The sequence below is a fragment of the Streptomyces sp. NPDC001828 genome (assembly GCF_042892175.1).
Classification (GTDB): domain Bacteria; phylum Actinomycetota; class Actinomycetes; order Streptomycetales; family Streptomycetaceae; genus Streptomyces.
In genome coordinates this window covers 1-54,279 of the sequence record NZ_JBIATV010000023.1, presented here as the reverse complement: position 1 = coordinate 54,279, position 54,279 = coordinate 1, and the positions used below count along the sequence as shown (strand labels likewise).

Genomic DNA, 54,279 nt, shown 5'->3' with positions numbered 1-54,279 from the left:
CAGGTGGGCGACCTCGGACTCCGCAGCCGTCTCGTAAGCGGTGTCGTTGTGGTTCAGCAAGTCTTCTCCAATTCGGGAGCTCGGCCCCCTGGTACGAGATTTCGAGTGGTTGAGCCGGTCGGAGTGCCATCCCCTTCCAGCAAGGAAAACAATACCACCTTTGGGGCTCCTTGTTCGTGGTTCCGGGTGGATCTGCGGGGAGTTGAGGCGCGGCGCAGTCGGCGGCCAGTGGGAACGCAATGGCGGACGGGCCCGATGTGGGCCCGCCCGCCATGTGGGGTGTTGGAGTGTGCTGCTCGTGCGGTTCAGGCTCCTTCGAAGGTCTCGCCGTCCAGCTCCGAGCCGTCCGGCTCGTGCTGGAGCGTGCTCGTGCCGTCTGCGGAAATGTCGATGTAGTCAGGGCGTTCGCGGCGGCGGGGGAGGAACTTGTCCAGCCAGCCCCGCGGCTCGACATCGGCCGGATACATGTCCACGGCCGCCAGGACGTCGAGCTGCTCCTTGGACAGCAGTTCCGCCCAGTCCGACGGGTAGATGGCACTGCACCACAGCTGAAGCTCGCCCTGCTCGATCACGACGCTGAAGGGGCTGTTGCGTACGCCGGGCCGGTAGCGGATGCGGTCCTGCAACCCCGTGGCGGTGTCCCGGTTGAGGTAGACCCGGGCGACGCGAGGGCCCGCCGCCCAGGGGTACGTCTCCGGCTTCGTCAGGATCTCGTCGACCCACGTGCGGAGCCCGAGAGGGTCGCCGGCGGGGGTGGTCCGGCCGACGGGGGTCCAGGGGCGGCCGCGACGCAGGCGCGCGACGAGGTGCCCACCGGTGTACTCCAGGTTTCCCCCGCAGTGGTGCAGGCTCTCCTCGCTCGTCCGGACGACACCCTGCTCGATGTCGAACTCGATGAACCGGTAGTTCAGGACCTCGCGGGCGACCTCCTCACGCCAGCCGAGTTCTTGCAGCAGCCGGAAGCTGTTGCTGGGCCCCGTGCCGCCGTACCCGGCCAGGCATTCCTCTACCCCCAGCAGCTCGCCCTCCGCGTTGCGCAGCAGCATGTTCGGCGCCGAGATCCGCGTACCGTCGGCGAACGCCTTCGGGTGCCGTCCGGACTCCAGCAGGATGTCGGTCTCGGTGAAGGCCGCGGTCGCGCCGGTGACGTGACCGAAGGCGCCGCTCTTGACGTACCGCGCCGCCTCGGAGGCGGAGAGGACCGGGACTAGGCGCGTCGGGTCCACCGGGTAGGCGTCCCTCCCCGCCCGCTCGATCATGCTCTTGATCACCGGGTGGGTGACCCCCAACTCCCGGGCCAGCGTGCGCCGGCTGGCCTCGGCCCTCGCCTCCTTGTGGGACTGGGCGAACTCATCAAGATCGGCGACATCGCGGTCCCGCTGTCGCTCCGCAGCGTGCAGCTCCCGCTTGAGGGTCTGCACCTGGCGGTGGCTGGTTCGGACATTGGTCAACCTACGGCTCAGCTCTCCCTTATCCATGATCGGAAAGGTAAGCTCTCGATGAGTGGAAAGCAAGGTATCCATACATGGAAAGCCTTCGGAGATTGGGAGTGAGGCGTGTGCGCGGTTCTCGCGGTTCGGCGGCCCACGAGGAGCTGCGAAGCGTAGGTTGCGGAGGGCAGGATGACGCGCGTCCAGGACGGTGCACACAGGTGAGTGAGATGGACTTCCAGCCGGTCGAGCGCTCTTCGGAAGAGTTTCAGCAGCCCCTGACAGCACGGGAGATCGAAGCGGTCTGTCGCCGGGCTTTCGGTCCCTCGGCCGTGGTGACCTCTGCGGTCGAGCTGGGCGTGGGCATGTACAACAACGTCTATCGCCTGACCCTGGCCGGGCAGCCCCAGCCTGTGATCCTGCGCGCCGCGCCACCGGAGAGCCGCCAGTTCCGCAGCGAGCACCAGCTGATGCGCAACGAGTACGCGAGCCAGCCGTGGCTGGCTGTGATCGCGCCGCTGATGCCGCAGGTGCTCGCCGCGGACTGGTCGCACGAGGTGATCGCCCGGGACTGGATGATCCAGACCCACCTGGAAGGTGTCCCGGCACCGGAGCACCTGGGAACGTACCCGCGTACCGCGTGGCCGACGTTCTTCCGGCAGATGGGAGCCGTCACCCGCTCCGTGCACGACGTGCGGGGCCCACACTTCGGTCCCGTCGGCGGACCGGGGCACGGGACGTGGAGCGAGGCCGTGATCACCTCGTTGGAGGAGATCGCCGCCGACCTGGACGGCGCCGGCCTGGACGCGGCCGACGTACGGAAGGTCGCCGCAGTGGCCGCGCACGACCGTGCCCTGCTCGACGAGGTCACCGAACCGAGGCTGCTGACCGGGGACCTCTGGACCGTCAACGCTCTGATGGACCCGGCAGCCCCGGAGCCGATGATCACTGGGGTGCTGGACTTCGACCGGACATGGTTCGGTGACCCGGCCGCTGACTGGACCATCCGCATGGCCACGGCCAAGGAAGACGAGCGGACCGCGTTCTGGGATTCCTACGGTGCGCCGGACCGCTCGCCCGCAGCGATGTGGCGGGCACGGGTCTACGAGGCCCGGCACCTGGGCGCGATCCGCCTTGAGCGCCACCGGCTGGCCAAGGCGGACGCGGTCCGGGACAGCTACGGCGCGATGGCCGAGGTGCTTGCCGGCCTGACCTGACCGGCGTTCTCCGGAGCTGGTTCCACGTGGATGCGGACCCGCCGCAGGAGAGCGTCGGCCCGCTCCTCGACTTCATCGGCATCAAGACCGGTGACCACGAACGACCCCAGCCGGTGACCGTTGGCGCCCGGCTCGCGGACGAGGCCGCCGATTGCCGCACGCCAGCGGACGAACGGAACGCCCGGCCCCGTCCGCGGGAAGCCGTAGAGCGACGTCAGCCGCCCGGCGTGCGGACTGGTCACGAACCGCACGGTTGCATATCCGAGGGCGGAAGGGGCGAGCGCGGCCGGACGGCCGAGGGCGACATCGAGCAGGGCGGCCCACACGTCGATGCCCAGGGCGTGCTGGATCAGGAGCCCGATCTGCCCGGCGGCGAGGCGGGCGCCGATCTCGATGATCATGCACCGCCCATCCCCACTGACGATGACCTCTGTGTGCGAGGCCCCGTGCCTGATCCCAGCCGCGCGGATGGCCGCTTCCACCTCCCGGTACACGGCTGCCTGGACGGCCGGGGGCAGGGAGACGGGCAGGCTGTGCCCCGTCTCCACCCTCTTCGCGCCGCCGGTCACCTGCTTCCGGGTCACGGCGAGGTGCGTCGTGACACCGTCCTGCGTGAAGGATTCGACGCTGTACTCCGCCCCAGCGGCGTACGCCTGGACCAGAAGGCCCGAGTCGCCACCGCTCCCGTACATGCCCACTGCCTCACGGGCGACATCGGCGGCCGCGCTCACGTCGACCGGGTCGGTCACCACAGTGACGCCGACGGAGCCCGCCCCGGACCGCGGCTTGACCACGCACGGGAAGCCGACCCGGGGGTCTGCCAGCGCGGCCCGCAGTTCAGCATCGCTTCGAACGAGGACCGTGTGCGGGGCGCGGACCCCGGCCGCCGCGAACGCCCCGGCCATGGCGGCCTTGTCCCGGGCCGCTCTTGCCCGGACGGGATCGTTGCCGGGCACCCCCAATTCGGCGCAGAGCCGCGCGGCGAGTTCGGTCAGGTACTCGTTCACGGTCAGCACCGCGCCGACACCGCGCCGGCGCGCGAACGCTGCGATTTCGTCGAGAGCCCGGCTGGGCCGGGCGAAGTCGGTGACGACTCGCCCGGCCAGCAGACCCTTCAACTCGGGCCTGTAGTCCGCGTACGCCGCGGCGGTGGTCGCGGCGTGGACCTGGTGCCCGCGGGCGGCGGCCGCCGTGGCGAGGAGACCCGCCTCGGGGCCGGCCGCGTCCAGCAACAGCACGCCCGGGAGGCTCACGACAGGTAGTCCTCGAAGCCGCCGGTGCGGCGGGTGTCCAGCGTGAAGCAGTGGAAGCCGCCCCCGAACAGGCGCCGGTGCCGGTGCCGTACGGGCACCACGTCGAAGCCCTCGGCCTCCAGCAGCTTGACCAGGCCGGTGCACTCCTCGTTGACCAACACCGTGTGCTCGTCGACGGAGAGCACGTTGAGGTCGATGTACGGACTGGTGAGGACCAAGTCCTCGTAGTCGTCGTACACCGGGAACGCGCCCGCGTCCGGCTCCGGCGGCACGAGGTAGCGCCACGAGCGCAGCGGCTCGGGCATCAGGTCCCGGATGCCGTCGTGGCGGGCCAGGAAGACCCCGGGCTTCAGGGCGAGCACCATGCTGTCGATGTGGTTGTCCGCCATCCGCCATACCCGGTGGACGCGGTACTCGTGGCCGAGGTGCCTCTCCAGCCACTCGGCACCCCGAGTGTGGTTCTCCTGCGCGACGTTGACGACCAGGTCGCGGCCCAGCCGCAGCACCTGCGCGCCGTCCAGCATCATCTCCACACCGACGTCGTACGGGCTCGGCCGCGGGTCCTCGATGGCTTCCGTCGGCCCGCCCAGGGTGGTCGCGGTGTCCCGGGCATACGACAGGTCGAACGAGTTGTCGGTGAGGGTCGGGCGGGGCATCGTCGTCCACCGCGCGCCCTCCTCCCAGTAGGCATTGAAGACGGGGGAGAGGAGCCGGGTCTCCAGGTAGCGGGATCGGATCGCGGGCGGAGTCTCGATGATCTGGTTGCCGAGGATCAGCGTGTTGTCCCGGACGTTCAACGCCGGGGTGGGGGCGGCCTCCCACCCCAGGCCCGCGATGTTCTTCGCGTCCGGGGGAAGGGGCAGCGGCCGGTGCACGGCGACCCCGAGACCGGCGAGGACGCCCGCCAGGGCCTCCACGTCCTCGTGCAGCTCCTCGGCGTACCGCGCCTTGATGGCCCAGCTCTCCCGGTGGCCGGCCGCCGCCTTCGTCAGGCGCGGATAGGCCCAGTCCGACCGGAAGCCCTTCAGGTTCTCGTGGTGGAACAGCTCGAAACTGACGTCGCGGTCGTGCCCTACGTAGTTGGCGGCGGACCCGACGATGACCTCCTTGAGCGGGGTGAAGTCGTCGTGACTGTTCAGGCGGGGCATGGGCGTTCCTCTCGGGTGCGGTGCGGGTCAGGGGGTGCGGGGCGCTGCGGTCACATGCCGGTCGGCAAGGGCGCGGCCGCGGCGGACCCGCAGGGTCAGGCCGGTGCCGTCCTTGTCCGGCTGGAGGGTGCGCTGCTCGCTCCAGCCGGAGAACCGGAACTCGGTGCCATCGGCCGGGACGAGGGCGAAGGTGCGCCCGGCGATTGTTAGGGCGAGGACGCCGTCGGCGCGGTCGATGCGGGCGGGAATGAGGGAGCCGTCCAGCGGGGCGGGTGCGTCGAAGTCCGCGAATCCGGACGGCAGCAGCGCCTCGTACGGCAGTTCACCGGGCCATGCGGGGGCCTCAGCCGGGCTCGTGTGGTTGAGCAGGATCTCGCCGCGGGTCAGCAGGTCCTGCCAGGAGTCGGGGAACCAGGCTGCAAGGTCGGCGGTGAGCAGGGCGTCGATGACGACGTGGACCCGGGTCACCGTCTGGCTGGTGTTGCGCACCAGGTGCTCGCGGGAGAAGTCGCCGTACCAGCAGGTGCCCGGCTGCCAGCAGTGTTCGACGCCGTCCAGGACTAGGACGGCGCCCGGGTCGGTGACCACGGGGATGTGCAGGCGCACGATGCCCCGGTCCAGGCGGTACTTGGGGTCGCAGTGCGGGTTCGAGACGGCTCCCGGCCCCAGCGCCATCAGGCGCACTGCGTTCAGCGGGGCGGGGACCGAGTCCAGGACCTCCGCGAGGTAGGGCAGGTGGTCAAGCCAGCGCGTCGCCTTGAACGGCTCCGGTCCGGGGCCGCCCGGGTCGGTGCGCTCCGGGTCGCCGCCGAGGCTGCGCAGGGGCAGGACCCGCCAGTCGATCGCGGCGGGTTGTCCGACCTGGCCGCCGTAGGTGTGGGTGCGCTGCACGTTCCAGGTGTGGGCGGTGACGGCCGCGAGCTCGGCGGCCAGTCGGTCGGAGTCGAAGACGGGGCGGAGCTGGGCGGCTTCGGCGGCCGACGTGAGCGATGTGGTGGTCATGGGTGGGCTCCCGTTCAGGAGGAGAAGGACACGGTGCCGGTGCCGATGTGCTGGCTGGCGTCGTAGGTGCCGGCGGGCACGCTCGCGAACCGTGCGTCGAGCCGGTCGAAGGCGACCGCGTGGCCTTCGGCGGGGTCGTAGGCGAGGCAGAACACGAACTGCGCCGGGGCGCCCGCTTCCAGGGGGATGGCGGGCATCGACACGATCACCCCGGTCCGGGTGGCCGGGTCGTACGCCAGGCCCAGCTCGTCGAGCGCGGCCAGGAAGGCGTCGAAGGAGGGCACCGCCCAGGTGGGCGGGACGTGGTACTCGACCACCTGCCGTGCCGGTTCGGCCGTGACGTCGACGATGCCGTGGGCGATCGACTGGTAGATGTGCAAGGACCCGGAGACCTGGGCGTTGACCTCCGTGAACACCACGTTCCCGCCGGGCAGGACCAGGGCGTCCGCGCTCAGGTGCCCGCGGTAGCCGAACGCCCGGTACGCGTCGGCCAGCCGGGCCCCGCCGTCCAGCAACGCCGCTCGCGTCGGCTCCGTGACGCCGTCGAGCGGTACGACCTGGTGGCTCAGTCGCCGCCCGACGTACAGCAGGCGCCCCGTCTCGGTGGCCCGGGTGCCGTCGTTGGAGGCGTAGTGCTCGGAGTACACCGCGTCGGCGCCGGGCGCGAACTCCTCGATGACGACCGGCCAGCGGCCTTCTCCGCTCGCCCACGGCCACCGCTCGGCCCAGTACGCGGCGATGCCGTCCGCGCCCGGGGCCAGGTGGTGCAGGTGCCGGGCACCGACGTGGTCCACGGCCATACCGGGGTCGCGTACGAGGAGCTGGTTGCCGACGCCGGCCCCGTTGTGGGCCTGCTTGACCACGACTGCCCCGGACGTGGAGTCCTTCAGCAACGCGTCGGTCGCTTCGGTCGCTTCGGCGCGGCTGCGGCAGATGCGGCCCGGCAGGATCGGCACCCCGGCTGCCGCCGCCACGGCCCGGAAATTCGCCTTGTTGTTCCCGATCTCCCCACCGCCCTGCCCGAAGAACGCCGCGCCCGGGAAGCGGTCCGACAGGCCCAGGGCGTCGGCGAGCCGCGCCACGGCGGCCGACGGCCACAGCGCGAACACCTCGCTTACCGCCCCCGGCCCGCCTGGACCGAGCGCGGCCCGCACCTGCTCCACGAACGCGGGCACGGTCAGGGAGGAGGGATCGAGCAGCCGGTCCCCCCAGGCCCCAGGCGGCGCGGTCAGCACGGTCAGCTCCTCGCGCTTCACGCCGGTGTGGGCCAGGGCGTAGTCGACGAATGCCGCATCCGGCTCGCAGCACAGGACGAGCAGGTCACCGGGGCGGGCGAACCAGAGCAGGCGCTGGGTCCAGGCCCGCATGTCGTGGCGCTCGCGGATGGACGGATCGATGTGGTTGCCGATGAGGATGCGCACAGCGGACTCCTGGAGGTGGGCGGAGGTCAGGGGAGGAGGAGAGCGGGCAGCGTCTCGAAGGCCCGCATGGTCGCCGTGCGGCGCCGCACCCCGTCGCCGGCAGCAGCCAGACGGGCGGGCTGGTCGTTCAGCGCCGCGACCAGGGCGCGCAGCCCGGCCTGGGCAACGGTCGTTCCGATGCAGGCGTGCGGCCCCCATCCGTAGCCGAGGTGGCGGTTCGGGGAGCGGTCCAGTACCAGCGCGTTGGCCCGCGCGAAGGCGTCCGGGTCGCGGTTGGCCGCCGCGAACAGGGGGACGATCTTCTGCCCCGCCTCGATGTCGACGCCGCCGATTCGGCAGGGGTGCACGGCCGTGCGGGTGGTGCCCTGTACCGGCCCGTCGAAGCGCACCAGCTCGTCCACGCCCGTGGCCAACAGCGCCGGGTCCCGCATCTGTTCAAGGGCGCCGGGGTGGGCGAGGAGGGTCTGCACGGCGTTGCCGACGGCGGCCGCCATCGTGCTGTAGCCGCCCTGGAACATCACCCGTGCCGTGTTCTTCACGTACAGCTGGGTTAGCGCCCCTGAGTCGGGAGGCGCAGCCTTCCGCACCTGGGCCAGCAGGCCGGGCCGGGTCGAGGTCGTGAACCAGGAGTCGACCAGGTCGCTCAGCTGCTGGCGGGCGATGCGTCCCGGCTCGACGAGCGCCGGGTTGAGGCCGCCGTCCATGCTCCGCATGATCGCGTCCGACACCGCGGCGAACTTCCCGTACGGCGGGGGCTCGACGCCGAGCAGGTCGGCCACGGCTGCCACGGACAGCGGCACCGCGATCTCGGCCATCACGTCGAACGTGCCGCCCCCGGCCAGCTGGCCGAGCCGTTCGCTTACCAGTCGGCGGGCGCGGCTCTCGATGCCGGTCAGGTCCTGGGCGCGCAGCGCCGTCATGAACAGTGAGCGGACGTGGCTCTGCTGCGGGGGATCGAGCGTCTGCACGCTCAAGGACGGCTCCGGCACTGTGCCCCCGGTGCGCCTCGGGTCGCGGGCAAAAGACGCGTGGTCGCGCAGAACGCGCACGCTGTCCGCGTACCGGGTCAGTGCCCACGAGTCCATGCCTGCGTGCCAGAACACCGGCTGACACATCCGCAGTTCGGCCAATACCGGGTACGGGTCGCGCAGGATCTCCGCGGCCAAGGGGTCATAGCGGTCAGTCACGGACGGCATCGCGGGTCCTCTCCAGAGCGGGAGAGGCGGGCCCGCCGCAGCAGGCCCGCCCCGGGGGTTTCTCGGAATCAGTGGTCGTACGACATGGCGACCCCTCCCTGTGCGTTGGTGACGGTGGCGTCCGGGCGGTGATGAAGCCGGTCGGGCCCTCGCTCGCGGGGCGGGGGAGATGCAGCCCGGCGAGCGGGACAAGGCCCGTTGGGAACGGTTTCGTCGCCGCGCTCCGCCCCTCACGCGGGGTGCCGGGCGGAACACGACGAGTACAGCGGGCGCCGGCCCCGGGGCACAGAGGAAATCCCTATCCCCGCCCTATCCCCGGTCTTCTGGAACAGCTCTCCCGGGCGCGGAGAGGGTGGTGCAATGGGCGGGTGGACGACGAAATCCGCCACCCCCTCGCGCACGCCAGGAACGAGCGCGGATGGTCGCAGGAGGAGCTGGCCCGCCGTATCCGGCTGGCCGCCGCGCGTCGTGGCCTGCGCTCGGGAACCAGAGGGTCACGGGTCTCCAAATGGGAGACCGGCCGCGCCGAGCCCGACGAGGACGAGTCCCAGCCGCTCATCGCCGAGGTGTTCGGTATCGACTACGCGGCCGTCGCCCATCTCGGCTGGCCCAACTGGCTCCCGGGCCAGGACAAGCCGCTGCCCTTGGGGCCGCACAATGCCGTTCCCTCACTCCGAGAGGCCCTGATGACCTCCCTGGACCGCCGGTCGTTCATCGCCTACACCAGTGGATCGCTGGCCGCTCTCGCCCACCAGTGGGCCGTCACTGAGCCCGGCCGGTTCGCACGCTTCGCCGCGCCCGGTGAAGTCGATGCCGAGATGCTCGACTGGCTGGAGGAGACCGGGGCGGAGCTGATCCGCCTCGCCACCGAACGCAGGCGCCGCACCCGCCATCTGCTCGACGCGCACCTGAGTACCGTCACCGAGTTCATCAGCGAGTCCCGCTACACCTCGGCCGCCGGGCAGCGGCTGCACACCCTGGCCGCTTCTCTCTCGCAGGCCATCGCCTGGCAGCACTTCGACGAACGCCGCCACGCTTCCGCCGGCCGCTTCTGGCACGCCGCTCTCCACAACGCCCACACCGCCCATCAGCGCGACCTCGGCGCGGGCATCCTCTCCGACCTTGCGTACCAACTCCTGTGGCTCAAGGACGCCCGTACCGCAGCGGACATCCTCGAACACGCCATTCCCCGTACTCAGCACCCCGCAGCGCGGTCCCTGCTTCACCTGCGGCAGGCCCGCGCGCTCGCGGTCCTCGACGAGGACGGGCTGTGCCGCCGGGCCCTCACCGCTGCGGAAAAGGCCCTCGACACTCCGTCGTACGACCCGGCCCCCGCCTGGTGCTCGTGGATGTCCCACGCCGATCTGGCCGCAGACAGCGGCCGGTGCCTCGCGGACCTCGGTCATCACCGCCAAGCCCACCACCTCATGGACGAGGGCATTGCCCTGCTGCCCGTCACCCGCTCCAAGACCAGGTCCGTGTTCCTGACCTACCAGGCCGAGACCTACCTCCGCGACGGCGAACCCGACATCGCCGCGGTGACAGCCACACGCTCACTCGACCTGGCCAGCCGGATCGACGCTCCCCGCTGCGTGACGATGATCCGCGATCTGGAGCCTGAGCTGTCGCGGTACGCCCAGACCCCTCCTGTCGCCGAGCTGCTCGAACGACTCCGAGCCACCGGCTGACCGGACGGTTCGAGCCCGGCAGGGGCGCCCGCTGCTGTCCGTCCTCGCAGGTAGCTTTGGGGGCCGAGAGCAAGGAGGGGCACATGACCGACGGGGAAACCGCCCTGAAGTTCCAGCTGATCGTCCAGGACGAGGCCGCCCTGGACCGAGACCGCGCTCTGGTTGCCTTCCTCAAGGCCCGGATTGCCGAGCGGGCGAAGGCGGCGGAGGAGGAAGAGGAGCGTCTGCTGGCCGGGGTGAACCGGAGCCTGCTGGAGTTCGAGGAGAAGTTCGAGCACCCGCACCGCGACGACGACCGGCACAGCTTCTTCGCCGGGCAGATGCAGGCTCTCGGCTGGTCGCTGCGCTGTATCGCCTTCGCCGCGTTCTCCGAGCACCCGGACTTCCGACAGGACTTCCGGCCGTGATGCCCCGCCCGGAGGTCGCCCAGCGTCCCGCCGGCGACGTCATGCGGGCACCGACCCGGGCGGAGGACGCCTTTGCCAAGATCCGCGAGGATCTCGGGCAGGTGGCCCCGCGCGACCCGAAAGACCGCAAACTGGGGCCGCGCCGCTACCGCATGGACATCCTGCGCGACATCTGCACGGCCGAGGCGTTCACCACCGTCATGAGCTGGCTCGCGTCCTCCACGATCCCCAGCATCAACACCAAGCGGAACTATGCCGACGACCTGCGGTTCTGGCATGGATTCGCCCAGGAGCTCGGGCACGAGCGGTTCTACATCGGGTGCATCACCCGCGGGGACGTGACGACCTGGCGGCTCAGCGAGGAGAAGCGAGAGCGAGCGAACCGCAGCATCGCCCGCCGCCTGTCCGCACTGTCCTCGCTGACGGCGTTCGCCGCCGAGGAGTCGCAGACCTACATCCCCAACCCGGTCACCCGCCACAACCGGCCGAAGATCGACCGGCACGACGAGACCACCGCCACCCCGATGCTGGAGATCGAGGAGTACGCCAGCCTCTTCGACTGGGCGGAGTGCCTGCGCGACGTGGTCGTGACCTCCCTCGTCTACGTCTTCGCCGGCCGCGTCAGCGAGTGGTGCGAGGCCGACGTCACCGACTTCCGCGACGGCCGCAAGCCCGTGATCGACCTGACCCGCAAGGGCAACAAGGGCAGGCAGTGGGACATCCCGCACATGCTCGCCGAGCTCCTGGTCCTCCTCGTCGACGGCCGGACCAAGGGGCCGCTGCTCCTGGACTCCGAAGGCCGCCGCCTGGACCGCCACGACGTCGACCGCATCCTGACCCGGCTCGGGAAACGCGCGGGAGTCCTCACCGGCCGCGACCTGACCCCCCACGTACTGCGCGTCAGCCGCCTGACCCACATGCACGACGACGCCACCCCACTGGAGGAGATCCAGGAGTTCGCCGGACACGACGATCCAGCGACGACGCTCTCGTACATCCGCCGCCGCGGCGACCAGGAACGCCGGGCCCGGCACGCGGCCGCCGGTGTCGACAAGATCAGCAAGCAGCTAGGGCGCTGGCTCACCCTCGCGGCCTGATGCTCCCGGGAATCGCCTCATGCGTCACATCAGCCTCAGTTTCGGTAAGTAGCGCCATCTAGCGCCGTCTTCTTTCGCCGCTGGCCTTACGGGGGAGCGGGCCGCCCGGTCCGCTCCCGCGAGGCAAGGGAGAAGACGATGGTGGAGAAGACCGAGAACGCCGTGGACACCGGGGCGGTCGTGGTGGGGCGGGCCCAGCGGCCTGGGACGGAACCGCCGTGCGCGGACGGGGCGGACGTCCAGCAGCGCGGCGCGATGGTGTGCGCCGCGGTGGTCGACGGAGCGGGCCACCACCCGGACGTGGTCAGGTACGCAGCGCTCGCCCCGGCGGTGATCACCCACATCGGGCTGGCGGCGGGCGGCCTGGCCGGGCTGATGACCGCCGGACAGATGGCCACGGCCTACGACCGGCCGCCGCACGTGTCCGCGGTCTACGCCTGCATGGAGCCGGGCGAGGCGGCCAGCGTCCACTGGATCGGGGACTGCCGGGCGTACGGCTGGGACGGGGCCGCGCTCACCCAGTGGTCGACCGACCAGACGATGGGCCAGTGGCTGCGGATCAACGGCGGTTCGGCGGTGGAGCTGGACGCCGAGCTGCATGACAACTGGGCCCGGCTCGGGTTGGCGCAGGCGTCCGCGGCGACGTGCCGACAGGTGCAGATCCCCGAGGAGGTCCGCCTGGTCCTGCTGGTGTCGGACGGGGTCTCGGACCAGGTGGACGCGGAGACCTGGACGGCCCTGTGCCGCGCCCACCAGGACGCCCCGCAGGACCTCGCGGACGCGCTGGTCGCCGCTGCGGAAGAGGACTGCGAGGGGTACCGCGACGACTGCACGGTGATCGCCCTGCTCCGCACGGCCGCCTGATCGAGCCGCGCCGGCCGCGCCGGACCTGGACGACCGGCGACCCCGGCGGCTGATGCCTCCGTACGGGGGCCGCCCGTCTGCTCCCGAGGGTGCCCGTCCGCCGGGCGCCCTCGGGCATGGTGTCGCCATGAGTGAGACTTCTTTCTCCCGGGAGACGGCGGAAGCCGTCGCTGAGGCCGTACGCCCGTGGCTGGACAAGGACGCCGGGGAGCCCCCGCCGGCCGCCGCTCTCGTCGCCGCGCTGCGGGCGGCCGAGGCCGAACACGGCGGCCGCCAGCGGGATCTGTGGGGTCACGCGGCCGGGAACGCGGCCTGCGCGATGAGCTCCGGGGACGACCGCAGCGCCCGGTGGCTGTGGGCCACTGTCCTCGACTACGTCCGGCTGGCCGCAGCGCCGCAGGGGGCGGCTGTCCCTCGTTCGAGTGGAACCCTGCACGCCGCTCAGGTCACCCTCGCGTGAGGGTGCCGAGGAGGACGTGGACGGCGGGCCGGGTCAGCGGCAGCCGTAGGAGCGGAGCAGGTCCCGCGACGCGTCGTCGGCCGGGGCCAGGGGGCGCGTGCCTCCGTTGACGGCGTGCTTCAGCTTGAGCACCGGGTACTTGTACCCCTTCGGGGTGTCCTTCGGGGCCGGCCCGCCCGGCCAGACCTCCATGCGGTCGTCGCCCTTGGCCGCCCAGGTGATGACGCTGGCCCGGTCGTTGCCGTACGGCGTCCCGGCCAGGCACTGACCCGGGCCGCCGAGTTCCGCGAGGTACCGGCTCCAGGCGCTCATGAAGACGTGCGACGCGATGCTGTTCACGCCCCACACCGCGGCGAAGGCCAGGGCCAGCGAGATCACGGCGAGCTTCGGGGTCAGCGGGCGCCGCTGGAACTTGAGGAGGCGGGACAGGCCCCACCCGGCGGCGTAGCCGAGGGCGGCCGCGGCGCCCCACAGGCCGCCGGACAGCCACAGGTGATCGAACAGGAGCCGGGAGTGGGCGGTGACCGTGACGGCCGCCGCCGTGCAGCCGACGGCGCAGACGGAGGCGACGAAGGGCAGGCTGCTGTCCGGTGCCGGAGCGCCGAAGCGCGCCCTCACGGCCGGGTGCGTCACGGTCTACCTCCTGCGGGCGGATGTTCGTCCGGCAGCATCGCACGGGGCGCCGACACTCCAGCGCCCATGTCACCGAAAAGTTGACATGGGCGCACCGGGGGCGCGCTCCTCAACCGCTCCGCGTGATGCTCGCCAGACGGGCCTTCATCTCCTCGCCGACGTCGGCCTCCTTCATCCAGGCCGTCAGGCGGTCGTGGTCTTCCGCCGGCAGCGAGCCCTGCTGAAGACCGGAGTAGAGCAGGCCGCCCATCAGGGTCGACTGGACTGTCTCCGGCGAACACATCGTCGTCAGGAGCCCCTGAAACACCAGGGCCGTTGCTTCGTCACCGGCGCCGGAGGCATCGACGTACGCACGGAACAGCATCGACGCGCGCAGCTGGTCGGCGAGGACTTCCCGGTCCGCAGGGCTCGTAGCCGCCTCGGCCAGTAGGTGGTCCTCGATCTTCTTGGCCTGCTCCAGGTCACCGGCCATGAGGGCGTCGCGAAACGCCTTCACCTGCCGGGTCTCGAAGATGTCCGGCAACTCCATCGTCACGTGCGGTCCCCTCGTCGATCGTCTCCGACGAGGGTAGGGCGCAGGGCTTCCGCCGGACCGGGAGATTGACGGGAAGCGGCCTGATCTGGTGTACGGGCGGCGGGGACCCACGCCGAGTGAACAGGGCTGACGAGTTGACAGCCGATGGGGCAGAATGGCCAGCCGGCACAGGGATAATTAACCTGGAAATGTAGTCCCGGAAGGAGCCAGAGTGTCCACGAGCACTAACGAGGACCGCTATCCGGCGGTCGAAGAACTGCCCGCGCTGGTCCAGAAGGTGCTGGACGACCCGGACACCACCAACTCCGTCGCGGATCACGTCCGCTGGGTCCACCGCACCATCTGCAAGGCGCTGGAGCGGGAGGACTACAAGGAGCGGTACGGCACGTCGCTGCGGGAACTCCTCGGACCCGGGGCCACCGCCCTGTGCGAGCTGACCGAGAACGGCGAGCTGCGCCTGCGGGGATACAAGAACAACCCCAAGGGCGTGACCACCTCGCAGCGGCGCAGGTCGAGCATCCTGCGCCGGCTCGCCCGCGAGGCCGGTGTCCCCAGCGGCGCCATCTCCTACCCCAAGCCCCCCCGGAAGCCGACGATGCCCGCCTGGGCCCGCAGCCAGCTGCACAACGGGCTGAAGGCGCAGGTCGAAAAGCAGCCCTCCGATCCGGGCCTCGCGCGGATGCTCGTCGTCGTCGGCCTGGTCCTGGACGCCGCCCCCCGCACCGGCGAACTCTGCACCTGCGGCATCGCCGACCTCGCTCCCGATCTGTCCTGGGTGAAGATCATCCGCAACCCGCAGGCGATCACCTCGGACCTGCACCTCACCGAGGTCTGGCCGGTCTCGCCCATCACCCAGGCAGCGCTGGAGAACTGGCTGCCGATCAGGGCCCAGCTGATCGCGGGCCTGCAAGGCAGCAAGAACGCCCTGCTCGTCTCGCACGGCCACGGCGCCTACCGGCGCGGCACCCCGCTGGGCAGGAAGGGGCTCATCGAGAGCTACGTCGCCCAGGTCGGGGAGCTGAAGGGCGCGGTGACCGGAGTCGGCGGGAAGGGCTGGGAGCTGCCGGAGGGCCTGGAGCAACTGCGGCTCGGGGTTCAGGAACAGCGCAGCGCCTACACCGCCGAGCAGGCGGCCGGGGCGAAGACCCCGCACTGGGGTCCGGCCGTGGTGCTCAACCCCCTGCTGCCGGAGGACGTCGAGAAAAAGAAGACGGCCGCCGCGATGGCGAAGGCGGTCCAGGCCGTCGACGCCTTCCACGCCGCTCGCGCGTCTGCCGGCGACGAGACCGACCCCACGGTGCTGCGGGCCCGGCGCACCCTGCGGGAAGCGACGCGGGCAGCCTGGGCGCGGACCGACCACACCGCCACCCTCAAGCTGCTCCACCAGGCCAAGCTCGCCAACGACGACCTCGCCGCCGCGGGGTACAAGGAGCCGCTGCTGGACGCCCTGGAGCGGTCGTAAAAGCGGTCGATCATGGCGATACGCCTCGCGTAGGGTCCGAACCGATCAAGGTTCGTGATCAAGCACGGGGAGTTGTTGATGAAGATGAAGAGGTTGACCCCGGCGCTCACCGGCGCCGTCGCGGCAGGGCTGCTGATCCTCGCGAGCGGCACCGCCTCCGCCGCCACGGCGCAGACCAGCGCCACGACGGTGCAGGCGAAGGCCGGATGCGTCCTCAACCCGGCGGTGGCCCACGAGAGCGTCAAGATCCGCAAGACCACCAAGGTCAACGCCACTGCCCTCGGCCTTCTCCCGAAGGGCGCGAAGGCGACGTACGTGACCTGCGGCGTGAAGCTCGCAGACAACTACTCGCTCTGCGGCTGGAAGAACGACAACCGGTGGTCGTACATCACCTACCGGGGCATCAAGGGCTACGTGCCGCTCGCCTGCGTCGTGTAGTCCGGCCATCGCAGCAAGGAGTCCAGGGCCGCCACCCGTCAACTTGGGTGGCGGCCCTTCGGTGTGCTCAAGGGTGAACCGGCCCCACCCTGCGGGGCGAGGTCCGCCAGGATGTCCGCATGGCCAAGCCCGAGAACCCGTTCAACCTCGCCCTCACCTTCGTCGGCTCGTTCCAGATGGGCCCCGCCGAGCTGATCGAGTCCCTGCCGGTGCGGCAGCTCCTGCAATGGACGTTGACCACGGCGGCGCAGTCGCCGGACGAGGCCGGTGACCTCCTGGCGGCGGTGACCGCCGAGCTGGTGGCCCGTGACGAACTCCAGCTCTCCGCCGTCCTGCTGGCCCAGTTCTTCGCCCACGGCCAGCAGAGCGACGAGGACGGCGAGGCCGCCGCCGCGGCGTACCGCGAGCTCCAGCACGGCAACCACATCCCGGCCCTGCGGGTGGCGCACCTGCTCATCGAGGGGCAGATGCGCGGGGGAGAGGCGGAGGCCCGGCGCGTCTGGGCGGCCGAGGCCGGGCTGACGCAGGTCGCGTTCGGCGAGTGGAACCCGGTCCCGGCGAACGTGGTCCGGTGGCTGCTCGTCCTGAGCGCCCCGGTCGCCGGATGCCCGCGCGACCGGATCGGCGCCCTGATCCGGGCGCTGGAACTCGTCCCGGCCGCCGCCTGACCGCAGCCCGTCGACTGCGGCCGGGGCGGCTCGGTCAGTGACGACCCGCCAGGATCAGGGCGCGGGCATGGTTCTCCACGTACTCCTGCATCCGAGCCCCGTCGAAGCGGAAGGCATGGGCCAGCGTCACCGAAGCGAACCAGCCGCCGCACAGCAGCAGTTCGACATGGTCCCGCATCGCTGCGCCTGGCCGCGTCCACGCGACCACGAGCTCGGCGGCCCGCTGGTCCCTGGCCTCCAGCGCCGCCGGGTCGGCTGCACTGCTGTGGTGCAGCTCCTCGGCGAACACCGCGGCGACGTCGACGACGACCGAGTCCGCCGGATGCTCGACCGTCAGGCTGACCGGCTGCTCGCGCACCGTACGGGCCTGGACGTCGAGCCACCCGGTCACCGCCACCGGATCGCCGTCCTGCGTGATGGACAGACCGGCGACCGCCGTACGGCCCAGCGCGCACGCGATGGGCACGATCTCGGTCCGCAGGTCCGCGCCGCGCGCCCACGTCGACATGTAGCGCAGGCCCTCGCGGACCCCGCCCCTGGCCTGGTCCACGGTCTGCTCTAGGCCCTTCCCCTCCAGCGTTCCGCCCATCAGTGACCGCACCATCGTCAGGGCCGCCACCTGCGGGCCCACGGCCGCACGGACCGCGCTCCGGCTCATCGCTCGCCCCCGTCCTCGATGACGGCCGGGGTGCCGATCGGCAGGCCCGAACGCTCCGGGTGCCGTTCGGCGGCCAGGTGCGCCCCGTGGTCGTACGCGGTCACGTCGGCGGCGTGCATCCAGTGCATGGCCCGCCGCAGCCAGTCCGCCGCGGTGTAGTCCGGCATCCGGGTCTTCGAGCGGTGCCGCTGCCAGTGCCGTTCGCTGCCCAGCTCGCGGCGTACCTCCGGGAGCGTCTTGCCGTCGAGGGCGCCGAGGGCCCTCGCCTGCGCCAGGGCGTCGAAGGCGCGAGTGCCGCCCGCCGCCGCGGGCAACGCCGCCCGCGCCCCGGTCATCGCCTGGCGCACGCGCGACAGGGCGTACGCGAGCTTGGGCACCCGTTCCGGCTCGATGCCGAGCTGCGCGCGCACGGCGGCCGCCGACTCGGTGAAGGCGTCTTCGTCGACGTCGACCAGAAGCCCCTCGTCCATGCGGCGCCTGATCTCGCCCAGGATGTGGGTGCAGGCGCTGGTGAAGGTGTCGGCGAGCTCGTCGAGGCCGTCGACGGCGGCCGCGAGGTCGGCCGGAGTGTCGCCGGGCGTCTCCCAGTGCTGGCAGACGTAGCCGTGCAACGCCCGCTCCGCCGTCCACACGGCGGCCGCCGGGGTGTCCGCGACCGCGGGGAGCGCCCGCTGTACCGACCTGCCCGAGGCCCGCGCGCTGTAGCGCTTCTCCGGCACCGGCCCGAGCAGCTGCGCCGCGATCGGGTCCGCCGCGCTCTCCGCTGGCCGCTCCTCGCCGGGCGGCGGCATCGTGCCGCCCGGCAGTGCGCACCACCCGCCCGGCGGGTAGAGCACCGCTTCGGCCCGGCGCTGCTCCTCGGACGCCGCGATGATCTCCGGCAGGACCGAGACGGCGCCGGAGGCGTGGGCGGTGTGGCTGCTCCACTCCCGCAGCTCGTACAGCAGCCGCGACGCCGTGCTGAGCGTCTGGTCCACCGGGTTGTCCGGGGCCTGGCCGGGCTTCGGCCACTCGGGGATCAGGCCGTCCCCGTACGTCTGCACCAGGTTCCGGAACTGGGACAGGTGCAGGTGCGCCGCGTTGATCTGGCGCGCCATCATCACCGCGACCGTGGACGGCACTTCGGCGGGCCGGTGCTTCGAGGCCCTGGGCATGTCGGGCCCGTCATCCTCGGGGCCGGCGCTGCTCGGGGCCGAGCCGGGGCGGGTGTCGACCTCCAGGTAGCTGCGGCCGCCGCTGTAGGGGTCCGGCTCCGTCACGGTGAAGTGCTCTGCGAGCGCGTCGAGCAGGGCCTGCGTCGCTGCGTCGTCGCCGGTGATCCGTACGCGGGCGACCCCGGGCAGGGTCTTGCGGCCGCTCACGACAGCGTCCCGCGGACCGCGACCAGACCGCCCAGCACGTGGCCGGCTTCGGCGGCCCGGCTCACCGCTGCCAGCCAGTCGTCGCCCTGCCGGTCGCCCACGGTGCCCGCGGGCACGACCAGGAACAGCGCCGTGCGCTGGCGGGCCGCCTGCCGCCAGTTGCCCGGGGTCGCGTACCCGCCTTCCTGCCGGTACCAGGCTCCGCCGCCCGCGCGCATCACCGAGACCATCCGGCCGCGCTCGCACCGCAGGTGCCATCCGTCCAGCACCGGGAAGGGCCGCCCCCCGCTCAGGTCGACGGGTTTGAACCCCTCGGACAGGCGGGCTGCCAGGTACCCCTCGATCCCGTACTCGTCGGGCTCGCCCGGCTCGACGAGTACCAGGGGCACCATCCCGCCGCCCGGCTGCCGGGCGACGCTGAAGTGCGTGTAGTCGGCGTTCCGCGGGCCCGGCACGGTCGGCTTCTCCGGCTGGCGGTCCTCGGGGGCCACGTACAGGCCGCGGCGCTGGCGCTCCGCCATCAGCTCCGGCCACGGCCAGATGCGGGTACGGCCGCAGCCGGGATGCGTCCACACCGGATGCACCGTGTCGAGCTGGCGGCCGTCGACGGCCAGGGTCCGGGGGCTCACGCCCACGTGGACCTCCGGCTCCGCCGTCACGTCGATCGGCTCGTCACACAGGAAGCACACCACCGGGTCGCCCTCGGCGGACTTCTCCGCGTGCTCGACCAGGCCCTGCATCTCCTCCAGGCTCAGCAGCTGGTCGATGCCCGCGCTCATCAGGTAGGCGGTCCCGCTCGCGGCGGCGTAGCGGTGCGCGTCCTTCTCCTCCTCGCCCGCACCCGGGTCCGGGGCGCCGGCCTCCGTGGGCGGGGCGGTCCCGGCGGCGGCCGCCCACAGGTCGAGCGTGTCCTCCAGGAGCGCCTCCAGGTCCTCCTGGCTCAGCTCCTCGACCGCGGCGAGGACCGCCGGGCCGTAGCCGGGGCGCCCGGTGTCATGGGCCACGGTGTGGAACCGTCGGGTGGCTGGGGAGCACGTGGCGCCGGGGGAGGGGAGTAGCGAGTAGACGGTGCCGGCGAGGCTGGCGACGACGAGTCGGTCACCGGCGAGGACCTTGTCCGCGAGGCTGGCCTGGCACGGTCGGCACTTTGCCGCGCAGGCCCCGATCAGCGCGGAAGCCGTCTGCATGTCGGCCTGCCGGTCAGTGCCGAAGCCGGAGCCGTCGACCGGGCCGATCTCGGGGCCATCGTGACGGTGGGCGGTGCCCGACTGGGCGGAGGTGTACGAGGCGCCGCTGGCGGCCTTCTTGGCCTTGATCCGTTCCCGCTCCGCGTGGCTCTTGCGGCGGCGGTTCTTCTTCTCGATCTTCGACACAGCTGACTCTTCTCGGCGCGGCACGGTCCCATGACCCGGCGCGCACGAGATCAGCGCACGACGGAGGAGGTCGTCGTTGAAGACGACGGTGAGGAACTCGTGCGCTGGCGCGCTGCCTGTTCGGCAAGCTGACCAGGCCCGGAGGGCCCTGGCACCTTTGCCCGTCATGCCGTCTGGTCATGGGCCGGACGGCGGGCTTGGGCCTACGCGATGCCCGCCCCCAGGATACCCGTCCGGCGCAGCCGGACAGGGCCGAACCGGCAGTCCCGGACGGGTGAATCCAGATCCGGGACGCCGTGTCCATCCAAGGCCGACCGACGTTGTACGCGGCGGCGCGGCCACCCTGCGCGCCACCGCGTGCGGCGCCGCGCCAGCTGGCCGCATGGTCGAACCGGAAGGCCCCCGATGACCGAGCAGACCCCCACAGCCGACGGCGTTCTCGCCATCAGCACAGCCCTCATGACGGCGTGGCAGCACCTCGCGCCAGAGCACCAGGCCCTGGCCAAGGAGGAGAAGGAAACCACGGTCCGGGAACGCCAGGGCACCCTGCGCCGCATGAGGGAGAACCTCCAAGACGCCAACAACCAGATGGTGTTCGTCCTGGATCACCTGGCCACGGCCCACGGGATGCGAGCCCTCGGGCTCCACGGCCAGCACAGCCAGGACCGCAGCGGTGACGACTACTCGCCCCTCCTCCCCGTCGGCGACCCCGACGAGAAGCTCTGTGAGGCGGCGACCATCCTTGGCGTCGCCATCGGCAACCTGGACAAGGCGTACGTGCCGACGCAGAAGTACCCCGCTCTCGCGAAGTGCCGGTGCCCGCAGTCGATGCGGCAGCTCTTCGCCGGCCTGCGCGACGCCGTCACGGCGATGTGCGCGGAACTCACGGCTCGGGACCTGACCGACGGCGCCCCCGAACTGGAGCCGTGGAAGGGCTTCCTGGACGAGCTGGAGGCCCGGGTGTGCCCCACCGTGCCCGTCCAAGCAGCCTGGGGCGTCTCCAAGCACGTGGCGGTGGACACCGAGCTGCGCGGCAAGCTGCTGAGTGCCGGGTGCGGAAGCGCCGAGCGTGAGGTCGCGATGTGGCTCATGTTCCAGCCGGACGACCAGCAGCGGCCACCAGGCGAGATCGCGGCCCAGCTCGACCTTGAGCCCAGCCAGGTCGATGAGGCGCTGGAGAAGCTGAAGGCGATCGGCGTGCTGCGGGACGACGGGACGCTCCTCGGCGTCCACCGCGGGCCGGTCCCGGCCTGACGGCCACCTGTCACCGTTTCGTTGACAGTCTGGCGTCGTCTGCCGCGAGGCGGGCCGCGGACAGTTCGTCGAGCAGATCGCGCACGGCGTCACGCGCCAGGGCCGCCTCGTCGGCCCGCGGGCCGGACGGCTCCAGGCCCTGCCGGGCAGGCTCGATCCGCCAATGCAGCATCTCCAGGCACTCGATCCTGCGCACACCGTCGGCGGCCTCGGACAGCTGGTCCAGGTAGACGGCCGCAGCGGCGTCCTTTGCCAGCTCCGGCCATGCGCCGGCGACGTCGACCAGGCGGCCGCTGACGGTCTTGATGCGGGCCTCGTGCGCGCGGCACCACGCTTCCACCGTCCGCCGCCGTGCGCGGTCGCGCCGCTGGGCGCGGACATCGCGGTCGCCGCGGTGGGACTCGGCCGCCCGCTCCAGGCGGGTCGCCTTGGCCTCGGCGGCCTGCCGGTTCGCCATGCCGAGCGAGTCCGCGATCCTCTGCCACGACGCCGAACGGCTGCGGGCCGCGCGGATCAGATCGCGCTCCAGGGCGTCCAGGTTGGCCCGCGCCTCTTCCATCAGGGTCAGGGCGGCCAGGACGTCCTCCGCCGGGACCTCCGGGCTCTCCTCGCCGGCACCGCCCGTGTAGTAGCCGAGCGCCTGGGCCCGGACCTCCTGCATGACCTTGAGCGGGTCGAGGTAGTTGCCGTTCTGGCCGTAGCGCTCGCGCAGCAGCTCCTCGGCCGCTTCCTGCATCCGTTGCTGCTTCGCGTGGTCGATCGCCATGGGGCCCACCCTTCCACACGGAAGGCGGTTGTCACCAAAAAGTTGACACTCGTGTTCGCGCGGGGATGCGGCCGCCGCCGGGCCGCCTCAGCCGGTCGAGCCGTCGGTGGCCGTAGGGCTCTCCAGGAACGCGGTGGCCGCCAGGAACTCCGCCTCCCGGTCGGCGGCTGCGACGTCGAGGCGAACCTTCTGTACGGCCGCCAGGAGTTCCAGGGCTGGCGTGCTCAGCAGGTCGACGTCCTTGCTCGTGATGCCGCGCCGGGCGGCGACTTCGTCCAAGATCGCCTGCCGGTGGCTCCACTGGATCGCGGCGCGCTGATACGCGGGGCTCGCCTCTCCGTGCAGCAGCCGGGCGCGGCTGAGCGCCGTACGGGCCTCCCGGACGTCGGCGCGCACCCACTCGGCCAACCTGCCGGGCGACTCTTCCACGATCACCGGCGCCTTCCCCTCGTTGCTGGCTCCGCACGGACGGCAACACGCTAGACGGTGCCGACCGCACCGGAACCCGGCGCCCAGGAATCGCCCTGAAGAAGCCCCGGAAGCGCCCGGAGAACGGGGTGCGGCGGCACCTTCAGGTCAGCGGCCGTACGTCGAGCGGCACAGGTCGACGATGTTCTGCCCGACCCCGTTGTGGGCCGCGGACCGGCACAGCGTCCGCATGTCGTAGGCCGGGGCGGTGTTCGGGCGGGCGCGCTGCGGCTTCTTGCGGGGCGGAGCAGCAGCCGGACGGCGGGGCGCGGCCGGAGCGGGCCGTACCGCCGCCCGGGGCCGCTGCGGCGCCGACGCTTCAGGGCGGCCGGTGCGGCGGACCGGGTGGCGCACCGGGGCCGCCGGCGCCTGCCTTGCCCGCTCGCGCGGCGGAGCGGCCGCGCGCGGTTTGTCGTCGCCCGTGCGCACCAGCTCCTCGCGGGCGGGTGCCTGGCTCGGGGGCGGGGCGGAAGAGGGGGTGTACGCAGCGGCGGCGGGAGCCGGGGCCGCCGGGGGCCGGTCGGCCGGACGTCCGGCGGCCGGGACGCTCACGCAGGCCGAGGCGGTGAGCAGCACGAGGGGGACGAGCAGGGCGGCGAGGCGAGGCATGTGACCACCGTGGCGCAGGCCGCGGCCGCCACGTCGTCCGACGCGGGCAGCGCCACCAGGACGGGTGACCGCCGCGGCGTCAGCCGCCTTGTCACCGGAAAGTTGACACGGGTCGCAGCCCGCCGGAACCGGCCGACGGCCAAGATCGCAAAAACGTGCGTTAAGGAGCATCGCCGCAGGTCAACGGCCTGTCTCGGCGGACCGGATTCCGGTGACTCACCGTGGCCGCAGGCCGGAAACGCCAGGGCGGCATGGTTACGGAGAGTGCTAACGCACGGTTTGGCAATCTTGGTCGCCGGAGGCTCCCGGGACCGGCGGTCGGCGCTGGGAGGCCCCATCCGCCCCGCGAGGCCACACAAGCCCCTCAGAGCGCCCGACAGGCCGTGCGGCGCGGAATCGGGCCCAGAGGTGCTGTGCGCGCGGGAGAGGGCGAACCAGGCCCGTTCCTGGGGGGTTTGAGGCCCGATGATGCGTCACCACCTGCACCGATACGGCGCCTTGCTCCTTCTGTCGCCGCGCGAAGCGCGTCCTTTCATCTGTTCATCCCCCCACGGTCCGCAGACTGCAACGGCGGGTCAGGGGAGCACGGACGAGAAGCAGCGCGGAGGGGTGGGGCGGGGCCTGCTCAGCCCGGGACGGGCCGCAGGGAAGGGCTGGACCCCGGCCACGGCCCCGCCCCGGCCCTCCGCCCCTCTTTCGCGCGCCCTTGGGCGCGCACTCTCAAGCCAGGGGGATAATTAACCTCGGGCGCCTTTACGGCTGAGCGGGGTGGGCCCGCTCCGCTCGTAGGTGCGGCGCCGTGGGCGGTGGGCCAGGCCCGGTGCCCATCGGTGCCCTCCCCTCCACTCAGGCCGGAGACGCCGCTACTACGTCGCGGGGGCTCGTCGCGGCACGTCAGCCCGGGTGTCCCGAGGGGGAGTGGGCCCAGTAGGGCCCACGGACCCGAGGGAGGAGAATCGGGCGCGGAGGTCAATTATCCCCAGTCCGGCTATGCGGAGCTCCGGGAGCTTCCACGAGGGCGCACGCCGAAGGCCCGCCTCCCGCAGGGGTGGGAGACGGGCCTTCGGAGAGCAGGCCGCAGCGAGAGCGGCGGCCGCGGGCGGGGCTAGTCGAAGTCGCTCATGCGGTGCGCATCCTCGGACGCCATCCACCGCTCGTACGCAGTCGGCCCGCGCCGGCCACGGCGAGCCAGCTCCGTCAGCAGCTCGCTCCCGGTCAGCTCACGGGGTGCCACTTCGGCTCTCACGGCCTGGAGCTTGCGGTCGACGGCCGCCAGCACGTCCTCCATCTCGTCATGGATGACGACGACCGGCTTCGGCGAAGCGGGCAGGTGCTCCACGGGGGTTCCCTTCAGTCGGGCTTCTACAGGGTATGACGCGGTCAGCCCGGGGTCGTTGGCTTGAGCCAACACCTCCGGCCGCCGGGTCGGGGCCCGTTGGTTGCAGCCAACGGGCCCCGGCGGATCTCGTTCGAGACGAGCGCGACGACCAGGACCAGCGCGAGCACGGCGGCCGCCGTGGTCCCGTCGCCACCGGCTCAGTCGACGACCGCGACCTGCTCGCCGATCGCGTACTCGACCGTGTCGCCGGAGGAGTACGTGACTCGGACTCCTCCGTCCGGCAGGTCCGCGACCGCGTCCACGAGGTAGGGCAGCTCGTCGCCGCTGATCACGACTCGATCGTTGCGCGTCAGGGAGTCTGCGGGGAGCTGCTCGGTTCGCGCCTGGGGGTTCGTGTTCATCTGCTCATCTCCTGCGGTGGGTTTCGAGTGCCTGCGGGTCGGGGTGCCAACCCCTTCCAACATTGAGAACATTACCACATTCAAGCCACAGGGGGAATGGTGTGGGTGCCCCCCGATGCGGGTCTCCATGCACGAAGGGTCCCGCCTCGGAACTGAGGCGGGACCCTTCGGGGCGGCGTCGGTCAGGAAGTCGGCGTAGGCACCGGGAGGTGCCGGACGGTCGCAAGGGGGCGGTCCGCCTGGTCGGCCGGGGCGCCCGTCTTGGAGATCCCGAGGGTGACGTACACCGCCGCACCCAGCCGGTAAGTCTGCACTCCGACGACGCGGCCGGCAGGCTCCAGCCACGCATCCGCGAGGAGGGCGTTCACCGCCCGGGATGTCGCCGAGGTGCTCATGCCCACCTTCCCGCCGATGGCGGAAGCGGACTCGTCGACGCGTTCACCGACGGGGACCGCGGTCGCGACGTACATCAGGATCTTGGACGCGGCGGCGGGCAGGTCCCCCGACTTGCACAGCAGCTCGTGCAGCTGCTCGCGGGTCAGCCAGTATTCGGCTTCCAACTGCTCAGCCGGGGAGCTCATCACTTGACCTCCTTGGAGGGCCGCGACTTGGCGGGCTCCGGCTCGGGTGCCGGGATTACAGGATGCCTCATGTCCGCCACGGCCTTCACCTGCTCTTCGGCAGGTCCGTCGTATCCGAAGCGACCGTTCAAGCGGTACAGGGTGACCTTGGCCATCGTGCCAGCTTCCAGGAGGAAGCCACCGGCATGGAGCTTCTTGACCGACTTCGAGACCGCCCGGGGGTTCATCCCGAGCTCCTGCCCGATCTGGTCGAAAGTCATCTCCAGGCGGGCGGCCTTCTCGCCCGAGTTGAAGATGTAGAAGCCGAGCACATCACGGTCGTTGCGGTCGTAGCCCGAGTCCTTGCGCCACACCGCCGCACCCATCTCCTTGGAGACGTTCACGTGGCGGCCGCGCCAGCTGTACCGGACGGGCTTCTTCGCTGGCTGCTCGTCCTCGAAGCCAGGGAGCATGTCGATCTGAACGAGTTCGCCAGACTCGCGAACGACTCCGTTGCGCCTTCCCATAGCCTCCCACCTCGGACTTTCCCATGTACGGGAATCGATGGGCGCCACCATACACACCCTTCCCGGAATCGGGAAACGCCCTGGGGGCCCTTCGGCGTGTCGAGGTCGACAGGGACCGTTTCCCGAAATCGGGAAGCGTGATGCAGATTCTTACATTCGTCTGTCGCGGAACGTACAGATCAAAACGCTCTGACCTGCGGAAACGATCTTCGCCTCTAACTACGTAGTAGAGGCCGGTGGCGACCTGCGGCGGGGGAGGCGCCTGCGGCGCGTTCACCGCCGCAGGTCGACGGCCATCCTCCCGTGGTCAGTGGTCGGGGTGGGGGAGGCGGCTCCGCCGCGCAACAACAGCATTCCCGACCCCCCTCCTTGCCAGCCGCTTTTCCCTCCCCCGACCCCGGGCCGGCCCGCACCCGTCGACGTCGCGCAGCTCCTCCTGGCCCTCCTCGACCTCAGCCCCTCGCCCCGGCCACGACGCGCCGGCGGACAACAACGGCGCGGAGGAATCACCCCGACCCACCGCTCAGTCCAGCCACTGATTCCAGGGGCAACTGCCCAGGGAGGGCCCCCTGGGGCCCGAGTGGTGCGTGACGCGGAGCGCAGCGGAGTGTCGCGCAGGGCAGGCGGCAGTGGCTGGTCCAGCGCAGCCGAAAGGCGCTGGTGGGGGGTCTGGGGGGAGGCGCCCCCCAGGGGTGGGCGGTCCAGCGCGCCCTAGGCGCTGGCGAGGGGTCTGGGGGCGAGGAGCCACCAGTACCCGGCCGAAGGACGGGTGCACCACACCCCGGGGCGAGGCCGCTGGTGGTGACAAGCCGTTCTGCGGATGTCGGTGGGGAAAGGCGGCTGGCTACGGAAGGGGGTGGCGGCGGCCGGGCTTCGGCTTACGGATCTTGGTGGGTTGCTTCTGGTGCTGATTCGACGAGGGGACTTCTTGAGGCGCTTGCGCCGTTGATCGCGGCGGAGCCGCCTGCCAGCCCAGGCCCGTACGGCGGGTCGGGTGTCCAACAGGCCCCGCCCGGGAAACGCGCCGTAGGCGCCGTGGTGCCCGCGGACATGGGTCGGCCCCCGGTAGGGACTCCTCCCGGGGGCCGATCCATGTGTGCCGTCAGCCGATGTGCGCGGGCTGCTTCTTCACCGCCTCGATCCGGCACCGGGCGCACAGGCCGTCGGTGCCGACCGCGGGCTTGTCCCACGGGCAGCCGGTGTTCTCGTGGCCGGGGCAGTGGTCGCCGGCCCACGGTTCCTGAGCGGGGATGGCGACACCCAGGCCGGGGTCGGGGCGTTCGGTTCCCGCAGCAAGAGCCACGTTCTCCTCGGCCGCTGCCTGCTGGCGAAGCCGGTTCTGCTCGCGGGCGTAGTCGTCGGCGGCGAGCCGCACAGCGAGGGCCTGCCCCAGGACGTCGGCGCCCCGCCCGGCTGCCGCCCGGCGAGCCTGCTCGATCCCCTCGACCACGTGCGTCCGGAACGCGGCGGCCGCCTGGTCGTCGCCGCCGGTCCGTGCGCGGTACGCCGAGACGGCCTGATCGACGAAGGCGGCAGCGTCCCGCTTCGAGGAGGCGATGGCTCCGGCGCAGTCTCCGCAGGGCTGGCCGGCGGTGCCCCGGTCCTCCTTGCAGTACGGGCAGGCCCGGCGGCGGAACTCGGCTTCCCTCTCCTCCGCCCGAGCCTTCCGCGCCCGCTCCTTGTCGGCGCGGCGGTCCTTCTCCCGCTCCATGCAGCTGCGGCAGGGGTTGCCGTCGTCGAGTTCGCCGTCCTCGCAGCGCGGTTCGGGGCACGGACCCGGCTGGAGCATGGCCACGGCCGCGCCGACCGGGCTGGTCAGGGTGCCCTCGGCGTAGTGCTTGGTGTAGCCGTGCGTCACCCAGCGCCGGGCTACCCGGTCCCCGAGCATCTTCGCCTGAACGAGGCCGCCCCCGGCCAGCTGCTTCTCGATGGCCTGCACGACGGTCTTCGGCCGGTCGGAGCGGACCTTGCGGACCAGGGCCTCCCGGAGCGCATCCGGGAACCCTTCGAGGACGCGCTGCACCTCGGCCGTCACCAGCACCTCCCTTCCAGATCGAGCCGACGTCCGGTTCGGCGCTCCTGCGCCGTCAGCCGCGGCGGAGCCGCTCGACGTCCCGCGCGCGCTACTACCTGTAGGGGCCTGACGGCCGTTACCAGCGCTTCGCGCCGAAGGCGCCATGGGGAGGTTTGAGTGGGGAGGTTCAACAGGGGAGGTTTGGGGGTCTGTCAATCCCCCCTGCTGGGACTGAGAGTCCCCCCTGAAGGGACTCTCAGTCCCCCCTGAAGTGGGAGCGGCACTCAGGTTCTCCAGGGGGGACTCCTTGTCCCCCCTGGATGTGGCAGAGCCCTGCTTGGCGCGGGGTTTCCCCTTGTCAGAGCGCTGTACGCGGGTGGGCGCGGGCACGATGTCGGGGCGGTTTTCCGGGGTGAGGAGTCCCCGGCCGCGCCGCCGGCGGGTCTCGTTGATGTCGTCGACGTCCGGGAACCAGCTGTACGGGATGAGCAGGTCGTAGACCTTCGGCCGGTAGCGCTTCTCGATGTACTGCGCGGCCCGCTGGTCGCCCAGGCCGATCAGCTTGCGGTCGACCAGCTTGCCCAGCTTCCGCTGGACGGTCTTCTCGTCGCAGAGCGCATCCTTCGCCAGGGTGGCCTTGGACGGGAACGCGTCGCATCCGTCCTCGTCGGCCCGCTCGGCGAGGGAGATAAGGATCAGCTTCTCGGTCGTGTCGGCGACGGGGGCGGCCTTCATCGCCCAGAGCATCGGTGTGAGGCTCATCGGCCCTCACCGAGGACGGCGGAGATGGAAGTGCTGTGGGGCGGGTAGATGGACGGGTGGTGCTGGAATGGCACGAGTGCTTCCCTTTGAGAACGTTTCGGGGAGCCTCATTGGCCAGATCGAGGGCAAGCCGTGTGATCAATGTGCTGATGACGCGGTGTCGCCCTTATCCTGGCGCTGCTGTTCGTGTGGCAACACGGCAGCGAGGCCCCACCTATGGGTGTGGGTTGGCGCCCCCTCGGGGGCATTGACTCTGGGCGAGTCGAAACTTGGTGGCCGTTCCGCTTAGGCGGGGCGGCCATCAGACTTTCAGCGTGGTGGAGCTGGGGAACACGAGCGGCGTGCGCCGACTGATCGTTTCTGGCCGTTCGGCGCGGCGCTGCCCGAAGGCTGCTGCGGCGATATCGCCTGAACCCGTACGCTCATCGAAAGCGCACCTCCCCCGTGACTAAGGTGCGGCCGCTCTCCGGGTCTCGACCTCCGGCGGCGGACCGACAGGCCCCCGAGGGGGCCTGTTGCGTTTGGGAGGATTTTCCCTCCCTGATCGTCTATCCGACCACACGCACCGTAACGGGTGGGTCGCCGGGGGGACGAAGTCATTTGCCCTCGGGCGTAGTTGCGGAACCAGCCGGTTCAGTCAGGGCGGGGCCCACGCCGCGGACGCGTCCCGCCTTCCGCTGGAAGAGGGCGCCGGACTGGCGGCCGTCCGCCGGGACCGTGCGGATCAGGTCGAAGTCGCGTGCGTGGTAGTAGTCGAGGAGCCCCTGGTTCGTTCGCCAGGCGTCGAGGCGCAGCCACTTCTTCCCGCCGGCCTCGGCCCGGGTGCTCGCCCAGTCGAGCAGGGCGCTGCCCAGCTCCTCGCCGCTGGCGTCACGCCGGACGACCATCCGGTGCACGTACAGCGCATCCTCGGCGGCCTCGTCCGCGTTCCAGAAATCTGGATCGGCGTGGGTGTCGAGCGTGATCGTGGCGACCGCTATGCCCTGGTCGTGGACCAGGAAGCACTCCCCGGCGGCGATGTTCTCGCGGATGCGGTCGGTGCGCGGCTCGTACTGCCACTGATCGATGCCCCGCTCCCGCAGCCAGTCCCCGGCCTGCTTCCACAGGGCCGTGACGGTCTCCAGGTCCTCCGGCGCGGCCGGGGCGATGGTCAGTTCGCTTCCCAGGCGCGGCCGCTCGTCCTCCAGCACCATCTTGATGCGGTCCCCGGGCAGGCAGTTGATGACGCACCTGACCGGCTGCCCGGCGGCGGTGTAGCCGGTGACGACTTCCTCGGCGATCGGGGTACCGGGCGGGATGCCCAGGCGGGCGGTCTGCGCCGGGTCCGGCATTCGCCACTCGTACTCGCGCACCGTGCGCACCTGCTGGTAGCCGAGCTCGGCCAGGACGACGTTCGCCCCCCGCGCGATGTCGGCGGGGTTCATGATCTCGTCGCTGTCCTTGACGAGCGCACGGGGAAAGTAGGAGTCGTTCGAGAGGTAGGGCTCACCGTCCAGGAACCGGACGCGGCGGCGGACGGCGGTCAGCTCGCCCTCCTCCAGGCGGAGCCGCTCACGCACGATGGGCGGCGCCGGCACCACCGAGACCTCGATCGTCTGGGACGCCTCGCGCCCCAGCTCCATCATCTCGGTGAGGAAGCTGTCCATCTCGGGACTGAGGGGGCGCTTCCTGAACTCCTGCTGCGGCCTGTAGATCATCGGACGCCTGACCCGCACGAAGTGCCCCCGCGGGCGGTCCGCGTAGATGAGGCCCTCCTGAATCAGCAGGTCCAGGCCCTTGCGGACGGTGACCCGCGTGGTCGCGTACTTGTCCGCGAGCGAGGTCTCTGTGGGAAGGGGGCCGGAGGCGAACTCACCCGCGCTGATGCGTTGGCGCAGGTCATTCGCGATCCGCACATAAAGCGCAGGCGGCTTCTGACTAGGTGACATGGCCTTAGTTCTACCTGCGGTTTCCCTCATTGTCTACTCAATGTGCGGCGCGTCTACTTTGCTCTTGACTCCTGGCGATCAAAGGGGCAGGATTCATCTCGGCAACGCATTGTCTACACAATGTGCGTGGCCAACAAGGGGTATGCAATGAGCCCCTGAGCTGGACAAACGGAAGGCCCGCTGTGCCGGGGCGGACCTTCCGCAGCAGGACCCCGCGGGGATGGCTCCCCGCCCGGCACGACCTCTCGAAACCCGACAACGAAGGGCACGAACCGTGACCACCACCGAAACCGCCGCCAGGCCCCCGTTCGGGGCCGCGCTGCACGCGCTGTCCACCCTGACCGGACAGCCGGAACGCTTCTTCCTCGGCCGCCCGGCCGACTCCGCCCGCACCCGGGGCGCCCGCGTCGAGTTCGTCGCCATGCTGCTGCTGGACCTGGACGACCACGACGCCCTCACCGCCCGCCGCCGCACCACCGCCCCCCGCCCGGCGCTGCTCGCCGTCGTCGACGAGCTGGAGCACGCCGAGAACGCCGCCGCCGGCCTCGGCCTGGACGACGAGATCGCCGGGGGGTGGGCCGCGTGAAGTTCGACGCCCGCACCATCGAGGCGATCAACGCCTTCATCCGCCTGTTCCTCGTCCGCGTGGACGAGCTCCACACCGGCCTGTTCTTCCTGGTCATCCCGCTGTTCGTCATCGTCGTCGGCGCGGCCGCGCTCGCCGTCATCGTCATCGCGGCCGCCGTCTTCCTGGTCGCCGGTGCGCTCGGCGTGATCCTCATGGCCCGCCGCGGGATCAACGCAGCCGCCGCCCACAGCGCGGCCGCTCGGGCGGTGACGACATGAGGAACCGCTGCACCCTCCCGCTGACCCGCGCGGCCCTGGACGCCCACAGCCTGGCCGACCGCGACGAGGCGCACGAGCAGGGCCGATGCACCCAGGTCTACGCCACCCAGAACCCGCCGAAGCCCCCCGTACGAGCCGCCGCCCCCCGCGCTCAGGAGATCACCGCCCGATGACCATCACCGAACCCCGCACCGAGACCGACACCCCTCTGATGACCCGCACCGACCGCCGCACGGTCGGGAAGGCCGCCGCCAAGGAGGCCGGGGCCCGCGCCAAGCAGGCCGAGGTCGAGGCCGACAAGACCGAGAAGCTCGCCGGGCTCGACGTCGAGGACAAGAGCCTGGACATCGAGGAGAAGCGGCAGAAGGTCGAGCGCCGCCGCCGCCAGCTCGCCCGCGAGGAGAAGGCACGGGTCCGCAAGGAGGCCGTGCAGAAGTGGAAGGGCCGCGGCAAGGCCCTGGTGCACGCCCTTCCCGTGATCGTCGCGGTGTCGGCCGTCGCCGCGCTGATCGTGGCGTCCGTCTGGATCGCATGGCCGGCGCAGGCCGAGGCGATGCGCGAGGACCTGGGCGCCCGGTCCTGGGTCGTCCCCGGCGTGGTCGAGGGACTGACCTGGACCTCCGCGTCCCTGACCATCCTGGCCGTCCGCCGCAAGGCGCCGGCGGGCCGCTACCGGGCGATGACCGTCATCAGCGCGCTGATCGCGGCCAGCCTCAACCTCTTCCACTCGCCCAGCGCTTCGGCCGGACAGGTCAACGCGCTCGCCTCGCTCGCCGGTGTGCTCGCCTTCGAGCTGGTGGTCGGTCTGCTCCAGCACACCCAGAGCGGCCGGACGGCCGCCGAGGTGCGCGAGCAGCTCGCCCGGTGGATCGCGCACCCGCTGGTGTCGCTGACCGCCTGGCGTATCCGGGCCCCGTACCGCAAGACGATCACGGTCCAGAAGGCATGGGATCAGGCGTGGGAGTCGCACCACGGCGGCCAGCCGGGCACGACGGCCGCACGGGTTCGCCGCCAGCGCCGGGCCGAGGCCCGCATGGAGCGGGCGCGTTCCAAGGCGGGCCGCCGCCGGGTGCGCGAGCTGAAGCGTTCCCTGGAGGCAACCGCCGCCGAGGCCGCCATCGCGGAGAGTTCCGCCGAGGCAGCCCAGGCCCGCGCGGACGAGATGCGGGCCCGTGCGGAGGAGTTCCGGGACCGGGCCCAGAAGGAGGAGTTCAAGGCCCAGGCGCGGCTCAGTTCCCAGAAGTACCGGGGGCTGCCGTGGATCGGGGGCCAGTGGGTTCCCGTGCTCTCCCCGCAGACCCGTTCCGAGGGGGGCGAAGAGCGTTCCGAGGACCCGAAAATCCAGTTCCCGTCTGGGGAGTCGGCCCCTCGGACCCCCGAGCGGAACGGTGCGGAACAGGGTGAGCGGAACACCCCCGCACCGACCCGGAACGCGGCGAAGTCGGCCGGCGGGAACGACTCGAAGCCCGGAACGGAACGCGACCTGAGCGAGCACCTGGACAAGGCGTTCCCGGTCGCCCGGGAACTGGCGTACGAGGCTGCGGCCGACCGGCGCAAGCGGACCGGGAACGGCTTCTTCTCCCCCTACACCCTCGCCAGCCGGATCGGTGTCCGCCGCCAGGACGGGCCCGCGCTGCTGGCCCTGCTGGAGACGCAGCCCGGGTTCGCCGAGGCGATGGCCGAGGAGATCGAGAAGGCCCGCGCGGCCCAGCAGGAAACCGACCGGAACGAGAAGGAACTGGAGCCCACCGCATGAGCGGAACGACCCCGCGCAACCTGCCGCCCCTGCTGATCCTCGCCGCCCCCGCCGGGATCACGACGCTGTGGGTCCTGCCCGTGAACTACGGGCGGACCTGGCAGGAGTCCGGCATCGCGGCCGCCGTCGTCTTCGTCGTGGTCCTGCTGCTGTCCAAGCTGCCGGGCTGGTTCGCGAGCGGCGCCAAGAAGGCGGCGAGCAAGGCGAAGAAGAAGGCCAGCAAGAAGAAGGACGACGAGAAGTAGCCCCGCCCCATCACCCCCGAGCACGCCGCGGGGCCCGGCCGGAGAAGTTGACGCGACCCGGCCGGGCCCCCGTCCCCCACAGAGAGGAACACCGCCCATCATGACCCAGACCACCGACCACTCCGCACCGAGCGGACAGGTCCTTGACCTCACCAAGCGGCTGCCGCCCGAGGCCCGCGACCACCTGGAGCAGGCCGCCCGCAACGAGGCCCGCACGAGCGCCGCCGGCCTGGCCGACGCCAGCACCGGCACCGTCAAGCTCTCCTCCGAGGTCGACGGCGAGCCCTTCGTCATCGAGCAGCTGGACGACGAGCGCCGCCGGGGCCTGAAGACGCTGATCCCCGCCTCGCTCACCAACCCCGACGTGTGGCGCCACCGGGGCGAGGTCCTCGCGCACGCCACCGGATACCACGCCGCGCACAGCCCGGTGTACGTGTGGCGGATCGTCAAGCTCTCGTCCATCGGCCTGTACGCCGAGCTGGGGGCGGCGTGGGGCTACCTGCTGGCCACCGAGTACGGCGCCGACATCGACGAGGCCAAGCGCGAGGCGAAGAGGAAGGGCTTCGCCGACAACGGCGACGTCGCCCAGCTCCGCGCCGAGCGCAAGCAGGTCGGCAAGGCCCGCCGCCGCGAGAACCTGACCATCCTGTCCGCCACCGGCTTCACCTCCTACACCGCCGCCGTCGTCGGCATCGCCCAGGTGTGGGGCCTGGCCATGGCCTTCCCCGCCCTGATCCCGGTCATCGGCGTCATGTACGCGTGCGGCGCACGCGAACTCCGCCGCCGTGGCGACGACTACGTGGTCTTCGAGCCGGCCGCGCTCGACGAGGACGCCCCGCTGACCGATGCGCAGATCAACCGGGCGCTGCGGATCGCGGTCCCGGCGTTCAAGGAGGACGACGAGGTCCAGCTGGTCGGCCTCATCCAGAAGGCCGACATCAACGCCGCGCAGTGCGTGTTCAAGCTGCCCGCGCACGTGACCGTCTCCAAGCTCATCGAGAAGCGCGAGGAGATCGCCGGAGCGCTCCAGGTCGATGAGAACTGGCTCGACATCAAGCAGGACGGACACCCGACCCGGTGCTCCTTCTGGATCGCGACCTCCGACCCGTTCGACAAGGTGCGCCGGTCCCCGCTACTGGGCCAGACCACCCCGCTGGACCTGTGGAACGACGGCGCGCCGATCGCCTACAACAAGCGCGGGGAGACCCGGCGCCTGACGATCCGCGACATCATGCTGCTGATCGGCGGGGCGACCCGGACCGGTAAGGGCATGGCGCTGCGGAACCTGATCTGCGCGCTGGCCCTGGACCCCCGGATCAACGTGCGCATCGTCGACGGGAAGCCCACCGGCGAGCACCTCGTCTACGCGCCGATCGCCGCGACGATGTTCGGCCGCGAGCGCAACCGGCTCGATTTCCTGCTGGACGCCTACGAGGCGGAAATCGAAAGGCGCGAGGACCTGCTGGCCTCGCTCGGCGAATCGAAGATGACGGCGAAGCTGCTCAAGCAGCTGAGCATCGAAATCCTCATCATCGACGAATTGGCGACGTACACCCGCAAGAACGTGCCGGGCGCGGCAGCGCGGCTTTCCCGGCTGGAATTCCTTTCCAGCGTCGGCGCGGGCCTGGGCGTCCTCCTGGTGGTGGCCACCCAGCACCCGGAGGTCGACGTCATCCCCGCCGGCCTGCGCGGCAACATGACCGGCCGGTGGGCCCAGCGGACCGCCGACGCCGACGGCACGAACGCGATCCTGGGCAAGGGCGCCACCGGCCGGGGGATGCGGGCCCACGACATCCCCCGCGACAAGCGGGGCCTGGGCTGGCTGGACATGGACGGCATCGCCGAGGAGCTCGCCCGCTCCTTCCTCATCGACGAGGAGAACGCGGGGGAGGCGTCGGAGATCATCGCCGTCGGCGTCGAGCTGCGGCGGGCCGCCGGACGTCTGCCGGGCCAGTGGGACGACCCGATCGAGGCGTACCTGGTCCAGATGACCGGGCTGACCTCCGCAGCCGGCGGCCCCGGCGGACGGGGCAAGCCCGGACGCCCCGGGCAGGCCGCCGCCAACGCGACCGTGCTGGACGTCCTGCTCGACACGTTCAAGGACGAGGCCGACCGTGTGCCGCTCGCGGACGTGCGGGCCGCGTTCGCCGCCTGGAACCCCCGCCAGTGGGCCCAGGCAGAGGACGAGGACGACGCCACGTACGAGGGCCGGTTCGGCAAGGCGCTCGGCGCGCTGATCGACGAGCAGCTGGAGGGCACCGGCGTGGAGCTGGAGCCCAAGCGGTGGCGCGCGGGCGAGAAGAGGCTCCGCGGCTACCTCCTGGCGGACGTCGAGGCGGCCCAGGAGGCCGCCCGGAAGATCCGCAATTGACCCCTAGGCCAGGCCCTAGGCCGCCGGACATCCGTGCAGGTCAGGGCCTCGCCCGGTCGTAGGACACCCGGCCCCGGTCCTGGGACGCGTCCCAGGACCGCCGGGCCGGTGTCCCGGGGGTGGCCACCCCCCTGACCTGCGAGGACGCGCCGCGTCCCAGGTCGTGACCACCCCCCAAACCCTCATAAAACGATCTTCCCCAAGGAGCTTCCCCGATCATGAACCACCCCGCCCGTACCGACCCGGAGACCGTCTACACGATCACCCAGGCCCCGCAGGGCCCCGCACCCGTCGCGCCGTACGTTCCGGCCCGCCCCGTCCCGGTGGAGGCCCCGCTTCCGGGGGTCGAGCTGGTCACGCTCCCCGGCGGTGCCCAGCAGTGGGCTTACGTCCGCCACGAGACGGCGCCGGTCCCCGTCCGGGGCGGCTCCCAGCCGATCCCGGCCTGGGCCAAGACCGCGGCCCTGCTGATGTGGTCCGCCGCCGGAAGTGCCGCGCTCGCCGCGTACGGCCTGTCGCTGGCCGGCCCCTGGCTGGAGGCCCTGGCCTACGCGCTCATGGCCTTCGCCGTGGCGGTCACCGTCGTCGCTTTCGTCGTCCGCGGCCTCTTCTCCGGCCTCCGCCGTCGCGGGGGCGGCGGAAGCACCACCGCCGAGGCCACCGCGACCGCGACCGGCCGCACCGTCCTCGGAGGCAAGGTCACCGCCACCGCAACCGCCATCGCCCAGAGCAAGTAAGGAGTCCATCCCTATGGCCACACCCTCACTGACCATCCGAGGGCCGCTCAGCCTCAACGGAGCCCCCATCCGCTGCCCCGGCCGGGAGAACGCCCCGGCCCCGCGCCGCCTGAATCTGCTGGTATCCGGTACGACCGTCATGGCGTCCTGCGGGGAAAAGCACCGGGGAAAGGACGGGGGCGGCGGAAAGGCGAAATGCTTCTTCGCCGTCGAGGTGATGACCCCGGCCATGGTGAAGTCCATCGTCGAGAACTTCGAGCCCAACCGGCGCTTCCGGGTGAACCTGCCCGGCGGCAAGATCCTGGACGGCAGGCGCGGCCCGGCGGTCAAGGCCGCGCCCGCAGGCAGCGGCACCGCCTCCTCCGCGTTCGCCGCGAAGAAGGCCGCGGCCCGGGGCGGCAAGCAGCCCGTGGCGCGGCGCGGCGGCGGGGGCCTGGCCGCCGCCCTCAACACCGTCACGGCGGTGGCCGGCACCGCCACGGCGGCCGTCAACGCGGTCGGCGCCGCCGCCAACGCGGTGGGCGCGACCGCCAACGCCGCGGGCAAGGGCTTCGACATGGGGCGCGAGGGCCTGAAGACCGGGCAGGCCGCCATCAAGGCCGCCGACAACGCGTCAGCCCGCAGCTTCGCCCGCGAAAACCGCACGTCGGACAGCGGCGGCGACGCCGAGTAGTTCCGTGGGGCCCGGCAGGGCCCCGCGGGCGGCACCCCTGAAGTTCCCCCGGCGGAGCGCCACCCCTTGCCAATCCGGTCTAGAGCTAGTATTATTCTAGATGTTGGAAGGGGGTGGCACCCCGACCGACACCACCACTCGAAACCCGTCCCGGAGGCATCCGTGCGTATCCGACGCATCCTGAAGAACCGTCAGTGCAAGCAGTGCAACACCTTCAACAACCCGTTCCGCCTGACCTGCATGGTCTGCCAGATGCCGATGGGCGGTGTCTCCCGCCACCAGGCCCGTACCGCCGCCATCGTGCGACGGGCGGCTGGCCTGGTCGAGGCCGTCGGCCGCTGGGCGCTCCTGATCCTCGCGCTCATCGCCGTCGTCCGGCGGGGCGCCGGGCTGGACCTGTACGACCTGATGCCCGCCCTGGCCGCGTACGGGGCCGCGCAGTTCGTCGCGCTCCTCCTGGAGGACGTTGCCGAATGGGTCGCTCCCGGCCCCACCTGGAAGGAGGCCGCCGAGGACCTGCGCGAGGTCGAGAAGAAGCTGGCGAACAGCCCGAGCCGGGTCCTCGCCGTGGGCGAGCTCAACCGCCACGGCGGCGTCGCCCCGGTCACCGGCATCCTGCGCGCCCTCGCGGCCTACGCCATGTACGAGAAGGAGGCGTGCGCGGAGGCCGACGACGTCCAGGAAGCCGATGCCCAGGAGCGGCTGGAGCAGGCCCTGAAGGCGGCCGCACGCGAGATGGACGCGGACATGGAACGCGCCTGGTACTGACGGCTGCCCGCGGTCCCGGCGCGCACCTGCGGCGCCGGGGCCAAGGGGAGCCGGGCAGTCCCGCCCGCTTCCACGCCCCTCATCAAGGAGCCCCGCCCCATGGCGAAGTACGTCGTCACCGCCACCTCCCGCACCGGCCAGAAGGTCAACACCGTCACCGGCGGACCGAGCGACCAGAAGGCCATCTACAGCGACAAGGAGCTGCGCGACTTCAAGGCCGCCGCCGCCTCCGACCCGCGCGACCTGGACGTCACGGTCCGCCCCCTGGACTGAACATCCCGCCCCCGGGGCGGCGGTCGGCACCGCCGCCCCGGCCCCGCTCGAAACCACGACCGCACCACGAGAGGCACCCCGTGATCCGCATCGTCTCCTTCGGCTACGGCCACGCCGAACCCCCCGTCGCCGAGGCCACCTACGACCTCCGGCGCCTGTTCAGGAACCCGTTCCACGACCCCGAGCTGAAGAACCTCACCGGCCTGGACGCGGCCGTGTACGAGCACGTCCGGGCGACGCCCGGCGTCGAATCCCTCGCCCAGGTCGTCACCTTCCTCGCGGTCGGCCTCCACGACACCGCGCGCGGCGGGGACATCACCATCGCCTACGGCTGCGTCGGCGGCCGGCACCGCTCGGTCGGACTTGCCCGCCTCACCCAGGAGCTCATCCAGCTCACCAACCGCGAGACGGCGATCGAGCATCGCGACATCGACAAGCCGCTGCTCCCCCCGTCCGCCCACTGACCGAGGAGACCGTCCGCATGTTCTTCCGCCGAACGAAGCGCGCCCCGCGTCCCGCTCAGCAGCGGCACGACTTTCCGAGGGTCGAGTACATCCCCATGAGCCTCACCGAGCTGCAAGCGTTCGAGCGGGTCATGGTGCACGGTGACGCCTGCCTTCGCCGTGGCCGGCCGGACCTCATCAGCCTCCACAACCGCAGCACGGAGCTGATCGGCAACCTGTACCGGAGTGCCGGTGCCGCCTCGGTCCACCAGGCCGACCCGGCCCGGGTCCGCATCCCGATCCAGAAGGGTGACCTCTTCTGGCTGGAGTCCGCGATCCGCGACATCGAGCAGTACCGGGGCGACTCGGCCCTCGCCCATGAGGGGAGGCAGCTGCTCAACCGCTTCAACGCGCTGCTGGGCCAGCAGCGTGCCGTCATCCACGCGGGCGGCACCCCGATGTTCGACCCGGACGCCCCGGCGCCCGTGGTCGTCGACGCCCCCCAACTGCCCGCGCACTGACCTGACCACCCCGGGCGGCCGCCGCACGGCGGCCGCCCGACCCCGGCACGACGGACGGAGAGGAACCCGCAATGCCCCGCTCAGCAGCTCGCGCCTGGTCCTCCGCGCGCACCCTGACCGACCTCGGTGAACTCACCGCGCAGTGGCTGGAGGGGAGTCTCGCGACTCTGGCCGGCGGTGCCTATCGCGGCGGGCCCGACGAGGAGACCGGCCCCCTGGTGCCTGTCCTTGCCGCCGTGAACCGGGCCGGGTACGTGACCACCCAGTCCCAGCCCGGCCTGGACGGACCCGCCTTCGACGGCCGCCGGTGGCGGCAGCGCGCCGCCGTCATGTGCCTCACCGACACCGAGGGCCTTCAGCGGCTCACCCGCACCGCTCGCGACGCGGGTCTGCTGCTCGCCGTGCACCGCACCTGTAGCCGCGGGCCGGTGCGCGACATCCTCGCCACCACCTGGGGCGGCCGCGAACACACGTCGTTCGGTGGCCGGGTGCCCAAGGGGTACATCCGGCTGGAGTACCGCGGATGCCACCGCGAGGCCGTACGGGCCGCCATCGACGCCCACCAGGTCACCCTGGTCGATCCGGTGTGGGGCCGGGACACCCTGCTGTGGCCCGCGCTGACCGAGGCCCTCGCCCCCACCCCCTGACCCTCCCGAACCGCGAGACGCACACCGTCTCTTGTGAATCCGGTTCAAAACTGGTAATGTTCTTCTTGTTGGAAGGGGATGGCACCCCGACCGGCACCACCACTCGAAACCCGATACCGGAGGTATCCGTGTCCCAGTCCGAGACCGTCAAGAAGCTCCAGGCCGAGGCTCGCGCCGCCTACAAGGCGCACAACACGCCGGAGACGGCGGCGGCCTTCCGCCTCGCACGCGGCCAGGCGCAGACCAACGGCAACGCGGCCGCCGGTACGCCGCGCGGCCCGCGCTCCTGAACTAGCCGCCCTGTCCCGGGGCGGACCGCCGAGACCGGCGGCCGCCCGGGGCCGACCCCGTACGGAGCTGTAGAGATGACCACCTGTCCCACCCACCAGAGCAGCGCCCCGCCGCCGCCCTCGATGCCGTACAGCACCACGGCCGACGGCTTCGTGTGCAAGGGCTGCGCCGCCGCCACAGGCAGCGAGGCCCTGCGCCGGAACCACCACTGCCCGTGCTGCGGCGAGCGGTTCGTGAGCGGCTGCACCGGCCAGCCGCGCCGCCGCACCTGCCACCGCTGCGGCACCATCGACACCCACCTCGACCAGTGGCTCCCGCCGACGGACCCGATCCTGGAGCTGCTCGGCGAGAACCACACCCCGAGCCCCTGGTTCCGGGTGTGGCAGGAGGCGGCCCGGCGCTTCGGCGCCGACATCGCCCACCACCTGGCCCAGGTGACCACCGAGATCGACCAGACGCACCTGTACGGGCACATCGCCTTCCGCGGGTCCGTGCTCGCGATCCGGTACGGCACCCGGGGGTTCGCGGCGGCGAGCGACTGCCCGCGCACCGAGTGCCGCCGGGGCCGGATCTGGACCCCGGTCCAGATCCGCGAGGACCTGCTGAACGTCCGCCTCAACGGCCCCGGCCCCGGTGCCTCCGAGTGCGACCGCACTTCCCGGCACAGCTGACTGTGCCCGTGCTGCCCGGCCCTGACCGGTCCGGACAGCGCGGGCGGAGCCGGACCGCCCGGACCGCGAGACCGCAGAACGGAGACACCTTGTCCAGCCACACCCTGACCCCGCTCGGCGGAGCTCCCGCCGGCCGCACCGTCCGCGTCGGATGGGACGCCCCGCTCGCCAGCTACTTCGCCAGCGCCTGGGACGAGCCCGCCGACGAGGGTGCCGAGGCCGACCACCTGGTCTTCGCGGGCGCGGCACCGTACGACATCAGCGACCCCGCCACCGTGCTGGAGCTCGTGACCCCGTACGCCGTGATCCCCGAGGGCCTGCGCGAGCAACTGCTGGCCGACCGCGACCGCGAGGGCGACCGCTTCCGGGGCCGCCCCGCCACCGAACTGGTCGGCACCGCCGCTCTCCCGTACGCCCGCAGCACCCGGCAGGCCGACGCGATCCGCGCCGCCCTGCGCTGACTTCGCCCGCCGGGGCGGCGGATGGCACCGCCGCCCCGGGCCCCTCGAAACCCGAACCGACCGAAAGGGACCCCCTCCACCATGCAGCCCGCCATACGCACCGGCGCCCTGCTCGACCGTGTCCGCGCCGACCTCGGCCGCCCCGACGCCAGCCCCCAACAGTTGCGGACCGCCCTCGCCGAGGTCGTGCCCGCCGCCGAGGAGCTGCTGGCCCAGGTGGCCGACCTCCAGGGCCAGCTCGCCCAGGCCCGCACGTGCCCGGTCACCGGCCTGCCCACCCGGTCCGCATGGACCACGCAGGCCCAGGACGTCCTGGCGGCGGGCCCCGCGGCCGTCCTCCTCGCGGACCTCGATGCGTTCAAGCCGGTCAATGACCGCTTCGGCCACGCGGCGGGCGACGCCGTCCTCGCCGCCGTTGGTGCCCGACTGGCTGAGTGGGCCGCCGCCGAGGGGGCCGTGGCCGGACGGCTCGGCGGCGACGAGTTCGCCGTGGCCCTCCCCGACGGCCCCGGCCTGGCCGCCCGCACCGCCCGGCTGCACACCTTGCTCACCGCCCCCATCGCCTACCGCGACCTGACCCTGACCGTCGGCGCCTCCATCGGTACCGCCCGCACCGCCGGCCTCGCCGACGCCACCGTGTCCGCCGCTCTCAAGCAGGCCGACGCCGCGATGTACCAGGTCAAGGGCCGGGGCCGCCGCGGCCGCCGCCGCACGGGGATCGTGCCGCTGCGCACCCCCGCTCTTCTCGCCCGTGTCCTTCCCTTCCGAAAGGCAGCCTGATGACCCAGCCCCACCTCCTTCCCGAGGAAGCACTCAACCTCCCCAGCGCCCTGATCCTGCTGCTCGGGGCGAGCGGTTCCGGCAAGACCCGCACCAGCAAGATGTTCGAGCCGCACATGGTCCTGCGCGCCGACGACCTGAGGGCCATGTGCGCCAGCGACCCCGGCAGCCAGCAGGTCAACGGCCCGGTGTGGCAGGCCCTGCACACGATGCTGGACGCCCGCCTGGGCCTGGGCCTGCGAACCGCCGTGGATGCGACGAACGCCAACGCGGGTGACCGGCAGGCGCTCATCCGCGCCGGCCGCAGCCACGGGGCCCCCGTCGTCGCCCTGCTGATGGGCACCGCCCCCTCGGTCGCGCAGGCCCGCAACGCCGTACGCGCCGCGAACCGCTGTGTCCCGGCGGACGTCGTCGCCACCCAGCACGCGCAGATCGTCGCGGCCCATCCGCGCCTGGCCAAGGAGGGTTTCGACCACATCGTCTTCGCCGAGCAGCTGCCCGTCCTGGGCACCGCCCTGGAGCGGCTGGCCCGCGAGGAGCGCGCCGCCAAGCCGATCGCGGACGTCCGCCGCACCTTCGGGGACGCGGCCGCGGACCTCTTCGACTGGGACACCCCCAGCCGCGACATGCAGTACCGCACCGGCACCTTCGGCGCCGGGGGCGAGTCCCTGAGCGTGCGCTGGATGGACGACGGCGACCCCTACGACCTCCGGTTCGAGGCGCTCGTCTCCTGCCCCACCGACTGGTGTGCGGGCCCGGCCTGGACGCCCGTGCGGTCGGTCGCCGAACTCGCCGCTGCCCACCAGAACAACCCGCTCGACGACACCCAGTGCGTCCGCTGCGACGCCTGACCAACAGGGCACACCCCCTTCCCGGAAACCGTGAAAGGTGGTATTGTTCTAGCTGTTGGAAGGGGGTGGCACCCCGACCGGCGTCACGACTCGAAACCCGCTCCGCGGAAGGGGACCACCATGCTCGGCATCCTCACCACCGTCATCGCCGTACTCGGCACCCTGGCCGGCGCCATCGTCTCCGGCTGGTACCAGCGCCGATCCGCCGAGCACGCCGAGCGCGTCGCCCGCAGCGAAGCGCTGCGCCGCGACCGCCTGGCGGCCGTCACCGATCTGGCCGCCGCCATCTCCGACCACCGCACCGCGATGTGGGTACGGGGCGACGCCAAGCTCAAGGGCGCCGCCCCGGACCGCCTGGCCGACCTGCGTTCGCGCTCCCACCAAACGCGGTCCGCCATCACCCGGCCTCTGGTCGCCCTGCGGGTCCTCATCACCGCCCCGGACGTCCGCCAGGCCGCCGACGCCATGGTCACCGCCACCCACGCCCTGCGCGGGGCGGACACCGACACCGATGTCCTCACCTGCGCCCGCCAGGAGGCACTGGCCAGCCACGACCACTTCGTGAACGTCGCCGCCGCCTACCTCGGCAACTGACCACCCATGATCCCGGGGCCGCCGCCATCGAGGCGGCCCCACCCAGAGAGGAACTTCATGCCCGAGACCATCCCCGCCGAACGACGCTGCTGGTCGGTGAACTGGCCGCAGTACACCCCGGCGGACATCACGCCGCCCGAGCTGCTGCCCGCGGCTCTGGCCCACCACGTGCCCGACTGGGCCGAGGGCGCCGCGACCCCGGCCGACGTGCACGACTGGCCCCTGCGCCAGGCCGACGCGCTCGTGCCGTTCCAGCTGGACGCGAGGGGCTGGCCCCTTCACCCGCAGGGCCGCACCGGCCGCACCGGACGGAATTTGGGCAAGTGGGGCGAGAACGCGGCCGCCGACCCGATCGTGGTCGCGGGCCACGGCGACGACCGCCGGGTGCTGCTGATCACCCGTGACGACATCGGCGTCGAAGCGATCCCGGGCGGGATGTGCGACCCGGGCGAGACGGCCCCGACCACGCTGGCCCGCGAGCTGCGTGAGGAGACCGGCGTCGACCTGAGCGACCACCAGCCCGTCATCCTCGGCCGCGACCTGGTCGACGACTGGCGGAACTCGGACCACGCGTGGGTGGCGTCCACGAGTGCCCTGTTCGTACTGCCCGCCACGGTGCGCGCCGTCGCCGCCGACGACGCGGTGGACGCCGGATGGTGGCCCTTCGGCTCCCTCACCGACCTCGACGCCGCGATCAGCGCGGCCGGACGTGTCCTCTACAGCGCTCACCGGCCGCTTCTCCAGCGCGCCCTCGACCACCTCGACCGGCCGCAACAGGCCGCCCGGCCCCGCTGATCCGCCCGGCCTGCCGGGAGCTCCCGGCAGGCCCCCACCGCTGAGGAAATCACCACATGGTCCGCGTCACCATCAACACCTTCGGCCACGACCACGGCACCCCGGAGGAACCGAGCGACATCACGCTGGACATCCGCCGGCACGTGCTGGCCACCCACCAGATCCCGGACGCGGAACAGCGCACCGGCCTGGACCCCGACATCGCGAACACGGTCCTGTCGGCCGCGGGCGTCGCCCGGCTCGTCGACAACACCGCGCTGCTCGCCATCGGCCTCCTGGAGGACGTCGCCGACGCCCGCGCCCGCCTGGTGAAGATCGCCGTAGGTGACGCCAGGGGAGTTCACTGGTCAGTGGGCATCGCGGAGGAGATCGCCCGGGTGCTGCGCCAGAACGACGTCGAGACCGAAGTCGTCCACCGCGAGATCCAGGTCCGCAGCACCGGGGCGTGACCCCTGCGGGCCGTCCTCGTCTGATCCGGCCCGGAATGTCTGAGCAGCACGACACAGTAGGGGTCCGGGGCCGCGGTAATCGGCCCCGGACCCCCGTCCGTACAACCTAGGAGAGAAAGCCGCCGATGAGCGACACCACCGCTCTGGATGCCGCGAAGATCGACATCCGCCGATGGACCCGAGAGGAACGGAGCGCCTGCCCCCCGTACGGCCCCCGGGTCATCTACACCCCCAGCGTCCTCGCCGAAGCCGCCGAGTTGCTCGGCAAGCTCTACACGGCAGGCCAGGAGCACCACATCGACCGCGAGGACTGGGCCGCCGTCACGAGCCTGCCCTTGGGGGTCCTGGAGGCCCTGGCCGCCCGCTACTGCTCGCGCGCCGAGCTGACCGGCACCGAGCGGCACGCCGCGCGGGACACCCTGGTCAGCGAACTCGGCGCCAGGGGGCTGACGGTCCAGCCCGGCCAGCGGATCGCCGTCGAACCGCTGCCCGACGGGCCGCGCTTCGGCCACCGGGGCCAGGCCCCCGTCTCCCTCGCGCTCACCAGCGACGGCTGGGACATCCGAGTCGATGAGACCGCCGGTGCGGACGGACCCCGCCCGATCGCCGCCCCCGCCACCGAGGACGGCGCCCGCGAGGTCGCCGAACTCGTCCACAAGATCCTCTCCGGCGAGGCCCCCAACCCCTTCGCCGCTCCGGCCGCGAAGGAGGCCACCGCATGACCGGCGCACCCGAAACGACCCGCGTCCTGCTGCCCGATGACGAGGACTGGCTGTCCCTGTTCATGGGCATGGAGGAGCCGCTGCTCATGCAGCTCGCCCTGAACGCCCGCGCCGTCCAGGAGGGCGACGAGGAGGTGTGGGAGCTGCCGCCGAACCTGGACGGAATCGGCGCCCACCAGGCGTGGGGCCGCCTGTTCGGCGCGCTGCCCGAACCCCTGCGGCACACCGGAACGAACATCGGGCGCTACGAACCGAACCGGGAGCGGCCCGCCGGGCGTTACGCCCTCTACGCCCCCGACGGCCGATGGGAGCACACCCCGCTCTACCCGGCCGACGTCGACCCGCACGACGTCGCCGCCGTGGCCGCCGTCCTCACCCACTTCCGTGCGGCGCTCGACGGCACGGACCACACGCAGCTCGGGGACTTCCTCCAGCAGATGGCCGACGACTGGGCCGACCCCGGCCGCGAGGGAAACGACCGGCAGATGGTCGAGGACTTCCTCCGCGGCCTGTCCGTCTGGCAACTGCCGCACCAGCCCGACGTCGACGTGCTACTCGAAGCCGTCGCCGCGGCCGGCCCCGGCGACGAGACGCCCGAGCGGATCGTCCTCACCGCGCCGCAGGAGGACGCCTACCAGACCTTCATGCGCCGGGTCTCGGCGGCCGTCGCCGGAAACAGCCCGCACGACTACGCCCTGCACCGCTACGCCAACAGCTGAGAAGGACCACATGCGACACGACGTCACCCCCAGCCCGGCATCGCTCTCCGAGGAAGAGATGACCGAGGCCCTCGAAGCCGCCGCCAAGCTCAGCCGAAGCGAGCTGCGGCGGGCCGCCACGCACCTGCTCACCTTCACCGGCCTGCCCGGCCGGGCCGACTTCGCCCGCCACACCGCCCTCGTGTGGGAGGAGGACCCGGAGACCGGCCGCGTCCTGACCGCGGAAGTCGACTGGACCGCCCTGCGCGACGACGAGTCGATGATCCTGAGCGGGTCCACCGACAAGCTGCTGCATCTGGCCCTCAGTTACGCCAAGGGTCGTCCCGTCCACCTGGACGCCTACCTCAACACCTTCGGCACCGCGACGGCGAAGCGCGTCCTGGAGGCCCACATGATCGGCATGGGGCTGGAGGGCTTCTACACCCTGGAGGACGGCCCCAAGCTCGAAGAGCTGAAGGCGCTCCACGCCGACCTCGGCATTCCGGCGGGGCAGGAATGACCGGCCTGTCCGCGCTCGCCGCGCACCTGAGCTACACCGCCCCCGAGCACCGAGACGGCTGCACGGTGACCGGCTGGGAGGTCGACTACCGGATGGACACCGCCGTCCGCGAGAGCTCCTACAGCGGCCACTCCTGCCCGATCGGCACCGAGGACAAGACCGCGTGCGGCCACGGCGACGAGTACGAGGCGCTCACGGTCCGGATCTACTGCCCGAAGTGCGGCGCCGCGACCAAGCTGGACGCCGAACTCCCCGGACGGCCCATGGTCTACGACACCACCCGGCTCGGCATGGGGGTCAAGCCCCGCCGTATCGGCCAGGTCTGGATCTACCAGGGCCCCCCGCCCCGGCTCGGCATCCTGTGCGACCCGCCCGGCGATCCCCAGTGGTACCTCGTCGCACGCCGCAACGCGTTGCGCCTGGCCCCCGAGGACATCGTCGGCGCCGTCGAACCTGCCATCGGCCCCAGAGGCGGAGCGACCTACACGGTCAGCTACGACCTCACCGAGCTGTCCCCGCCGGCCCCGGGGGAGCAGGGGACCCCGGTCTTCAGGAAGCACGGCAGGCTCGACGGCCAGTTCTTCCCGAACCTGACCGCGGCCGCCCGCTGGCTCGACGAGCACGCCGCCGCGCCCGCACCGGCCGGGGGAGGGCGAACGGCATGAACACCGCCCTCCCCTCGACGCCGGACACCGCGCCGTCGCCGCCCGAGTATCTGAATCCGCTCGTTGTCGCCTTGGTCCAGCAGATCGGGGCCGTCAGGCCCGAGGATGGGCTGCACGCGCAGGGTCGAGCTGCCGGATATCTCGATGTACTGGGGGCGCTGCTCGGGACGGACCGGCCGAGCGATGCCGCGTTCGAGATCGCGGCGACCCTCGACCTCGCTCCCGCCGCCCAACTCCTCGCGCCGAACGCCAGCAGCTCCACCACATAGCGTGCGCCACGTACGAAGGCGCATCAGGAACGCCCCGCAGGTTCGTCCTGCGGGGCGTTTTCCGTGCGGACGGAACGGTGCCCGTTCGAGCCTGGGGTCGGCGGTCTCGCACGCTTGCTTCTCGGTGTGCCGGCACCGCAGTTCCACACACTGCCGGCGCCATGAAAACACCTGGTCAGATGCCCTTTTCACGCTTCCGAATCAGGGTCAAGGGTGGTAATGTTCTTCTTGTTGGAAGGGGGTGGCACCCCGACCGGCCCCACCACTCGAAACCCCTTGGAGGACCCTTGACCCACGCTCGCCGCGCCCGGACCGCCATCGCCGCGATGCTCGACCACCCGGAAGCAGCCCGCAGGCCCGTCCCGTCCGTGAAGGCCGCCCGCGCGGCCCTGCGCCCCCTGGGTGCCCTCTCCCGCGAGGCCCGCGACCGCGAAGGCGCAACCACCGCGCGGGAACTGGTGGCCATCGCCGTCCGCGACGCGCTCGCCGACGCGTTCCACCTAGGGCGCACCTACGCGCTCAGCCCCCAGGACCTGGAGCAGCTCCACATCGTCCGCCTCTCGGGGCGCCCCTTCCCCGACAGGACCACGGACCGCGCCGCGGCGCTCGCCTGCTACGTCGGCAACCTCCGACGCCTCGCCGACGCGTACGGGCTGAGCGAGGACCACCTGGTCGACGACGCGGAGGAGGTCTACAAGCACGAGATCGCGTGACCGCCCGGCCGGGGCGGCGGATGGCACCGCCGCCCCGGCCTCCCACTCGAAACCCGACGCCGGAGGAGAAGCCCGTGAACACCATGACCGCCGACGCCCCGCAGCTGTGGGCCGAGCACCAGGTCACCACGCTCGCCGAAGGCGCGCGGGACTGGACCGTCCCCCCGTACGGATCGCTCGCATGGAGCCAGCTCCCGCCCAACGATCCCCGCCGGTACGCCGCCGTCATCGAGGCCGCCGAGCAGTGGCGGCGCCAGGCCGCGGAGGAGGAGCGCCTGGACCAGCTGGCCGACGACGACCCCGCCGCCTGGTACGCGGAAGTGACCGCCGGAGCGAACGACGAGGCCCGCCGCCTGGCCGGCCGTCTCGCCCGGATGCGCACCCTCGCCGAACTGGACGCCGCCCGCACCCACCGTCCGCCGCATCAGCTGCGGGCCACCCCCGGCTGGCCCCCGGTCGCCATTCCCGGCAAGCCCGGCCGGTACCTGCACCCCGCCCCGTGCGCGATGGCTGCGTGAACGAGTGCGCGACCCCCGGGTAGCCGCGTCGTACGGCATCCGGGAGTGGTCTACGGTCCGGCGGCCGCCAGGTGCGGCCCGTCGTGGCCGACGTCGAAAAGCGGCTGGCAAGGAAGAGGGACGGACCGGCCCGGGGGGACGTGCGGGCCGCCCTCGGCTCCTGGGAAAACCCTGGTCAGGCCCCCTTTTCTGCTAGGTGATCCGGCTCAGAGCTGGTAATATTGAACTTGTTGGAAGGGGGTGGCACCCCGACCGACGCCACCACTCGAAACCCAGACCGGAGGACGCAGGACATGACCGACATCAAGACGCGATACCGCTACGGCAAGCCGGACGGCAAGGGGCGCACCCCGGTCTACGTCGACGGCGCGGCCGAACCGGCCGGACACGTACGGAAGCTGAGCCGAGGTTCCTCCCCCTGGTGGTCGGAGGGCACCGGGGACCGCGGGGCCGGAAGCCACCACACCAGCAAGCGAGAAGCCGCTGAACGGCTGGTGCGCATGGTCGACATCCGCGCGCAGGTTGACCGCATCATCACGGGCCGCCGCGCCCGCCACACGCAGGCTCCGGCCGGATGGCGGTTCGCCAGTTGGACCGAGATCGAGCGCGAGGGATACCGCCAGGTCCGGCCCGTGCACCGCGCCCCGTACATCTACGGCGACGAGGGGGAGCGCTACCCCGACACCTTCGCCGCCCAGCCCGTCACCCTGACCCGGGTCACGACCCTGCACAACGGCTGTGTCGTGGTGTCCGGCACCGAGCCCGGCGACCGGCCCCCGTACGTCCTGCTGATGGACCCCGCCCACGTAGCGCTCGGTGCCCTGGTGCGCGAGCAGGAGCCGCGCTACGTCGCCCCGGGTGAGTGCATGGGGTGCGAGCAGGACGGCCCGCTGTACCAGGCCGGAACCCGGCTCGGCTGCGCCACCTGCACAGCGGCCGACCTCGGTATCTCCCCGGCAGACCTGCCCGCCGCCGTCGACGACGACGGCGCCGTGTGGTGGTCGGTGGGTGACACCGTGCGGCGCAAGGGCGAGCTCCCCGACGAGGACGCCGAGCCCGAGACCGGCCGCGTGACCGAGATCGAGACGTTCATCGCGGAGCGGTCCCGCCGGATCGCCGTCGACTTCGGTGACCGCTGGCCCGTCCGCTGGCAGCCGGCCGGACTCGCCCCCGTCTCGTAGCACCACCGCACCGGCCGGGGCGGCGCATGGCCGCGCTGCCCCGGCCCCTCGAAACCCGACACCGACCCGAAAGAGGACCATGAACACGCGCGTGGAAACCCCCTCCGTCGCGAGCATCACCGCCCTGCTGGCCGCCGCCGGACACCGCCCCGTCGCCCCCGGCCGCGACGGATTCACCCTCCGGCCGACCGCCGACGACGCCGCCCTGGTCCTCACCTACTGGTGCGAACCCCGCGACGCCCACGAGCACCTGACGGGCGGGCACATCCACCGCAGGCGCAGGATGCTCCTGGAGTGCGCGAGCCTGATCCGCGACGCCGGACACCAGGCTGCGCGAACCCCCACCGTCCAGAACCCGGGCCGGGCTGCCGTGGAGTCCGTTGTCATCTTCCCGGCCCCGGAGCCCGAACCCGAGCCCGCTGACCCCGCGCGCTGCTCCTGCACCCCGGCCGAGGTCTGCACACGCGCCGAGCTCCGCGCCGTCGCGGCCGCCGGCCTCGACAGGGCCACGGCGGCCGCCCGCAACGCGCTCCTTGACGCGCTGCACGAGAGCTCCGTCGAGCCGGTCAACCACGCTGCGGGCGGCCCGGAAGGCGTCGCGGCCCTGCTCGACCACTCCCGCAGCATCCTCGCGACGTTGCCGCCCGCACCCGACGAGTCCGCCGTACGGGCCGACCTCGAATGCCGGGGATGCGACTCCGCCGCGTGCCTCGCTGCCAACCAGCTTGCCCGCGCCGCCCTGGACCGGGCCGTCGCCCTGGCCGCCGTCAGCACCGTCGCCCTGGCCGCCGCGCGGACCATCCTGGACCGGGCCCACCTCGCGCTCACCCCCGGCGACCGGTGGAACAGCGCACGGATGACCGCCGCCGACCACCTTTCCCGGGTCCACTTCACCGCCGCAGCCGCCCTTGCGGTCCCCGCCGACGAGGTGCACGGCCACTACCGGGGAGCGCGCCGCCGCCGCGGGGGCCTTGCCGTCAACCTCCGGAAGGGGCGCACCCGGTACTGGTTCGTCCGCTGGGGCAGAGCCGTCTGGCACTGAGTCACACAGAGGGGCGGAAGCAACCAGCTTCCGCCCCTCCGCGCTACCCGGACAGGGCAGGACGCCGACAGGCCGACGAAGCGCGGCGAACCGCGCACGCAGCGGCGAGTCCTCCGCGCGAGCGACGACCACGCACCGTCAGGCCGGCGCCAGACGCGCAGCGCGAGGGTGGGGCACCCGACCTCCGGCCGGGTTGCGAGGGGCGCTCTCGCGCCGCCCCCTCGCGCACCCCAGGCGCCGGGGGCAAGGGCCGGTTGTGCGGCCGCGGGTTGCCGGGTGGGCATCGCACCTTCGGTGCGATCCGGCCGTGCGCCGCAGTCGTCGGGCGTGGCCGCCCTCCTTATTGCGGCCCGCGCTGCGCGCGGGCTGCGGTCGCAAGCTCCCTTGCGCGAAGCCCCGGGGGGCTCCTCCGGACGCCCGCCCCCCGGGGACCGGGGGACGGGCTGAGCTGAGTGGTGGGTCGGGGTGAGGAGAACGGTCTCGTCGTCGTCCGCCGGCAGCGTCGTGGCCGGGGCGAGGGGCTGAGGTCGAAGAGGGCCAGGAGGAGCTGGAGCCGGTGGGGAAGGTGCGGGCCGGCCCGGGGCCGGGGGAGGGAAGAGCGGCTGGCAAGGAGGGGGGTCGACAGGGCCCGGACGCCCCCTAAAAGATCATGGAACTACCGGGAAAAACCCTGGTCAGACCCCCTTTTCCGCTAGGCGATCCGGCCCAACACTGGTAATATTGAGCTTGTTGGAAGGGGGTGGCACCCCGGACAACGAGAACCACTCGAAACCACGGAGGCAGACGACATGACCGCGACGCTCACCACCGCCCAGATCGCAACGCAGCTCCGCGAGAAGGCCGCGCAGACGCCCGGCTACTGGACCGGGGGATGCGCCAACTGGGACTGCGCCAACAAGGTGTGCGAATACGTCGTAGCCGACGAGTATTACGCCACGTACGAGGACGCGCGCGCCGCTGGCGTGGAATGGGGAATGCGTATCTGCCGCTCGTGCAAGCGCAACGTCTGGACTGACGCCCTCGTGCTCTTGAGGCGTGAGCGCGTTTCGCTGGTTCGCCGCCCGCGCTGCGAATTCAGCACCACGACGGGATGCCACCTTTCCGGGAAGTATTTCGTACAGGTCTCCGGTGAGCGCAAGTGGTACTGCGCCCACGATGTCGCCCTCTACGTCCGCGCCGAATTCGACGTCTACCGAATCGACAAGCAGGGGCGAATCATCCACTCGACCAAGAAGCTGAGCGAGATTTTCAACGGCTGACAGACCCCCTACCCCGCCGGGGCGGCGGATGGCACCGCCGCCCCGGCCACTCGAAACCGATAAGGAGAGCCGCACCATGGCGTCAGACATCTACCCGCAGGACACATTCCACCCCGACCGCTCCCGCGCCGAGGGGTACGCGTGGGGAATCCTGCGGCCGGAGAGTGAATGGCTCTCCATTCTCGGCTCCCACTGGGAGCGCATCCCGCTCCCGGAATCCCCGGAGGACGCCGCCAGGCCCGGCGTGACCATGCTGCGCGACGGCGAGCCCGAGCCCTACACGCTGGCCAAGGTCCGCCGAGACGGGCAGGACATTTTCCGGGTGCTGGGAGTCGTCCGGACCTACACCCCCGAGCGCCGTTAGGCCCGTTCCGGGTCGGGCCAGCGCGGCCCGGCCCGGAATCCCGGTAAGTCTCAGAAATCCCCTGGTCAGGAGCCCTTTACGGCTTCCGAATCCGGCTCAACTCTGGTAATATTGAGCTTGTTGGAAGGGGGTGGCACCCCGACCAACATCACCACTCGAAACCCGAACGGAACGGCGGACCCCATGGCGAAGATGACCACCGAGCAGGCGACCCAGCACCGCAAGGCGCAGGACCTGATCGAGCTGGATCGCGAACTCACCCCCGAAGAGCGGGAATTCGTGCTCGACAACCTGATGGAGGAGGGGACCGCCCGGCTCGACGGCGCGTTCTTCACCCCCGCCGGTCTCGCCGTAGACATGGTGATCGAGGCATTCGGCAAAGACCGGGTGATCGACCTGTGCGCTGGAATCGGCCGCCTGGCCTGGACCGCGAGGCATTACCTCGGTTCCCACGGTGCAGCGCGCGAGATCGTGTGCATCGAGAAGAACCCGGAGTACGTCCGCGTAGGCCGCAAGATCCTGCCCGAGGCGACATGGATCTGCGCCGACGTCTTCGACGTGCCGACCATGGACCTGGGGGGCCCGTTCGACGTGGCCATTTCGAACCCGCCGTACGGGGCGGTAGCGCGCGGCGGGCGCACCGCTCCCCGCTACACCGGCAGCCGGTTCGAGTACCACGTCATCGACATCGCCGCCGAAGTGGCCCGGCACGGCGTGTTCCTCATCCCCCAGGAGTCGGCCCCCTTCCGCCACAGCGGATGTCGGACGCGGGAGGAGGCCCGGGGAGTCCAGTACGAGCGGTTCGAGCGCCACACGGGAATCACCCTGGAGCAGGGGTGCAGCGGCGACACCTCCCAGTACATCGATGAGTGGCGCGACGCGGCCCCACGCACCGAAATCGTCGTTGCCGACCTCACCCAGCGGAAGGCCGCCGCCACGACGGTCCCCAAGGCCGCCCCCGCGAAGGACTGGCGCACCATGTCCGCCGTCGAGTTCACCACCAGGCCGAAGGCGGCCCAGATGGCCGCGTTCGACGCGGGCGACCACCCGACCACCGGCACCATCGGCCTGTTCGACATCTGACGGTGCCGCCCGTACGGCGGAACCCCCGCCGTACGGGCTGCCGGGGCGTGGCCGCGTGCGCGGTGGGCGGCGGCCGGCCGGGGGTGGCCGGGCCGGGCGCGGAGCGCCGCCGGGGCGCGGCCGGGGGTCCGCCG

Annotated in this window: 64 protein-coding genes (1 of these 64 only partly in view); 43 read left to right on the top strand and 21 right to left on the bottom strand. The window is 71.9% G+C overall.

Features of this window, described 5'->3' with window-relative positions:
• Together ACFYZA_RS39070 and ACFYZA_RS39065 are read right to left on the bottom strand one after the other, a co-directional pair.
• Positions 1-60: the beginning of a hypothetical protein gene (locus tag ACFYZA_RS39070; protein ID WP_388494994.1), read on the bottom strand. It extends 642 nt beyond the left edge of the window; only the first 60 of its 702 coding nucleotides appear in the window; it begins with the start codon at positions 58-60; its stop codon lies off the left edge, out of view.
• A 245-nt stretch (positions 61-305) separates the two neighbouring features.
• Positions 306-1,478: a hypothetical protein gene (locus ACFYZA_RS39065; protein WP_388494993.1), complete on the bottom strand. Its 1,173-nt coding sequence runs from the start codon at positions 1,476-1,478 to the stop codon at positions 306-308.
• A 284-nt stretch (positions 1,479-1,762) separates the two neighbouring features.
• On the opposite strand from ACFYZA_RS39065, the gene ACFYZA_RS39060 reads away from it, so the two are divergent.
• Entirely contained in the window at positions 1,763-2,647 is an 885-nt protein-coding gene (locus tag ACFYZA_RS39060) for a phosphotransferase family protein (RefSeq protein WP_388494992.1), read from the top strand.
• Here ACFYZA_RS39060 and ACFYZA_RS39055 read toward each other — a convergent pair.
• The 5 genes from ACFYZA_RS39055 to ACFYZA_RS39035 are packed head-to-tail and all read right to left on the bottom strand — an operon-like array spanning position 2,608 to position 8,667.
• On the bottom strand, positions 2,608-3,900 hold the full coding sequence (locus ACFYZA_RS39055) for an ATP-grasp domain-containing protein (RefSeq protein WP_388494991.1): 1,293 nt from the start codon (positions 3,898-3,900) through the stop codon (positions 2,608-2,610). The genes ACFYZA_RS39060 and ACFYZA_RS39055 overlap by 40 nt on opposite strands.
• On the bottom strand, positions 3,897-5,048 hold the full coding sequence (locus ACFYZA_RS39050) for a glycine amidinotransferase (RefSeq protein ID WP_388494990.1): 1,152 nt from the start codon (positions 5,046-5,048) through the stop codon (positions 3,897-3,899). Before ACFYZA_RS39050 ends, ACFYZA_RS39055 begins: the two co-directional genes overlap by 4 nt.
• 27 nt (positions 5,049-5,075) lie before the next feature.
• The gene (locus tag ACFYZA_RS39045; RefSeq protein WP_388494989.1) at positions 5,076-6,050 is read right to left on the bottom strand and encodes an aspartyl/asparaginyl beta-hydroxylase domain-containing protein; all 975 of its coding nucleotides are present in this window, start codon (positions 6,048-6,050) and stop codon (positions 5,076-5,078) included.
• A 14-nt stretch (positions 6,051-6,064) separates the two neighbouring features.
• The gene (locus ACFYZA_RS39040; RefSeq protein ID WP_388494988.1) at positions 6,065-7,471 is read right to left on the bottom strand and encodes a peptide ligase PGM1-related protein; all 1,407 of its coding nucleotides are present in this window, start codon (positions 7,469-7,471) and stop codon (positions 6,065-6,067) included.
• A gap of 26 nt (positions 7,472-7,497) precedes the next feature.
• Complete coding sequence (locus tag ACFYZA_RS39035; RefSeq protein ID WP_388494987.1) at positions 7,498-8,667, bottom strand: cytochrome P450; 1,170 nt, start codon at positions 8,665-8,667, stop codon at positions 7,498-7,500.
• Positions 8,668-9,035: 368 nt separating this feature from the next.
• Here ACFYZA_RS39035 and ACFYZA_RS39030 point away from each other — a divergent pair, with 368 nt between their 5' ends.
• From ACFYZA_RS39030 to ACFYZA_RS39010, 5 genes are all read left to right on the top strand, one after another.
• The gene (locus tag ACFYZA_RS39030; protein ID WP_388494986.1) at positions 9,036-10,355 is read left to right on the top strand and encodes an XRE family transcriptional regulator; all 1,320 of its coding nucleotides are present in this window, start codon (positions 9,036-9,038) and stop codon (positions 10,353-10,355) included.
• Positions 10,356-10,438: 83 nt separating this feature from the next.
• Positions 10,439-10,762, top strand: a complete 324-nt coding sequence (locus ACFYZA_RS39025; RefSeq protein ID WP_388494985.1) for a hypothetical protein — start codon at positions 10,439-10,441, stop codon at positions 10,760-10,762.
• Positions 10,762-11,859: a tyrosine-type recombinase/integrase gene (locus ACFYZA_RS39020; RefSeq protein WP_388494984.1), complete on the top strand. Its 1,098-nt coding sequence runs from the start codon at positions 10,762-10,764 to the stop codon at positions 11,857-11,859. Before ACFYZA_RS39025 ends, ACFYZA_RS39020 begins: the two co-directional genes overlap by 1 nt.
• A 138-nt stretch (positions 11,860-11,997) precedes the next feature.
• Positions 11,998-12,723, top strand: a complete 726-nt coding sequence (locus ACFYZA_RS39015) for a SpoIIE family protein phosphatase (RefSeq protein ID WP_388494983.1) — start codon at positions 11,998-12,000, stop codon at positions 12,721-12,723.
• Between the two features lie 127 nt (positions 12,724-12,850).
• Positions 12,851-13,183 (top strand): hypothetical protein, encoded by a 333-nt coding sequence (locus ACFYZA_RS39010; protein ID WP_388494982.1) that lies wholly within the window; start codon positions 12,851-12,853, stop codon positions 13,181-13,183.
• A gap of 33 nt (positions 13,184-13,216) precedes the next feature.
• On the opposite strand, the gene ACFYZA_RS39005 is transcribed toward ACFYZA_RS39010, so the two are convergent.
• The gene (locus ACFYZA_RS39005; RefSeq protein ID WP_388494981.1) at positions 13,217-13,816 is read right to left on the bottom strand and encodes a hypothetical protein; all 600 of its coding nucleotides are present in this window, start codon (positions 13,814-13,816) and stop codon (positions 13,217-13,219) included.
• Between the two features lie 109 nt (positions 13,817-13,925).
• Positions 13,926-14,351: a hypothetical protein gene (locus tag ACFYZA_RS39000; protein ID WP_388494980.1), complete on the bottom strand. Its 426-nt coding sequence runs from the start codon at positions 14,349-14,351 to the stop codon at positions 13,926-13,928.
• 211 nt (positions 14,352-14,562) lie between these two features.
• Between ACFYZA_RS39000 and ACFYZA_RS38995 the strand changes: the two genes are divergently transcribed.
• The 3 genes from ACFYZA_RS38995 to ACFYZA_RS38985 all read left to right on the top strand — a co-directional run bounded on the left by ACFYZA_RS38995 (position 14,563) and on the right by ACFYZA_RS38985 (position 16,919).
• Positions 14,563-15,813: a hypothetical protein gene (locus ACFYZA_RS38995; protein ID WP_388494979.1), complete on the top strand. Its 1,251-nt coding sequence runs from the start codon at positions 14,563-14,565 to the stop codon at positions 15,811-15,813.
• A 78-nt stretch (positions 15,814-15,891) separates the two neighbouring features.
• Positions 15,892-16,251: a hypothetical protein gene (locus ACFYZA_RS38990; RefSeq protein WP_388494978.1), complete on the top strand. Its 360-nt coding sequence runs from the start codon at positions 15,892-15,894 to the stop codon at positions 16,249-16,251.
• A gap of 119 nt (positions 16,252-16,370) precedes the next feature.
• Entirely contained in the window at positions 16,371-16,919 is a 549-nt protein-coding gene (locus ACFYZA_RS38985) for a hypothetical protein (RefSeq protein ID WP_388494977.1), read from the top strand.
• Positions 16,920-16,953: 34 nt separating this feature from the next.
• Here the strand turns inward: ACFYZA_RS38985 and ACFYZA_RS38980 are convergent, their stop codons facing one another.
• From ACFYZA_RS38980 to ACFYZA_RS38970, 3 genes are read right to left on the bottom strand one after another with little or no spacing between them, the layout of a single operon-like run.
• Positions 16,954-17,577, bottom strand: coding sequence for a hypothetical protein (locus tag ACFYZA_RS38980; protein WP_388494976.1), 624 nt, complete (start codon positions 17,575-17,577; stop codon positions 16,954-16,956).
• Positions 17,574-18,938 carry a hypothetical protein gene (locus ACFYZA_RS38975; RefSeq protein ID WP_388494975.1) on the bottom strand — a complete coding sequence of 455 codons (1,365 nt, stop codon included), beginning with the start codon at positions 18,936-18,938 and terminating at the stop codon, positions 17,574-17,576. Before ACFYZA_RS38975 ends, ACFYZA_RS38980 begins: the two co-directional genes overlap by 4 nt.
• Positions 18,935-20,311 carry a hypothetical protein gene (locus ACFYZA_RS38970; protein ID WP_388494974.1) on the bottom strand — a complete coding sequence of 459 codons (1,377 nt, stop codon included), beginning with the start codon at positions 20,309-20,311 and terminating at the stop codon, positions 18,935-18,937. The genes ACFYZA_RS38975 and ACFYZA_RS38970 overlap by 4 nt, the downstream gene beginning before the upstream one ends.
• A 405-nt stretch (positions 20,312-20,716) precedes the next feature.
• Between ACFYZA_RS38970 and ACFYZA_RS38965 the strand changes: the two genes are divergently transcribed.
• Complete coding sequence (locus ACFYZA_RS38965) at positions 20,717-21,565, top strand: hypothetical protein (RefSeq protein WP_388494973.1); 849 nt, start codon at positions 20,717-20,719, stop codon at positions 21,563-21,565.
• A gap of 10 nt (positions 21,566-21,575) precedes the next feature.
• Here ACFYZA_RS38965 and ACFYZA_RS38960 read toward each other — a convergent pair whose 3' ends face one another.
• The 9 genes from ACFYZA_RS38960 to ACFYZA_RS38920 all read right to left on the bottom strand — a co-directional run bounded on the left by ACFYZA_RS38960 (position 21,576) and on the right by ACFYZA_RS38920 (position 30,939).
• Positions 21,576-22,331, bottom strand: a complete 756-nt coding sequence (locus tag ACFYZA_RS38960) for a hypothetical protein (RefSeq protein WP_388494972.1) — start codon at positions 22,329-22,331, stop codon at positions 21,576-21,578.
• An 87-nt stretch (positions 22,332-22,418) separates the two neighbouring features.
• Positions 22,419-22,766, bottom strand: coding sequence for a hypothetical protein (locus tag ACFYZA_RS38955; RefSeq protein ID WP_388494971.1), 348 nt, complete (start codon positions 22,764-22,766; stop codon positions 22,419-22,421).
• Between the two features lie 141 nt (positions 22,767-22,907).
• Entirely contained in the window at positions 22,908-23,408 is a 501-nt protein-coding gene (locus ACFYZA_RS38950) for a hypothetical protein (RefSeq protein WP_388494970.1), read from the bottom strand.
• A gap of 1,105 nt (positions 23,409-24,513) precedes the next feature.
• Positions 24,514-24,747, bottom strand: a complete 234-nt coding sequence (locus ACFYZA_RS38945) for a hypothetical protein (RefSeq protein ID WP_388494969.1) — start codon at positions 24,745-24,747, stop codon at positions 24,514-24,516.
• A gap of 197 nt (positions 24,748-24,944) precedes the next feature.
• A complete protein-coding gene (locus tag ACFYZA_RS38940) occupies positions 24,945-25,148 on the bottom strand; it encodes a hypothetical protein (protein WP_388494968.1) in 204 nt (67 codons plus the stop codon).
• A 182-nt stretch (positions 25,149-25,330) separates the two neighbouring features.
• Positions 25,331-25,729 (bottom strand): hypothetical protein, encoded by a 399-nt coding sequence (locus ACFYZA_RS38935; RefSeq protein ID WP_387810415.1) that lies wholly within the window; start codon positions 25,727-25,729, stop codon positions 25,331-25,333.
• Positions 25,729-26,235 (bottom strand): MarR family transcriptional regulator, encoded by a 507-nt coding sequence (locus tag ACFYZA_RS38930; protein ID WP_058848653.1) that lies wholly within the window; start codon positions 26,233-26,235, stop codon positions 25,729-25,731. Before ACFYZA_RS38930 ends, ACFYZA_RS38935 begins: the two co-directional genes overlap by 1 nt.
• A 1,102-nt stretch (positions 26,236-27,337) precedes the next feature.
• Positions 27,338-29,011 carry a helix-turn-helix domain-containing protein gene (locus tag ACFYZA_RS38925; RefSeq protein WP_388494967.1) on the bottom strand — a complete coding sequence of 558 codons (1,674 nt, stop codon included), beginning with the start codon at positions 29,009-29,011 and terminating at the stop codon, positions 27,338-27,340.
• 596 nt (positions 29,012-29,607) lie between these two features.
• Positions 29,608-30,939 carry a GNAT family N-acetyltransferase gene (locus ACFYZA_RS38920; RefSeq protein WP_388494966.1) on the bottom strand — a complete coding sequence of 444 codons (1,332 nt, stop codon included), beginning with the start codon at positions 30,937-30,939 and terminating at the stop codon, positions 29,608-29,610.
• A 274-nt stretch (positions 30,940-31,213) separates the two neighbouring features.
• Between ACFYZA_RS38920 and ACFYZA_RS38915 the strand changes: the two genes are divergently transcribed.
• The 33 genes from ACFYZA_RS38915 to ACFYZA_RS38755 all read left to right on the top strand — a co-directional run bounded on the left by ACFYZA_RS38915 (position 31,214) and on the right by ACFYZA_RS38755 (position 54,145).
• Entirely contained in the window at positions 31,214-31,525 is a 312-nt protein-coding gene (locus ACFYZA_RS38915) for a hypothetical protein (RefSeq protein WP_365865883.1), read from the top strand.
• A complete protein-coding gene (locus tag ACFYZA_RS38910; RefSeq protein WP_388494965.1) occupies positions 31,522-31,785 on the top strand; it encodes a hypothetical protein in 264 nt (87 codons plus the stop codon). The genes ACFYZA_RS38915 and ACFYZA_RS38910 overlap by 4 nt, the downstream gene beginning before the upstream one ends.
• Entirely contained in the window at positions 31,782-31,958 is a 177-nt protein-coding gene (locus ACFYZA_RS38905; RefSeq protein ID WP_388494964.1) for a hypothetical protein, read from the top strand. Before ACFYZA_RS38910 ends, ACFYZA_RS38905 begins: the two co-directional genes overlap by 4 nt.
• A complete protein-coding gene (locus tag ACFYZA_RS38900; protein ID WP_388494963.1) occupies positions 31,955-33,541 on the top strand; it encodes a DUF2637 domain-containing protein in 1,587 nt (528 codons plus the stop codon). Before ACFYZA_RS38905 ends, ACFYZA_RS38900 begins: the two co-directional genes overlap by 4 nt.
• A complete protein-coding gene (locus ACFYZA_RS38895; RefSeq protein WP_388494962.1) occupies positions 33,538-33,786 on the top strand; it encodes a hypothetical protein in 249 nt (82 codons plus the stop codon). Before ACFYZA_RS38900 ends, ACFYZA_RS38895 begins: the two co-directional genes overlap by 4 nt.
• Positions 33,787-33,886: 100 nt before the next feature.
• The gene (locus tag ACFYZA_RS38890) at positions 33,887-36,157 is read left to right on the top strand and encodes a hypothetical protein (RefSeq protein ID WP_388494961.1); all 2,271 of its coding nucleotides are present in this window, start codon (positions 33,887-33,889) and stop codon (positions 36,155-36,157) included.
• Between the two features lie 218 nt (positions 36,158-36,375).
• On the top strand, positions 36,376-36,894 hold the full coding sequence (locus ACFYZA_RS38885) for a hypothetical protein (protein ID WP_388494960.1): 519 nt from the start codon (positions 36,376-36,378) through the stop codon (positions 36,892-36,894).
• A 13-nt stretch (positions 36,895-36,907) separates the two neighbouring features.
• Positions 36,908-37,567: a hypothetical protein gene (locus tag ACFYZA_RS38880; RefSeq protein ID WP_388494959.1), complete on the top strand. Its 660-nt coding sequence runs from the start codon at positions 36,908-36,910 to the stop codon at positions 37,565-37,567.
• A gap of 162 nt (positions 37,568-37,729) precedes the next feature.
• On the top strand, positions 37,730-38,335 hold the full coding sequence (locus ACFYZA_RS38875; protein ID WP_388494958.1) for a hypothetical protein: 606 nt from the start codon (positions 37,730-37,732) through the stop codon (positions 38,333-38,335).
• Positions 38,336-38,434: 99 nt separating this feature from the next.
• Positions 38,435-38,608, top strand: a complete 174-nt coding sequence (locus ACFYZA_RS38870) for a hypothetical protein (protein WP_388494957.1) — start codon at positions 38,435-38,437, stop codon at positions 38,606-38,608.
• An 80-nt stretch (positions 38,609-38,688) separates the two neighbouring features.
• A complete protein-coding gene (locus ACFYZA_RS38865; RefSeq protein ID WP_388494956.1) occupies positions 38,689-39,072 on the top strand; it encodes a hypothetical protein in 384 nt (127 codons plus the stop codon).
• A 17-nt stretch (positions 39,073-39,089) separates the two neighbouring features.
• Positions 39,090-39,572, top strand: a complete 483-nt coding sequence (locus tag ACFYZA_RS38860; RefSeq protein ID WP_388494955.1) for a hypothetical protein — start codon at positions 39,090-39,092, stop codon at positions 39,570-39,572.
• Between the two features lie 71 nt (positions 39,573-39,643).
• Entirely contained in the window at positions 39,644-40,219 is a 576-nt protein-coding gene (locus ACFYZA_RS38855) for a DUF6919 domain-containing protein (RefSeq protein ID WP_388494954.1), read from the top strand.
• A gap of 128 nt (positions 40,220-40,347) precedes the next feature.
• Complete coding sequence (locus ACFYZA_RS38850; RefSeq protein WP_388494953.1) at positions 40,348-40,509, top strand: hypothetical protein; 162 nt, start codon at positions 40,348-40,350, stop codon at positions 40,507-40,509.
• A gap of 75 nt (positions 40,510-40,584) precedes the next feature.
• Positions 40,585-41,181, top strand: coding sequence for a hypothetical protein (locus tag ACFYZA_RS38845; protein WP_388494952.1), 597 nt, complete (start codon positions 40,585-40,587; stop codon positions 41,179-41,181).
• A gap of 89 nt (positions 41,182-41,270) precedes the next feature.
• Complete coding sequence (locus ACFYZA_RS38840; RefSeq protein ID WP_388494951.1) at positions 41,271-41,642, top strand: hypothetical protein; 372 nt, start codon at positions 41,271-41,273, stop codon at positions 41,640-41,642.
• Between the two features lie 81 nt (positions 41,643-41,723).
• Positions 41,724-42,422: a GGDEF domain-containing protein gene (locus tag ACFYZA_RS38835; RefSeq protein ID WP_388494950.1), complete on the top strand. Its 699-nt coding sequence runs from the start codon at positions 41,724-41,726 to the stop codon at positions 42,420-42,422.
• Positions 42,422-43,273, top strand: a complete 852-nt coding sequence (locus ACFYZA_RS38830; protein WP_388494949.1) for an AAA family ATPase — start codon at positions 42,422-42,424, stop codon at positions 43,271-43,273. The genes ACFYZA_RS38835 and ACFYZA_RS38830 overlap by 1 nt, the downstream gene beginning before the upstream one ends.
• 120 nt (positions 43,274-43,393) lie before the next feature.
• Positions 43,394-43,867, top strand: a complete 474-nt coding sequence (locus tag ACFYZA_RS38825) for a hypothetical protein (RefSeq protein ID WP_388494948.1) — start codon at positions 43,394-43,396, stop codon at positions 43,865-43,867.
• A gap of 57 nt (positions 43,868-43,924) precedes the next feature.
• Positions 43,925-44,662, top strand: a complete 738-nt coding sequence (locus ACFYZA_RS38820; RefSeq protein WP_388494947.1) for an NUDIX domain-containing protein — start codon at positions 43,925-43,927, stop codon at positions 44,660-44,662.
• A gap of 56 nt (positions 44,663-44,718) precedes the next feature.
• Positions 44,719-45,111: a hypothetical protein gene (locus tag ACFYZA_RS38815; protein ID WP_388494946.1), complete on the top strand. Its 393-nt coding sequence runs from the start codon at positions 44,719-44,721 to the stop codon at positions 45,109-45,111.
• A gap of 125 nt (positions 45,112-45,236) precedes the next feature.
• Positions 45,237-45,833: a hypothetical protein gene (locus tag ACFYZA_RS38810; protein WP_388494945.1), complete on the top strand. Its 597-nt coding sequence runs from the start codon at positions 45,237-45,239 to the stop codon at positions 45,831-45,833.
• Entirely contained in the window at positions 45,830-46,552 is a 723-nt protein-coding gene (locus ACFYZA_RS38805) for a hypothetical protein (RefSeq protein WP_388494944.1), read from the top strand. Before ACFYZA_RS38810 ends, ACFYZA_RS38805 begins: the two co-directional genes overlap by 4 nt.
• A gap of 10 nt (positions 46,553-46,562) precedes the next feature.
• A complete protein-coding gene (locus tag ACFYZA_RS38800) occupies positions 46,563-47,051 on the top strand; it encodes a hypothetical protein (protein WP_365865842.1) in 489 nt (162 codons plus the stop codon).
• A complete protein-coding gene (locus ACFYZA_RS38795; RefSeq protein WP_388494943.1) occupies positions 47,048-47,716 on the top strand; it encodes a hypothetical protein in 669 nt (222 codons plus the stop codon). The genes ACFYZA_RS38800 and ACFYZA_RS38795 overlap by 4 nt, the downstream gene beginning before the upstream one ends.
• Positions 47,713-47,985 carry a hypothetical protein gene (locus tag ACFYZA_RS38790; protein ID WP_388494942.1) on the top strand — a complete coding sequence of 91 codons (273 nt, stop codon included), beginning with the start codon at positions 47,713-47,715 and terminating at the stop codon, positions 47,983-47,985. The genes ACFYZA_RS38795 and ACFYZA_RS38790 overlap by 4 nt, the downstream gene beginning before the upstream one ends.
• Before the next feature lie 287 nt (positions 47,986-48,272).
• Positions 48,273-48,698, top strand: coding sequence for a hypothetical protein (locus ACFYZA_RS38785; protein WP_388494941.1), 426 nt, complete (start codon positions 48,273-48,275; stop codon positions 48,696-48,698).
• An 83-nt stretch (positions 48,699-48,781) separates the two neighbouring features.
• Positions 48,782-49,216 (top strand): DUF2742 domain-containing protein, encoded by a 435-nt coding sequence (locus tag ACFYZA_RS38780; protein ID WP_388495024.1) that lies wholly within the window; start codon positions 48,782-48,784, stop codon positions 49,214-49,216.
• Between the two features lie 293 nt (positions 49,217-49,509).
• Positions 49,510-50,397 carry a hypothetical protein gene (locus tag ACFYZA_RS38775; RefSeq protein WP_388494940.1) on the top strand — a complete coding sequence of 296 codons (888 nt, stop codon included), beginning with the start codon at positions 49,510-49,512 and terminating at the stop codon, positions 50,395-50,397.
• 79 nt (positions 50,398-50,476) lie between these two features.
• Complete coding sequence (locus ACFYZA_RS38770; protein WP_388494939.1) at positions 50,477-51,439, top strand: hypothetical protein; 963 nt, start codon at positions 50,477-50,479, stop codon at positions 51,437-51,439.
• A 788-nt stretch (positions 51,440-52,227) separates the two neighbouring features.
• Entirely contained in the window at positions 52,228-52,698 is a 471-nt protein-coding gene (locus ACFYZA_RS38765) for a hypothetical protein (RefSeq protein WP_388494938.1), read from the top strand.
• A 76-nt stretch (positions 52,699-52,774) separates the two neighbouring features.
• Positions 52,775-53,062, top strand: a complete 288-nt coding sequence (locus tag ACFYZA_RS38760) for a hypothetical protein (RefSeq protein ID WP_388494937.1) — start codon at positions 52,775-52,777, stop codon at positions 53,060-53,062.
• Between the two features lie 183 nt (positions 53,063-53,245).
• The gene (locus ACFYZA_RS38755; RefSeq protein WP_388494936.1) at positions 53,246-54,145 is read left to right on the top strand and encodes a methyltransferase; all 900 of its coding nucleotides are present in this window, start codon (positions 53,246-53,248) and stop codon (positions 54,143-54,145) included.
• The last annotated feature ends 134 nt before the right edge of the window (positions 54,146-54,279 follow it).

Coding starts and splice junctions, on each gene's coding strand:
- ACFYZA_RS39065 (WP_388494993.1), bottom strand. CDS start 1,478: ATGGATAAGGGAGAGCTGAGCCGTAGGTTGACCAATGTCCGAACCAGC.
- ACFYZA_RS39050 (WP_388494990.1), bottom strand. CDS start 5,048: ATGCCCCGCCTGAACAGTCACGACGACTTCACCCCGCTCAAGGAGGTC.
- ACFYZA_RS39045 (WP_388494989.1), bottom strand. CDS start 6,050: ATGACCACCACATCGCTCACGTCGGCCGCCGAAGCCGCCCAGCTCCGC.
- ACFYZA_RS39035 (WP_388494987.1), bottom strand. CDS start 8,667: ATGCCGTCCGTGACTGACCGCTATGACCCCTTGGCCGCGGAGATCCTG.
- ACFYZA_RS39025 (WP_388494985.1), top strand. CDS start 10,439: ATGACCGACGGGGAAACCGCCCTGAAGTTCCAGCTGATCGTCCAGGAC.
- ACFYZA_RS39020 (WP_388494984.1), top strand. CDS start 10,762: ATGCCCCGCCCGGAGGTCGCCCAGCGTCCCGCCGGCGACGTCATGCGG.
- ACFYZA_RS39015 (WP_388494983.1), top strand. CDS start 11,998: ATGGTGGAGAAGACCGAGAACGCCGTGGACACCGGGGCGGTCGTGGTG.
- ACFYZA_RS39010 (WP_388494982.1), top strand. CDS start 12,851: ATGAGTGAGACTTCTTTCTCCCGGGAGACGGCGGAAGCCGTCGCTGAG.
- ACFYZA_RS38990 (WP_388494978.1), top strand. CDS start 15,892: ATGAAGATGAAGAGGTTGACCCCGGCGCTCACCGGCGCCGTCGCGGCA.
- ACFYZA_RS38985 (WP_388494977.1), top strand. CDS start 16,371: ATGGCCAAGCCCGAGAACCCGTTCAACCTCGCCCTCACCTTCGTCGGC.
- ACFYZA_RS38980 (WP_388494976.1), bottom strand. CDS start 17,577: ATGAGCCGGAGCGCGGTCCGTGCGGCCGTGGGCCCGCAGGTGGCGGCC.
- ACFYZA_RS38965 (WP_388494973.1), top strand. CDS start 20,717: ATGACCGAGCAGACCCCCACAGCCGACGGCGTTCTCGCCATCAGCACA.
- ACFYZA_RS38960 (WP_388494972.1), bottom strand. CDS start 22,331: ATGGCGATCGACCACGCGAAGCAGCAACGGATGCAGGAAGCGGCCGAG.
- ACFYZA_RS38950 (WP_388494970.1), bottom strand. CDS start 23,408: ATGCCTCGCCTCGCCGCCCTGCTCGTCCCCCTCGTGCTGCTCACCGCC.
- ACFYZA_RS38940 (WP_388494968.1), bottom strand. CDS start 25,148: ATGAACACGAACCCCCAGGCGCGAACCGAGCAGCTCCCCGCAGACTCC.
- ACFYZA_RS38935 (WP_387810415.1), bottom strand. CDS start 25,729: ATGAGCTCCCCGGCTGAGCAGTTGGAAGCCGAATACTGGCTGACCCGC.
- ACFYZA_RS38930 (WP_058848653.1), bottom strand. CDS start 26,235: ATGGGAAGGCGCAACGGAGTCGTTCGCGAGTCTGGCGAACTCGTTCAG.
- ACFYZA_RS38925 (WP_388494967.1), bottom strand. CDS start 29,011: ATGAGCCTCACACCGATGCTCTGGGCGATGAAGGCCGCCCCCGTCGCC.
- ACFYZA_RS38920 (WP_388494966.1), bottom strand. CDS start 30,939: ATGTCACCTAGTCAGAAGCCGCCTGCGCTTTATGTGCGGATCGCGAAT.
- ACFYZA_RS38905 (WP_388494964.1), top strand. CDS start 31,782: ATGAGGAACCGCTGCACCCTCCCGCTGACCCGCGCGGCCCTGGACGCC.
- ACFYZA_RS38900 (WP_388494963.1), top strand. CDS start 31,955: ATGACCATCACCGAACCCCGCACCGAGACCGACACCCCTCTGATGACC.
- ACFYZA_RS38895 (WP_388494962.1), top strand. CDS start 33,538: ATGAGCGGAACGACCCCGCGCAACCTGCCGCCCCTGCTGATCCTCGCC.
- ACFYZA_RS38890 (WP_388494961.1), top strand. CDS start 33,887: ATGACCCAGACCACCGACCACTCCGCACCGAGCGGACAGGTCCTTGAC.
- ACFYZA_RS38885 (WP_388494960.1), top strand. CDS start 36,376: ATGAACCACCCCGCCCGTACCGACCCGGAGACCGTCTACACGATCACC.
- ACFYZA_RS38880 (WP_388494959.1), top strand. CDS start 36,908: ATGGCCACACCCTCACTGACCATCCGAGGGCCGCTCAGCCTCAACGGA.
- ACFYZA_RS38870 (WP_388494957.1), top strand. CDS start 38,435: ATGGCGAAGTACGTCGTCACCGCCACCTCCCGCACCGGCCAGAAGGTC.
- ACFYZA_RS38860 (WP_388494955.1), top strand. CDS start 39,090: ATGTTCTTCCGCCGAACGAAGCGCGCCCCGCGTCCCGCTCAGCAGCGG.
- ACFYZA_RS38855 (WP_388494954.1), top strand. CDS start 39,644: ATGCCCCGCTCAGCAGCTCGCGCCTGGTCCTCCGCGCGCACCCTGACC.
- ACFYZA_RS38845 (WP_388494952.1), top strand. CDS start 40,585: ATGACCACCTGTCCCACCCACCAGAGCAGCGCCCCGCCGCCGCCCTCG.
- ACFYZA_RS38835 (WP_388494950.1), top strand. CDS start 41,724: ATGCAGCCCGCCATACGCACCGGCGCCCTGCTCGACCGTGTCCGCGCC.
- ACFYZA_RS38830 (WP_388494949.1), top strand. CDS start 42,422: ATGACCCAGCCCCACCTCCTTCCCGAGGAAGCACTCAACCTCCCCAGC.
- ACFYZA_RS38825 (WP_388494948.1), top strand. CDS start 43,394: ATGCTCGGCATCCTCACCACCGTCATCGCCGTACTCGGCACCCTGGCC.
- ACFYZA_RS38820 (WP_388494947.1), top strand. CDS start 43,925: ATGCCCGAGACCATCCCCGCCGAACGACGCTGCTGGTCGGTGAACTGG.
- ACFYZA_RS38815 (WP_388494946.1), top strand. CDS start 44,719: ATGGTCCGCGTCACCATCAACACCTTCGGCCACGACCACGGCACCCCG.
- ACFYZA_RS38810 (WP_388494945.1), top strand. CDS start 45,237: ATGAGCGACACCACCGCTCTGGATGCCGCGAAGATCGACATCCGCCGA.
- ACFYZA_RS38805 (WP_388494944.1), top strand. CDS start 45,830: ATGACCGGCGCACCCGAAACGACCCGCGTCCTGCTGCCCGATGACGAG.
- ACFYZA_RS38800 (WP_365865842.1), top strand. CDS start 46,563: ATGCGACACGACGTCACCCCCAGCCCGGCATCGCTCTCCGAGGAAGAG.
- ACFYZA_RS38795 (WP_388494943.1), top strand. CDS start 47,048: ATGACCGGCCTGTCCGCGCTCGCCGCGCACCTGAGCTACACCGCCCCC.
- ACFYZA_RS38790 (WP_388494942.1), top strand. CDS start 47,713: ATGAACACCGCCCTCCCCTCGACGCCGGACACCGCGCCGTCGCCGCCC.
- ACFYZA_RS38780 (WP_388495024.1), top strand. CDS start 48,782: ATGACCGCCGACGCCCCGCAGCTGTGGGCCGAGCACCAGGTCACCACG.
- ACFYZA_RS38775 (WP_388494940.1), top strand. CDS start 49,510: ATGACCGACATCAAGACGCGATACCGCTACGGCAAGCCGGACGGCAAG.
- ACFYZA_RS38770 (WP_388494939.1), top strand. CDS start 50,477: ATGAACACGCGCGTGGAAACCCCCTCCGTCGCGAGCATCACCGCCCTG.
- ACFYZA_RS38765 (WP_388494938.1), top strand. CDS start 52,228: ATGACCGCGACGCTCACCACCGCCCAGATCGCAACGCAGCTCCGCGAG.
- ACFYZA_RS38760 (WP_388494937.1), top strand. CDS start 52,775: ATGGCGTCAGACATCTACCCGCAGGACACATTCCACCCCGACCGCTCC.
- ACFYZA_RS38755 (WP_388494936.1), top strand. CDS start 53,246: ATGGCGAAGATGACCACCGAGCAGGCGACCCAGCACCGCAAGGCGCAG.